General features: G+C 64.7%; 52 protein-coding genes and 1 pseudogene (1 of these 53 cut by a window edge). 19 read left to right on the forward strand and 34 right to left on the reverse strand.

All coding sequences use genetic code 11. The annotated features are described in order from the left end of the window. Positions 1-102: 102 nt before the first annotated feature. Positions 103-4,101, forward strand: coding sequence for a DUF11 domain-containing protein (locus tag IE158_RS04560; protein ID WP_189642488.1), 3,999 nt, complete (start codon positions 103-105; stop codon positions 4,099-4,101). Positions 4,102-4,256: 155 nt separating this feature from the next. Here IE158_RS04560 and IE158_RS04565 read toward each other — a convergent pair whose 3' ends face one another. The 6 genes from IE158_RS04565 to IE158_RS04590 all read right to left on the reverse strand — a co-directional run bounded on the left by IE158_RS04565 (position 4,257) and on the right by IE158_RS04590 (position 9,919). Then, complete coding sequence (locus tag IE158_RS04565; RefSeq protein ID WP_189642489.1) at positions 4,257-4,958, reverse strand: hypothetical protein; 702 nt, start codon at positions 4,956-4,958, stop codon at positions 4,257-4,259. Positions 4,959-5,035: 77 nt separating this feature from the next. Continuing rightward, positions 5,036-5,605: a GNAT family N-acetyltransferase gene (locus IE158_RS04570; RefSeq protein ID WP_189642490.1), complete on the reverse strand. Its 570-nt coding sequence runs from the start codon at positions 5,603-5,605 to the stop codon at positions 5,036-5,038. Then, positions 5,592-6,665 (reverse strand): dual-specificity RNA methyltransferase RlmN, encoded by a 1,074-nt coding sequence (gene rlmN, locus IE158_RS04575; RefSeq protein ID WP_189642491.1) that lies wholly within the window; start codon positions 6,663-6,665, stop codon positions 5,592-5,594. Before rlmN ends, IE158_RS04570 begins: the two co-directional genes overlap by 14 nt. Positions 6,666-6,818: 153 nt before the next feature. After that, a complete protein-coding gene (locus IE158_RS04580; protein WP_189642492.1) occupies positions 6,819-7,901 on the reverse strand; it encodes a DUF4384 domain-containing protein in 1,083 nt (360 codons plus the stop codon). A 147-nt stretch (positions 7,902-8,048) separates the two neighbouring features. Then, entirely contained in the window at positions 8,049-9,254 is a 1,206-nt protein-coding gene (locus tag IE158_RS04585) for an FtsX-like permease family protein (RefSeq protein WP_189642493.1), read from the reverse strand. Positions 9,255-9,364: 110 nt separating this feature from the next. Then, positions 9,365-9,919 (reverse strand): 3D domain-containing protein, encoded by a 555-nt coding sequence (locus tag IE158_RS04590; protein WP_189642494.1) that lies wholly within the window; start codon positions 9,917-9,919, stop codon positions 9,365-9,367. Between the two features lie 556 nt (positions 9,920-10,475). Here IE158_RS04590 and IE158_RS04595 point away from each other — a divergent pair. The 5 genes from IE158_RS04595 (at position 10,476) to IE158_RS04615 (ending at position 16,730) form a co-directional block, all read left to right on the forward strand. Continuing rightward, positions 10,476-10,856 carry a DUF423 domain-containing protein gene (locus tag IE158_RS04595; protein WP_189642495.1) on the forward strand — a complete coding sequence of 127 codons (381 nt, stop codon included), beginning with the start codon at positions 10,476-10,478 and terminating at the stop codon, positions 10,854-10,856. Between the two features lie 61 nt (positions 10,857-10,917). Beyond that, positions 10,918-11,349, forward strand: a complete 432-nt coding sequence (gene smpB / locus IE158_RS04600) for an SsrA-binding protein SmpB (RefSeq protein WP_189642496.1) — start codon at positions 10,918-10,920, stop codon at positions 11,347-11,349. Continuing rightward, positions 11,349-12,788, forward strand: a complete 1,440-nt coding sequence (locus IE158_RS04605) for an N-acetylmuramoyl-L-alanine amidase family protein (protein WP_189642497.1) — start codon at positions 11,349-11,351, stop codon at positions 12,786-12,788. The genes smpB and IE158_RS04605 overlap by 1 nt, the downstream gene beginning before the upstream one ends. Next, on the forward strand, positions 12,785-13,333 hold the full coding sequence (locus IE158_RS04610) for a GerMN domain-containing protein (RefSeq protein WP_189642498.1): 549 nt from the start codon (positions 12,785-12,787) through the stop codon (positions 13,331-13,333). The genes IE158_RS04605 and IE158_RS04610 overlap by 4 nt, the downstream gene beginning before the upstream one ends. Positions 13,334-13,418: 85 nt before the next feature. After that, a complete protein-coding gene (locus IE158_RS04615; protein ID WP_189642499.1) occupies positions 13,419-16,730 on the forward strand; it encodes an SMC hinge domain-related protein in 3,312 nt (1,103 codons plus the stop codon). A 3-nt stretch (positions 16,731-16,733) separates the two neighbouring features. Here the strand turns inward: IE158_RS04615 and IE158_RS04620 are convergent, their stop codons facing one another. The 7 genes from IE158_RS04620 to IE158_RS04650 form a co-directional block, all read right to left on the reverse strand. Then, complete coding sequence (locus IE158_RS04620) at positions 16,734-17,303, reverse strand: GNAT family N-acetyltransferase (RefSeq protein WP_189642500.1); 570 nt, start codon at positions 17,301-17,303, stop codon at positions 16,734-16,736. After that, positions 17,300-18,085 (reverse strand): TIGR00282 family metallophosphoesterase, encoded by a 786-nt coding sequence (locus tag IE158_RS04625; RefSeq protein WP_189642501.1) that lies wholly within the window; start codon positions 18,083-18,085, stop codon positions 17,300-17,302. The genes IE158_RS04620 and IE158_RS04625 overlap by 4 nt, the downstream gene beginning before the upstream one ends. A gap of 45 nt (positions 18,086-18,130) precedes the next feature. Next, positions 18,131-20,377: an AAA family ATPase gene (locus IE158_RS04630; RefSeq protein ID WP_189642502.1), complete on the reverse strand. Its 2,247-nt coding sequence runs from the start codon at positions 20,375-20,377 to the stop codon at positions 18,131-18,133. 171 nt (positions 20,378-20,548) lie between these two features. Beyond that, the gene (locus IE158_RS04635; RefSeq protein ID WP_189642503.1) at positions 20,549-21,538 is read right to left on the reverse strand and encodes an NAD-dependent epimerase/dehydratase family protein; all 990 of its coding nucleotides are present in this window, start codon (positions 21,536-21,538) and stop codon (positions 20,549-20,551) included. 35 nt (positions 21,539-21,573) lie between these two features. Then, complete coding sequence (locus IE158_RS04640) at positions 21,574-21,897, reverse strand: ATP-dependent Clp protease adaptor ClpS (protein ID WP_189642504.1); 324 nt, start codon at positions 21,895-21,897, stop codon at positions 21,574-21,576. A gap of 142 nt (positions 21,898-22,039) precedes the next feature. Continuing rightward, positions 22,040-23,080: a dipeptidase gene (locus IE158_RS04645; protein ID WP_189642505.1), complete on the reverse strand. Its 1,041-nt coding sequence runs from the start codon at positions 23,078-23,080 to the stop codon at positions 22,040-22,042. Further along, positions 23,049-23,603 carry a GNAT family N-acetyltransferase gene (locus tag IE158_RS04650; protein WP_189642506.1) on the reverse strand — a complete coding sequence of 185 codons (555 nt, stop codon included), beginning with the start codon at positions 23,601-23,603 and terminating at the stop codon, positions 23,049-23,051. Before IE158_RS04650 ends, IE158_RS04645 begins: the two co-directional genes overlap by 32 nt. A 298-nt stretch (positions 23,604-23,901) precedes the next feature. Here IE158_RS04650 and IE158_RS04655 point away from each other — a divergent pair, with 298 nt between their 5' ends. After that, positions 23,902-24,366 carry a DoxX family membrane protein gene (locus tag IE158_RS04655; protein ID WP_189642507.1) on the forward strand — a complete coding sequence of 155 codons (465 nt, stop codon included), beginning with the start codon at positions 23,902-23,904 and terminating at the stop codon, positions 24,364-24,366. Here the strand turns inward: IE158_RS04655 and IE158_RS04660 are convergent. The 3 genes from IE158_RS04660 to IE158_RS04670 form a co-directional block, all read right to left on the reverse strand. Further along, a complete protein-coding gene (locus IE158_RS04660; protein ID WP_189642508.1) occupies positions 24,358-25,053 on the reverse strand; it encodes a hypothetical protein in 696 nt (231 codons plus the stop codon). The genes IE158_RS04655 and IE158_RS04660 overlap by 9 nt on opposite strands. 2 nt (positions 25,054-25,055) lie before the next feature. Then, complete coding sequence (gatB, locus tag IE158_RS04665; RefSeq protein ID WP_189642509.1) at positions 25,056-26,501, reverse strand: Asp-tRNA(Asn)/Glu-tRNA(Gln) amidotransferase subunit GatB; 1,446 nt, start codon at positions 26,499-26,501, stop codon at positions 25,056-25,058. A gap of 146 nt (positions 26,502-26,647) precedes the next feature. After that, positions 26,648-27,148 carry a hypothetical protein gene (locus IE158_RS04670; protein WP_189642510.1) on the reverse strand — a complete coding sequence of 167 codons (501 nt, stop codon included), beginning with the start codon at positions 27,146-27,148 and terminating at the stop codon, positions 26,648-26,650. Positions 27,149-27,307: 159 nt separating this feature from the next. On the opposite strand from IE158_RS04670, the gene IE158_RS04675 reads away from it, so the two are divergent. Next, on the forward strand, positions 27,308-28,300 hold the full coding sequence (locus IE158_RS04675; RefSeq protein WP_189642511.1) for a CPBP family intramembrane glutamic endopeptidase: 993 nt from the start codon (positions 27,308-27,310) through the stop codon (positions 28,298-28,300). A 253-nt stretch (positions 28,301-28,553) separates the two neighbouring features. Here the strand turns inward: IE158_RS04675 and IE158_RS04680 are convergent, their stop codons facing one another. After that, positions 28,554-29,054, reverse strand: coding sequence for a DUF456 domain-containing protein (locus tag IE158_RS04680; RefSeq protein WP_189642512.1), 501 nt, complete (start codon positions 29,052-29,054; stop codon positions 28,554-28,556). A 154-nt stretch (positions 29,055-29,208) separates the two neighbouring features. Here IE158_RS04680 and IE158_RS04685 point away from each other — a divergent pair, with 154 nt between their 5' ends. The 5 genes from IE158_RS04685 to IE158_RS04705 are packed head-to-tail and all read left to right on the forward strand — an operon-like array spanning position 29,209 to position 32,580. Then, complete coding sequence (locus IE158_RS04685) at positions 29,209-30,387, forward strand: thiolase family protein (RefSeq protein WP_189642513.1); 1,179 nt, start codon at positions 29,209-29,211, stop codon at positions 30,385-30,387. Next, positions 30,384-30,779 carry a hypothetical protein gene (locus IE158_RS04690; protein ID WP_189642514.1) on the forward strand — a complete coding sequence of 132 codons (396 nt, stop codon included), beginning with the start codon at positions 30,384-30,386 and terminating at the stop codon, positions 30,777-30,779. The genes IE158_RS04685 and IE158_RS04690 overlap by 4 nt, the downstream gene beginning before the upstream one ends. Position 30,780: 1 nt before the next feature. Continuing rightward, the gene (locus IE158_RS04695; RefSeq protein WP_189642515.1) at positions 30,781-31,098 is read left to right on the forward strand and encodes a YciI family protein; all 318 of its coding nucleotides are present in this window, start codon (positions 30,781-30,783) and stop codon (positions 31,096-31,098) included. A 38-nt stretch (positions 31,099-31,136) separates the two neighbouring features. After that, positions 31,137-31,700: a Type 1 glutamine amidotransferase-like domain-containing protein gene (locus IE158_RS04700; protein ID WP_229838894.1), complete on the forward strand. Its 564-nt coding sequence runs from the start codon at positions 31,137-31,139 to the stop codon at positions 31,698-31,700. A gap of 40 nt (positions 31,701-31,740) precedes the next feature. Continuing rightward, positions 31,741-32,580, forward strand: coding sequence for a 3-hydroxyacyl-CoA dehydrogenase family protein (locus tag IE158_RS04705; RefSeq protein ID WP_189642517.1), 840 nt, complete (start codon positions 31,741-31,743; stop codon positions 32,578-32,580). A 51-nt stretch (positions 32,581-32,631) separates the two neighbouring features. On the opposite strand, the gene IE158_RS04710 is transcribed toward IE158_RS04705, so the two are convergent. The 6 genes and pseudogenes from IE158_RS04710 to miaA form a co-directional block, all read right to left on the reverse strand. Then, positions 32,632-33,168, reverse strand: a complete 537-nt coding sequence (locus tag IE158_RS04710; RefSeq protein WP_189642518.1) for a GNAT family N-acetyltransferase — start codon at positions 33,166-33,168, stop codon at positions 32,632-32,634. Then, on the reverse strand, positions 33,165-33,476 hold the full coding sequence (locus IE158_RS04715; RefSeq protein ID WP_189642519.1) for a hypothetical protein: 312 nt from the start codon (positions 33,474-33,476) through the stop codon (positions 33,165-33,167). The genes IE158_RS04710 and IE158_RS04715 overlap by 4 nt, the downstream gene beginning before the upstream one ends. Positions 33,477-33,796: 320 nt before the next feature. Then, complete coding sequence (typA, locus tag IE158_RS04720) at positions 33,797-35,578, reverse strand: translational GTPase TypA (protein ID WP_189642520.1); 1,782 nt, start codon at positions 35,576-35,578, stop codon at positions 33,797-33,799. 434 nt (positions 35,579-36,012) lie between these two features. After that, positions 36,013-36,879 carry a DUF1028 domain-containing protein gene (locus IE158_RS04725; RefSeq protein ID WP_189642521.1) on the reverse strand — a complete coding sequence of 289 codons (867 nt, stop codon included), beginning with the start codon at positions 36,877-36,879 and terminating at the stop codon, positions 36,013-36,015. A gap of 39 nt (positions 36,880-36,918) precedes the next feature. After that, a pseudogene (gene glgC, locus IE158_RS04730) lies at positions 36,919-38,178 on the reverse strand (glucose-1-phosphate adenylyltransferase); the annotation flags it as partial. A gap of 221 nt (positions 38,179-38,399) precedes the next feature. Beyond that, positions 38,400-39,317, reverse strand: a complete 918-nt coding sequence (gene miaA / locus IE158_RS04735) for a tRNA (adenosine(37)-N6)-dimethylallyltransferase MiaA (RefSeq protein WP_189642523.1) — start codon at positions 39,315-39,317, stop codon at positions 38,400-38,402. A gap of 76 nt (positions 39,318-39,393) precedes the next feature. On the opposite strand from miaA, the gene IE158_RS04740 reads away from it, so the two are divergent. From IE158_RS04740 to IE158_RS04750, 3 genes are read left to right on the forward strand one after another with little or no spacing between them, the layout of a single operon-like run. After that, a complete protein-coding gene (locus IE158_RS04740) occupies positions 39,394-39,849 on the forward strand; it encodes an Hsp20/alpha crystallin family protein (protein ID WP_189642524.1) in 456 nt (151 codons plus the stop codon). Further along, positions 39,846-40,073: an RNA-binding S4 domain-containing protein gene (locus IE158_RS04745; RefSeq protein ID WP_189642525.1), complete on the forward strand. Its 228-nt coding sequence runs from the start codon at positions 39,846-39,848 to the stop codon at positions 40,071-40,073. Before IE158_RS04740 ends, IE158_RS04745 begins: the two co-directional genes overlap by 4 nt. Next, positions 40,070-40,630 carry a DUF1684 domain-containing protein gene (locus tag IE158_RS04750; protein ID WP_189642526.1) on the forward strand — a complete coding sequence of 187 codons (561 nt, stop codon included), beginning with the start codon at positions 40,070-40,072 and terminating at the stop codon, positions 40,628-40,630. Before IE158_RS04745 ends, IE158_RS04750 begins: the two co-directional genes overlap by 4 nt. Positions 40,631-40,643: 13 nt before the next feature. On the opposite strand, the gene IE158_RS04755 is transcribed toward IE158_RS04750, so the two are convergent. Continuing rightward, positions 40,644-41,300 carry a ComF family protein gene (locus IE158_RS04755; protein WP_189642527.1) on the reverse strand — a complete coding sequence of 219 codons (657 nt, stop codon included), beginning with the start codon at positions 41,298-41,300 and terminating at the stop codon, positions 40,644-40,646. Between the two features lie 23 nt (positions 41,301-41,323). Between IE158_RS04755 and IE158_RS04760 the strand changes: the two genes are divergently transcribed. After that, positions 41,324-41,764: a 23S rRNA (pseudouridine(1915)-N(3))-methyltransferase RlmH gene (locus IE158_RS04760; RefSeq protein ID WP_189642528.1), complete on the forward strand. Its 441-nt coding sequence runs from the start codon at positions 41,324-41,326 to the stop codon at positions 41,762-41,764. 90 nt (positions 41,765-41,854) lie between these two features. On the opposite strand, the gene aroC is transcribed toward IE158_RS04760, so the two are convergent. From aroC to IE158_RS04810, 10 genes are all read right to left on the reverse strand, one after another. Then, complete coding sequence (aroC, locus tag IE158_RS04765) at positions 41,855-43,006, reverse strand: chorismate synthase (RefSeq protein WP_189642529.1); 1,152 nt, start codon at positions 43,004-43,006, stop codon at positions 41,855-41,857. A 76-nt stretch (positions 43,007-43,082) separates the two neighbouring features. Continuing rightward, on the reverse strand, positions 43,083-45,026 hold the full coding sequence (locus IE158_RS04770; RefSeq protein WP_308430673.1) for a secretin N-terminal domain-containing protein: 1,944 nt from the start codon (positions 45,024-45,026) through the stop codon (positions 43,083-43,085). A gap of 12 nt (positions 45,027-45,038) precedes the next feature. Continuing rightward, positions 45,039-46,316 (reverse strand): hypothetical protein, encoded by a 1,278-nt coding sequence (locus IE158_RS04775; RefSeq protein ID WP_189642531.1) that lies wholly within the window; start codon positions 46,314-46,316, stop codon positions 45,039-45,041. Further along, a complete protein-coding gene (locus IE158_RS04780) occupies positions 46,313-46,969 on the reverse strand; it encodes a type IV pilus inner membrane component PilO (protein WP_189642532.1) in 657 nt (218 codons plus the stop codon). Before IE158_RS04780 ends, IE158_RS04775 begins: the two co-directional genes overlap by 4 nt. Then, on the reverse strand, positions 46,969-47,721 hold the full coding sequence (locus IE158_RS04785; protein WP_189642533.1) for a fimbrial assembly protein: 753 nt from the start codon (positions 47,719-47,721) through the stop codon (positions 46,969-46,971). Before IE158_RS04785 ends, IE158_RS04780 begins: the two co-directional genes overlap by 1 nt. Next, positions 47,714-48,802: a type IV pilus assembly protein PilM gene (gene pilM / locus IE158_RS04790; RefSeq protein WP_189642534.1), complete on the reverse strand. Its 1,089-nt coding sequence runs from the start codon at positions 48,800-48,802 to the stop codon at positions 47,714-47,716. Before pilM ends, IE158_RS04785 begins: the two co-directional genes overlap by 8 nt. A 205-nt stretch (positions 48,803-49,007) precedes the next feature. Then, entirely contained in the window at positions 49,008-49,832 is an 825-nt protein-coding gene (locus tag IE158_RS04795) for a hypothetical protein (RefSeq protein ID WP_189642535.1), read from the reverse strand. A gap of 70 nt (positions 49,833-49,902) precedes the next feature. Then, the gene (gene murF / locus IE158_RS04800) at positions 49,903-51,228 is read right to left on the reverse strand and encodes a UDP-N-acetylmuramoyl-tripeptide--D-alanyl-D-alanine ligase (RefSeq protein ID WP_189642536.1); all 1,326 of its coding nucleotides are present in this window, start codon (positions 51,226-51,228) and stop codon (positions 49,903-49,905) included. A 156-nt stretch (positions 51,229-51,384) separates the two neighbouring features. After that, a complete protein-coding gene (gene fakA, locus IE158_RS04805; RefSeq protein ID WP_189642567.1) occupies positions 51,385-52,947 on the reverse strand; it encodes a DAK2 domain-containing protein in 1,563 nt (520 codons plus the stop codon). Between the two features lie 28 nt (positions 52,948-52,975). Continuing rightward, positions 52,976-53,362, reverse strand: a complete 387-nt coding sequence (locus IE158_RS04810) for an Asp23/Gls24 family envelope stress response protein (RefSeq protein ID WP_189642537.1) — start codon at positions 53,360-53,362, stop codon at positions 52,976-52,978. Between the two features lie 135 nt (positions 53,363-53,497). Here IE158_RS04810 and IE158_RS04815 point away from each other — a divergent pair, with 135 nt between their 5' ends. Further along, positions 53,498-54,103, forward strand: a complete 606-nt coding sequence (locus IE158_RS04815; protein WP_189642538.1) for a molybdopterin-dependent oxidoreductase — start codon at positions 53,498-53,500, stop codon at positions 54,101-54,103. A gap of 29 nt (positions 54,104-54,132) precedes the next feature. Then, a protein-coding gene (locus tag IE158_RS04820) for a mismatch-specific DNA-glycosylase (RefSeq protein WP_189642539.1) crosses the window boundary here: on the forward strand, positions 54,133-54,529 show its 5' portion. The gene runs 167 nt beyond the window's last position; only the first 397 of its 564 coding nucleotides appear in the window; its start codon is at positions 54,133-54,135; its stop codon lies beyond the right edge, outside the window.

Genomic DNA, 54,529 nt, shown 5'->3' on the forward strand with positions numbered 1-54,529 from the left:
CTCTTTTTATGTCTATAGAATCTGGCGTCTCAGACAGTGTTACCGGAGTTTTGAGGGGTAGTCAGGGCGCTTGGGTACACAGGCACCGAAACAGGAATCAAGGTGGTCGCCACATTGCCCCAGGGCAACATTGCTCCCAAGGTTGGGCAGGCTGTGGCAGAGTGGGCTTATCTGCCGCCTTATTGCAAGGCGGGCTCTTCGCTGAGCATAGACAAGCAGACCCTGACGTGTGTGATTGGAGATGTCAGCGCTACATCGGGCACGGGAACGACCTCCCTGGTCATGGACGCCCGTGTGCTGAGCGGCACCCCCAACGGAACCGCGTTGCCCGCGCCCGTGATGACGGTGACCTCTACTTCCAGTGCGGCCCCCGCTCCCAGCAGCCTGCCGCCCACGGTTACGGTCAGTGCTGCGCCTTTTTATGATGTGGTGATTGACAATAGCTATCAGGGCAATCCCAAGGCCTACGCCTACAACGAAGCGGGCGGTCCCAACAATGAGGAAGGCTTTTATCACCGTCCACTGGTGGGCCTGGTGGCACGCAACCCCAATGGCAACGGGCGCAAGGGCGTCGAACAACTGGCCACCAGCGTTGATTTCAAACTGGATGTCAGTGGGTATCCGGCGGGTGTGCGGGTAGACAACTGGCACACCGGCACAGGCGTTGCCGGGACGCCCGCTGCTTCGGGGAGCTTTCAGGACGGCTGCGGCAGCCCCAGTTACGGTACACCTTCGGGTGGCTCGCCGAGCAGTGAGTCGGGTGCAGCTGTCAATATGTACGGCAAGGTGGCCGACATTGGTCCGGCCACGGGGGTCAATACGGCAACGGTGCCCAACGGCGGCGACTGCGCTGTGGTCAGCAGTGATGCCACTGCTGTAAACCTGAAAGTGACCGGCGCGGATACTTCGCTGACCAGGCGTCCCACCGTGCTGGCAGGAACAGGAGCCAGTATTCCGCAGCGTGACTGGTGGATCATGAACAAGGCTCTGGTTCTTTGGACCCCCCTGACCAGCTATCCCGCTGGTGTCAAAACCTTGAACACCCTGAAGCTGGGCACCTACTCAGCCAAGTCCATCACAGGGCAGGAGATCACAGGCGACAATCCAGGCAACAACCAGGTGAGCTATGACCTGACGGCCACGAACAGCGGCGTGGCGTCCAAGATTTTTACCAAAGACACCACCCGGCCTTATCCGTACGGGACCGAGTGTGATCCTGCCCTCACCGGCAACTGTCTGACCAACTTCATGGCTCCGGGGCAGACTGTGGGCAGTGTGGTGCGGTATGCCAACGAGGGGACTTACCGCCAGAGCAATGTGTACATGTGCGATGTGATTGACCGGACCGCTTTTGATATCGGCCCCAACTTTCAAGTGTCCTTTATGGGCTTGAGTGGGCAAGTCCGGTATGGAGCGCGCAGCTCACGGTACTTTGCCAGCACCGATGCCAGCGATACGAGCAACCGCACTGACAGCAGAACCGCTCCCAACACGCCGACGGTCCTGTCGGACTACTCCAGTGCCAAGTGCGATGACCCCGCCATCCGCTGGTTTTCGACCGCTGCTGAGGCCGAAGCTGCTGGAGGGCTGGTCTATGTGCGTGCTGATCTGCCCAGCGTGTCTGGCGGAACATTCAGCAGCCTGTACATCTATGGCCTGACCCTGCGCTCCACCTACGCGGCCACCATCAATGTCTTGTCGGGAGCGACCGGAACGCGCGTGGCTGGGCAGCCGCTGACCGAGGGCACCCTGATTCGCAACACGGCAGACTTTGGCGGTACGGGCGTTTCAGCTGTGGATCAGAGCGTTTTCTGGGACAACCTGCAAGTGGTGCCCATCAAAACCCGTTCTGGCGTGACCAAGACCGTGCTTGACCCGGCGGCCAATCCTGTCTCCGCAGGCGCGGTGCTGACCTATCAGATTCAGCCCACCTACACCACCACTTTTCCGCCGCTGGCCCGCAACTTTACAGTCACCGACATTCTGCCGCCTGGCCTGAGTTATGTGCCGGGCAGCTCAACTGTAGGCGGCGTGGGCCGTGAGCCGACCATCAGTGCTGATACGCCTGCCGCTGGTTTTACCCGCCTGACCTGGGTCTACCCCAACCAATTGCCGTATGTGCTGACCACAGGCAATGATTCGGTAGACAGCAAGTTGCCGCCCGTTGTGTTCAAAGCCAGCGTGTCACCGACAGCCACCAACAATTCCACCCTCACCAACTCGGCAGCGGTGTCCGGCGGTCCGGATGATTATGAAGCAGACTGCACCTACAACGTGGCCAGCACTTCTTATGGCGCTTGTGTGAAGTCCAGCAGTGTCAGCCGCACGGTGCAGAGTGCGCCGGGGCTGAAGCTCTCCAAAAGTACCCCCACCAGTCTGATTGAGCCGGGGCAACCTTTTAAGTTCACCCTGAGCTATGTCAGCGTGGGCACTACCGTCACGGCCCGCGATCTGCCTGACCTGATCGACATCCTGCCCTACAACGGTGACGGCACCAGCAATCCTGCACGGAGCTTTACGGGCCGCACGCCTGCGTCGTCTTTTGCGGCGGGGACCTATCAGCTTCAGTCGGTGACTCGCCCCAGCAATGACCCCGCAATGACCGTGTACTACACCAAAGCTGCGCCCAGCACCATCAGCAACGACCCGCAGGATGCCAGCAACGCTCCTGGCGGCAGTACGGTGTGGTGTACCGCGCTTAGTGGCAACCTGTGCCCAGCCAACATGAGCGAAGTGACCGCCGTGCGCCTTCATCCCACCGTCATGAATGCAGACACGACTTATAGCGTGGACCTGAACTTCCAAACCACCGCAGCGGTCAAACCTGCCGATATCTTTAACAACAGTGTGGCCATGCGGCCTACGGACCCGGCAAGTACCCTGCTCTATCTGGAATCGCAGTCGCTGTCTGCGGTGCGTGTGGCTGCTGCCTCACTGGGTGGACGGGTCTTTGAGGATGTGAACCAAAATGGTGGCTTCGATGGGGCAGACCGTGGTCTGGGAGAAGTGTGCATGGTGCTGACCGGGACCACCAACAGTGGAAGCGGTGTCACGTATTCCATGTTCACCCAGGCGGATGGCACCTATATCTTCGGAGCCGGGGCGGGCGGCGCACTGTTCCCTAGCAGTGACTGCACGGGTACGGCTATTCCCAGCTTTGGCGGGCTTCAGAGCGGCACCTATGCGGTCAAAGAACTGACCCAGCCCGCAGGTTACCTTGACGGCAAAGACTATGCTGGCACCGCAGGGGGAACTCCGGGCAATGATCAGGTGACGGGGATTGCGCTGGGTGTGGGCGCTTCGGCTCAGGGGTACAACTTTACGGAGGTCAGGGCACTCCTGAAGATCGGCAAAGCCGTGGATCTGAGATATATCGGCATTACCGCTGATCCGAGCAACGACACCAACCTGACCTATGCTCCTGCCAGCCAGCAACTGACCTATACCTTCTTGGTGACGAATTCCAGTGCGGTGGCCGTAGAAAATGCCGTGGTGGCAGACGCTCTGCCTCAGGGTCTGAGCTATGTGAGCAGCAGTATTCCTGCCGCTGTGGACGCTGCGGGCAAGATATCGTTCAATCTGGACCGGTTGAATGCGGGTGAAAGCCGCGAAATCACGCTGACGGTCAAGGCCGATGTCCAGGCGAACACCAATCAGCAGCCGTTCCTGAATACGGCCACGGTCACTGCGAACGGCCTGACCCCAGTGCTGTCCGAAGAGGTCAGGACAGATCTGGTCTACACCAAGCTCACCAAGCGGGTGCAGCATCTGGGCACTGCGCCTGGCCCGTCCGTTCCTCAGCTGCCTGCCAACTGGAAGACGGAAACGGCAGCTCTGCCTGGAGAGGTCCTGGAGTACTGCATTGACTTCTATAACTACGGCAGCGTCGCCCTCAGCAACTACGAGCTGCGCGACTCTCTGCCCACCTATACCCGTTTCGTCTCAGACAGCTGGGTCGTGCGTGAAGGCAGCATGACGAACCCTGGAGGGCCACTGGCTGGAGCCAGCATCACGGCCTCGGACCAGGCTTTGCAGGTGAATATTGCCAGCCTGCCCCCCAGCAGCAGAGGCACATTCTGCTTCCGGGTGATGGTCCACTGACGCAGAACCAGCCGGACGGTGCCAGGTGGCCGGGATAGCGCTTTTGCTGCCCGGCCATTCTCTATGGCCCCCAGAAATGATCCCCCGCCTGCCCTAACTTGGTATCAATCTGGCATCTTCCCAGGACGGCAACAGGCAAAAGACTGCTTGCCGTGTCACATCGCCCAGCGCCGCGTGAGGTTGGCAGCTGTGAAAGGGGCGTCGTCTGCCGGTGGGCACTGCGCCGACTTGATCCCATAACGGTGAATGTTCACCACCAGGTCTGGGCGGCCATCCTGATTGATATCTGCCTTCTGCCAGTCGCCTAGCCGGGTCACTGTGGCCGTGCCCTGGCCGCAGTTCCCGATGTTGCCATCCAGCAGCACTTTTTCGCTGCTCTGGCGTTCACCCACCGTCACCAGCGTGAGCCGCGACCCGTACATGACGAAGTGGCCCCGGCAGGCCAGGGCGTCACGGCCATCAAAGCGGCGGAACTTCAGGCATTCCTGTGCGGTGACGTCTGGCGTGTGGTGCACAGCTTTCCACTGTCCCCGCTCGCGGCGCAGTAGCGTCACACCGTCGCAGCCGTCCGACTGGGCCAGGCAGAGGGTCAGCAGCGCTTCTTGGCGGCCTGGTGCGCTGAAGGAACCAAAGGCCACGCTGGTTGGGATTCGCCCGTTCATCACGGGCAGCTTGGCTCCTGCTGCGCCGATGGGAGCAAACTCCACCTGGCAGCCTGGCTTGCCAGAGCAGTAGGCCGCGCCCAGCACCCGCGCCTGATGAGCGTCTGGGCGCACGCTGTCGGTCCTCACCTGAGGTGCAGGAGCGTTCCAGGCGGGGAAGGCAAGCGCGGTCAGGCTCAGTAAAGTGGTGAACATAGCGCGAGTCTCTAGACTCGCGCTGATGTCTGCCTTAGGGCTTTCTCAATGTGGATGAACTCCTGGGGGATGCCGTCTCAGGTCACCGGGGCCGGGGCTTCCGGGTCAGAGGCGAGCACAGCGTATATCAGAGTGTCAGTCCATTCGCCCCTGTGCCACCAGTTCTGGCGCAGATGGGCTTCCCGCTGCATCCCAACCCGCTCACACAGGCGGGCTGAGGCCAGATTGCGGGCGTCCATTTGCGCGGCTACGCGGTGCAGGGCATATCCTTCAAAAGCCAGCCCCAGCGCCGCCTGCACAGCTTCGGTGGCCAGCCCCTTCCCGGCCACTTCTGGATGGAATACCCAGCCGATTTCAGCGCTCAGGCGGGTGTCGTCGGTGAACCAGAGCGAGAGGTCACCCACCACCCGTCCCTGGTATTCACAGGCAAGTGCGAGTTTGCCTGTACGTAGGTCAGCCTGCTGCCGCCGCTGCTCCAGTTTCTCGGCAGTGCGCTCCTGGTCCCACGCATCTTCCAGCAGGTAGCGGGCCACTGCATCCAGGGAGCGGTAGGCGTGCAGGTCTGCCGCATCTGCTTCGGAGAAAGGCCGCAGGAGCAGGCGCTCGGTGGTCAGGGGGAGCCGTTCCAACGGCCTAAACTCCAGCATGGCCCTGCGCTGCGCCTGGCCGCTTGAGGGCCAGTTGTCCGCAGGCCGCGCCCGCATCCTTGCCGCGTGAGCGCCGCACGCTGACATCCACGCCCCGGTCTTCCAGCAGGTCGTAGAACGCCTGAATCTGCTCCTCGGTGCTGCTGACAAAGTTGCTGCCGGGCCAGGGATTCATAGGAATCAGGTTCACGTGGCTGACCAGCCCCTCGAGGCGCTCGGCCAGCAGCTCGGCCTGCCACAGATGGTCATTGATGCCGCGCAGCATGGTGTATTCCATCGTGATGCGCCGGCCCGTCTTGGATTGGTAGTCGCGGGCCGCCTGCATAATTTCATCAATGGAGTTGGCCCCGCCCGTCGGAATAATCTGCTGCCGGGTCTCCTCGTCGGGGGCGTGCAGGCTGATCGCCAGCTTGATGCCCAGGTCATCTTCTTCGGCCAGGCGGCGAATACCTTTGGCAATGCCCACCGTGCTGAGGGTCACGCGGCGTTTGCTCATGCCCAGGGCCTGCGGGTGCAGCAGAATCCGGGCCGCCTGCATGGTGTTGTCGTAGTTCAGCATTGCTTCGCCCATGCCCATAAACACCAGATTGCGGATTTCGCGGGGTTCGATGCCCTCGCCGCCCGCCACTGCCAGAATTTGCCCCACGATTTCGCCGGGGGTCAGGTTCCGCCCAAAGCCCATTGCCCCCGTCGCGCAAAAAGCGCAGCGGGCCGGGCAGCCCACCATGGTACTGACGCAGATGGTCTTTCGGTCCAGGTACGGCATATACACCGCTTCCATCTGGCGGCCATCGGGCAGGGTAAAGAGGTATTTCACCGAGCCGTCGTCACTGCGGAACGTCTCGATGTCGGTAAAGGGATTCAGCCGCCAGCCGCGTTCCAGCTCACTGCGCAGTTCGGCGGGCAGGGTGTGCATCTGCCCAAAGTCGCCCACGCCATGCTGGTACACCCATTCCAGCAGCTGCCTACGGCGAAAGCCGGGCAGAGGATAGTCGTCGGGGTGCAGGTCCAGCAGCAGGGGCTGGGGAACCTGAGTGGCAGGGGTGGGCGCGGCAGTCATCCAGCCAGTCTAACGCGGGGCCTGCGGGAGAAATGGGGGCCTGCTCTGGGGCGGCCTGGCGTCAAGCCCTGTCCCCAGCCCCAACAAAAACCCCCCGGTAAAGGGGGGCAGTGTGCTGAAAATGGGCTGTGCTGAATACCGGGGAGCGGAGGCTTAGCGGAACAGCAGGTCCAGCAGGTTGATGGTGGTGGTGCGGGGAGCCTGGCTGAGGTTGATGCCGCCGTCACGGTTCACGTTGATGGTGGCGATTTCGGCAGGCTGGCCCGGAGCCACGATCACGATCTGGTACTGGCCGCGCTGGACGCTGGCGGTCACCTGGCCGTTACGGATGGTGCCTACTTCGTTGCCGTTCATGAACACGCGGCCACCATTCAGGTTGCTGCGCACGGTCACGTTGTAGGTGCTGGCGACAGGAGCGGGGCGCACGGGAGCAGGGGTGACATTGCCGCGGAAGTCCACGTTCAGGTTGGTGGTGCGGTCAGAGGCAATGGTCACGGTGGTGGCAAAGTCGCTGTAACCGGGCACGCGCACCTTGATGGGGTAGCGGCCAGGCTGAATGCCGGTGTAAGTGCGGTTGGCGTAGCCCAGGGTACGGCCATTCAGAATCACCTGAGCGTCATTCATGTTGGTGCCCACGAACAGGCTGCCGGTGCGGACGGGGGCGCGCTCGGCCACGTCAAAGAAAGCGGTGTCGCTCACCCAGCTGTTTTGGGGCAGGGGGTTGACCACGATGCTCAGGGCCTGAGCCAGACGGTCCTGGCCGCTCACGGTCACGTTGGCGAAGTTGCTCTGGGCATTCTCGAAGCGGCTGATGTCGTTCAGGCTCAGCTCGCTCAGCGAGGCCAGGGCCAGCACTTTATTCAGACCGGCGGGGCCTTCAATGTCAAAGGTGTAGCCAGCGTTGGCGGGGGGGAAGGTCTTGACGGTGTTGGCACGTACGAAGGACTCGCCCTGGTCCATCTGGTTGGGCAGAATCTGGTTGACCTTGCCAGCGGCGTCCACGCTAAAGAGGTACACGTAAGCGTCACGGTTGGTCTTAACGCTCAGGCGGATGCTCTCGCCAATGCGGTAGGAGGGCACGGCATTGCCGGTGCTGTCCTTGTCCACGTTCACCTGGACATTGAGGTCAGGCTGGGTGGGGTTCACGATGATGCTCTGAGCGCTAATGGTCTGGGCACCAGCCGAACCGGCCAGTAGGGTCATAGGAAGCAGGGCTGCCTTAATCGTTTTGTTCATGAGCCCAGCCTACGGCCCCCAACTTGACTCACCGTGAGACGGGGCGGGCGCAAGGTTAATAGTCATTCAGCTCACCGTCAGACCTGTCTTATTTCTGACTTTTGTACATAAATGCTGTTCTGAACGCAGAATTGGTCGCAGGTGCCCCTAGCGGATAATCCGTGCTGGTTCGATGCTTGCGGCGCGGCGGGCCGGAATAAGGGCGGCCAGCAGGGTGGTGAGCAGGCCCACGGCATTCACCCACAGCAAGTCGGTCAGGCGCACCTGCACCGGCAGCGTGGTGATGAAGTACAGGTCGCCCGGAATCTGAAAAGGGCGGGCCGTGAAGTAGGCGGCGATTCCCAGGCCCAGCAGGTTGCCGAGCAGCAGCCCACCGAGGCCCAGGAGCAGGCCCTCCAGCAAAAAGGTCTGGGTGATGGTGCCCTGCGTGGCTCCGATGGCCCGCAGAATGGCGATTTCCTGCGTCTTTTCGAACACGGCCAGCGTCATCACGTTGGCGATGCCGAACGCCGCCACAATCACAATCAGAAACACCACAAACCCGATGACCTGTTTTTGGAGCTTCAGCTGATCGAGCAGCGTGCCGTACAGCGACTGCCAGGGCGTGGCGGCGTAAGGCAACTGCGTGGTGAGGGCCTGACCGACCTGCGGGGCCTGTTCCGGGTCGGCCAGCCGAATCTGGTAGCCCGTGATGTGGCCGGTGCCCTGCAAGCTCTGCAAGGTGCCCAAGCTGGTAAAAGCGTAGCCCGAGTCAATCAGGTAGTTGCCGGTATGAAAGACCCCCTTGACGGTCATTTCCCGCCGCTGCTGCCCACTGTTCAGCAGGTTGATCTGTTCGCCTGGATAGACCCCGATATTGCGGGCCAGGGCCGCGCCCATCAGAATCTCGCCACTGCCCAGTGAACGCAGCAGCTGGCCTTCTTCCGGGCGCAGCTCCAGCACGTCGGCGGCCTGGGGGCCCACGCCAAACAGGGTGCTGAAATCGGTCCCAGCGGCGCGGTACTCGTCGGCAGGGCGAGTCAGCAGGGCCTTGTCAGCCAGAAAAGGCGTGAACGCTGCCACCTCACTGCTGGCCGCCAGCGCCTGCTCCATTGCCTGGTCCTGGCCGCCCGGCGTATACGGCTGCACGCTCAGGTGTGGGCTGGCCCTCAAGGTGGCGCTGATCAGCGCACCGGTAAAGCCGTTGGTGAGGCTCAGGGCGGCAATCAGCACCGCCACGCCTACAGCAATGCCGGCGACGGTCAGCAGATTCTGGGTGCGGCGTTTGCTCAGGTGGGCACGGGCCAGCAGCCAGGGCAGCCGCCGGACGGTGCTGGGAGTGGAGAGGGAGGAAGGCACAATGGGGCCTAGCATAGCGAAGTCCAAAAGGCCAAGAGGAGCACAGGCCGCAAGTCAAAAGCAGAAGGCGGGGAGCATTAGCCCACCACCCTCTGCTTTCTGCGTCTTTCTTACGCCGATGCTGGTTAGCGCACCACAGTAATCCGGACGTTGCGGACGCCCCAGTTCATGGCCTGTGAGCGGGTCGGCATCCACACATCGATCTGATTGCTCTTGCGGGCATGCATGGTGTCTTCAACCACGAAAATGCGGCCATTCACGTAGGGATGATTGCCACTGAGGTCCTGAATGCGCAGGCGGGTGCCATAAGGAAACAGGCGGAGCATGTCGCGGCTCAGGGCCACCACGCCGGGGCGGGTGCGGGTGCCTGTCGCCGTGATGTGAGGGGTGGAGTCCGTCTGGGCCGCCAGGCTGTTGTAGGCGGTGGATTTCAGCACAGCGGTGCGGCCTGCGGGCGCGCGGGCACCCAGGACCACGTCGCTGGGCTGCTCAGCGCTCAGGGTCACGGCTGGATTGACGTAGGGAAGGGAGCGGGCGGCTTCGCTGCTCAGGGCCGTCTGCACGGCGCGGTCAGCGAGCTCGGCAGCGGGCATGGGCGGCAGGGCCAGGGCGGTCTGGTTAAGGGCAGCAGTGCCCAGCGCGGCGGCAGCCAGCGCGGTCAGCATTGTACGGTTTGACATGGTTCTCCTTGATACTGCTTCACTGCGGAAGCAATCTAGGGTGAGTCAGGACAGAAACTCAGAAAGAGGGGAGGGGCGAGAAGGCCGCCCGAGCTCAGGATCATAGGGAGTCTCGGCTAAATGCGGCCTCCGGGCAACACTCCCCGGATGGCTTCCAGAAAGTAGCAAGTTCTCCCGGCGCGGACCCTGCTACCGGTTTCATTTACATGAGAAAAATCCCATGAATTTTTGTAGTGACCGTATTACCCCTGCCCGGCTTGGCCTAGGTATTGGGTGCAGACCCAGCAGCGGGGCGGGGGGAACCCGGCTGCCTTTACGATAGGCAGAGGTCATGAGAGCGTGATCACACCTACCTGACTGAGCCGGGAATTTTGCGGCTTCCCAGCCGGCCAAATGTAAATGTCGTTACAACGAGAATCGGTTCTTGCACGCGACTTTTTTTCTGGAGAGGCCGGGCTCATGTTGGGCCGCTGCTCTCATGTGGGCGGGTCGCTCCGGCTCCCTCACCTCGCCCGGTGCTGGTCTTCGGCTGGAGGGGGACCATTACACTGGGGCCATGACTTCTTCTTTGTTGACGCCTGTGCCCCGTGCCAGCCGTGCCCTGGCTGCTGGTGCCCTGTGGGGGGCACTCGGCATCGCGCTGGGGGCTTTTGGGGCTCACGCACTGAGCGAGCGGCTGAGCGCCGCTGACCTGGCGATTTTTGAAACCGGCGTGCGCTACCAGATGTACGCGGCCCTGGCCCTGCTGGCCCTGGGGACGGCGGGCTATGGCGGCTGGCCGGTGCGGTTGCTGCTGCTGGGCAGTGTCATTTTCAGCCTGAGTCTGTACCTGTTGGTGGGGCTGAATGTGCGTTGGCTGGGCGCGGTGACGCCAGTGGGCGGCGTGCTGATGATTGCGGGTCTGGTCTGGCTGGGCCTGCTGAATCTGCGGCGCTGAGGCACCGAGCCAGGAGGGCTGAGGCTGGAGCGCGGCGGGATGCGCGGGCAGCTGCGCTAGAATGCCCCGCGTGTATGTCAATCGCCGCGCAGGCTACGAATATGAACTGCTGGACCGTTACGAAGCCGGCCTGTCCCTGACCGGCAGCGAGGTCAAGAGTATCCGCGCCGGTGGGGTTGATTTCCGTGACGCCTTCGCCCGGCTGAATGGCCGCAACGTGGACCTGGAGGGGCTGTATATTCCGCCCTATAAGGAAGCGACCTACAACAATCACGAGCCACGCCGGCCACGCAGGCTTTTGCTGCACCGCATGGAAATTGAGAAAATCCGCCGTGCCTTGGAGCAAAAGGGCCTGACGCTGGTGCCGACCAAAATGTATCAGCAGGGCCGCTATTTCAAAGTGGAGCTGGCAGTGGCGCGGGGCAAAAAATTGCACGACAAGCGCCGTGCCGACGCAGAGAAGACCGTGCGGCGCGAACTGAGGGAGTACTGATGAAACGAGTGATTGCGGCCAGGACACCCTGGCAGGTGGCAGCCCTGCTGGCTGCGCTGACTCTAGGCGGAGTGGGTGCCTGGTACGGCAGCGTGGCCTCGGCTCAGGTGGCCTACAGCAGCCTGACCCTCCAGGGCACCCCAGTGCAGAGCGTGAACCTGTACGGAGCCGAATACATAGACGTCGAAAGCCTGCGTAGCCTGGCGCGGGTGGTGCAAGAAGGCCCGTACCTGCGGATAGACGGCTACGGTCACTCCATCGTGCTGCCGATTGACGAGGATGCCTACCGCGCCACCACCGACTTCAACACCATTCAGCTGGATACCGTACGTGAACAGGGCCGCACCGCCACCTATGTGGACGGCACCGTGCATGTGCCGCTCGAAGTGGTTGCCCGCACTTTTGGGGCCACCTACCGCGCTGGCACCTTTACCATGCCGGAACTGCGCCTAAGTGGCGTCAGCAGCTCGGTGGGCACGAATGCGGACCGCTTGGTACTGGACCTAACCCAGGACACCGATGTCTTTACTGAGCTGCGCGGCAACGATGTGCATGTGGTGGTGCGCGGGGCAGCTGGTGAGCAGCGCCGCTATACCACCACCGGCAAATTTATCTCGGGAGCGCGTGTGATTGGGGACGGCGACGACCTGCGCCTGCGCTTCAGCCTGCCCAAAGACAGCGGCTACCGCATGTACAAGGTGATTCGCCCCGGCAGCGTGCGGGTGGTGGTGGATGCTGGCCCCGCCATTGAGCGCACGGCGCCCGCGCTGCTGGACCGCATTGCCCGGCCATTGATTGTGATCGAGCCGGTGCCGACAGCTCAGGGGGGAGCTGGCGGCACCGACTTTAGCCTGGACGTCGCCAAAAAAGCCCTGGCGCTGCTCAATGAGGCGGGATGGCAAGTCAAGCTGACCCGCGACGGCGCCAAGGATGCCACGCTGGACCAGAAGATGGAGCTGGCCCGCCAAAGCGACGTATATCTGATGCTGGACGTAAGCCACATCGGTGTGGAGGGCGTGGTCTCGCCCGGCGTAAAGGTCTATCAGCAATTGAGCGAGAACTCCTCGGAGTATGTGGCGAACATCCGCGCGGGTCAGAATCCGGCCTACGCCAGCAATGCGGTGGGCGACCTGGGCGGCACCCGCATCCTGACCGACTCGCTGATCAAGGAGTTGGGCACCCAGAGCATTAAGGCTCAGCAGCGGCCCATTGCCAAAATCCTGACGCTGGGTGAGGCGCCGCAGGCAGGCGCACTGATTGAACTGGGCAGTCTGGACAGTGCCGACGATGTGGCCGCACTGGGCGACGACGCCTTCCGGCAGCGCCTGGCTGTCGGGGTGGCCCGCTCGGTGGCAGGTTACCTCTCCAAGAAAGTAGAGAATGCTGCTACGTTACCTGCGGGTGAACAGGGCAGTGCAGAAGGGAGCAGCAGCCAGTGAAGAACGCCTTGTCCTTTTTTAATGTGGTGGCGGCGGCTGTGCTGGTGCTGACCGTGGCAGCGATGAGCTGGGTGAACCGGCCTCCGCCCACGCCGGAAGTGCCGAACTACGTGCTGTCCGAGCGCCTGCCGGTAGAAGTGCCGGTGTACTACCTTGATGCAGGCGGCCAGAAGCTGGTGAGCGAGAAGCGAAATGTGCCGGTGGTGCAGGGCGAACAGAACGCTCAGGGGACCGCCGAAGCGGCCCTGACGGTGTGGAATCAGGGGCCGACCACGCAGGCCCTGAAAGCCGCGGTGCCCAGCGGCTTGCCTGCGCCCCGCGTATGGCTACGCGGCGACAACTATTTCGTCAACTTGCCGGGGGAGTACCGCAATCTGGGCTACTCGGTCAGCGGGGAATACTTGATGCTGTGCTCCATGACCCGTACCCTGCTGGAAAATCAGGGCCTGGACGTGACTTTCCTGGTGGAAGGCAAGAATGAGGCGACCATCGGGCAGGTGGACCTGCGCCAGCCGCTGACCCGCCAGGACTGCAAGGACCTCTAGCGCGCAGCGGCGAGTCAAGAGCCGGGCGGAGCCAGTTGAGCCGCCCCTGGCCGGCGGACGCCCGCGCCCTTTTTTCTCTTTATCTATGATTCATTCGCTGACCCTGCACGGATTCAAGAGTTTTTCGCAGCGCACCCACATCGAGTTCGAGCCTGGGATCACGGCGGTGATCGGCCCCAATGGCAGCGGCAAGAGCAACGTGGTGGAGGCGCTGCGCTGGGTGACACATGGTGCGCGGGCGCGTGAGCTGCGGGCCGGGCGGGCCACCGAGCTGATTTTTCACGGGGGCAGCGGAGCAGGGCGGGCGCCGCTGGGGCTGGCTGAAGTGCAGGCGGAGCTGCGCCACTCGGGAGAGACTGTGCACCTGGGCCGCCGCATCTACCGTGACGGCACTGCTGAGCAGGAACTTGCAGGGCGTGGGGTCAGGGTGCGTGACATTCATGCGGCGCTGCGGGGCACCGGGCTTGGGCCGGGCGGCTTGGCGGTGATTGGGCAGGGCGAGGTGAGTGGGGTGGTTCAGGCAGAAGGCAGCCGGCTGCTGGGCTACTTGCAGGAGGCAGCGGGGCTGTCGCGCTCAGTGGCGGCCCGCGAAGAAACGGCGGCGCGGCTGGCCGAGGCTGAGCGCCACCTCTCGGACCTGGACCTGCTTCAGACCGAGCGCCACAGTGGCCTGGAGCGGCTGCGGCGGGCAGCGGAAGCGGCACTGCGCTGGCGTGAGCTGAGTGCCCGCCAGGCCCTGCTGGACGCCGCCCAGGAGCGCGAAAAGCAGTTGGCCCTGCGCCGCGAGCTGGCCGCTGCCCGTGAGGAAGTGGCCCGCCAGGAGGCGGCGTCACAGGAACTGGGTGCGGGGCTGGGAGACGCTGCGGCTCAGGCCGAGGCGGCCCGTGAAGCTCTGGCGCAGGCCCGCGCTGCCGCCCGTGCCCGCGAGGATGCCCTGGCTGCCCTGACCGCTGCCGAGCAGGCGCACACCCAAGCCGCCCGCTACGGTGAGCACCTGAGCAGTGAGGCCAGTGGTCTGCAGGCCGAACTGGCGAATCTGCCTGATCAGCCCCCCGCTGACGCAGCCCCGGATCTCGCCGAGCTGACCCGTGCCGTGCAGGACGCCCGCGCCCGCGCCGAAGTCGCCGAAGGCGCGGCCCGCCGACTGGAACGCACGCTGACGGCTGGCCGCGAAGCCGAGCTGCGCCGCACCCAGGCCCAGGCCCGCAGCGAGGCGGACCGCGCCGCCCTGACCCGCGAACAGGAGCGGGTGGCCCAGGCGCTGACGGTGCTGGCGGGCGAGACCGAACGCATGGCCGCCGGGCTGTCCCAGGCCACAGCGGAGCGTGAGCAGCAGGCGGCAGCTCTGGCGCAGGCCCAGGCGCAGGCGCAGACCCTCCAGGCCCGCCACCAGGAGGCCGCTGCCGAGCGCACCCGCTTGCAAGCTGGCTTGGCCCCGCTGCGCCGCGAGTTGGAGCGGCTGGAAGCGGCGCTGAACGCCTACTCGCGCTACGGCGAGGGGGCCCGCAACGCACTGCGGCTGGACCACCCGGGCATCGTGGGCAGTGTGGCCGATGTGCTGACCGTGCCCGCCGAGTTGGAAACGGCAGTCACTGCGGCGCTGGGCCGGAGGCTGGAACAAGTGGTGGTGCAGACTGCCGACGACGCCAAAGCCATCATCGCCGAGCTGAAAAAGCAGGGCGGGCGGGCCACCTTCTTGCCGCTGGAACTGCTGCGCGAGCGCCCCCGCCGCGACGGCGCCCTGCTGCGTGAAGCTGGCGTGGTTGGCAATCTGGCCGACCTGTGCCCCACCGACCCTCCGCTGGTGGGCCACTCTCTGTTGGCCGACACCCTGATCGTGGACACGCTGGATACCGCGAATCGCCTGGCGCGGGCGCACCGGCAGCGGCCCCGACTGGTCACGCTGGGCGGCGAAGTGGTGGAGCCTTCGGGGGCCATGACCGGCGGACGCCTGCGCGACTCTGGCAGCAGCGTGCTGGCCGACCAGCGGCGCTTTCAGGAACTGGCGGATGAAGTGGATGCGGCTGAAGAAGCCCTGCTCAGGGCCGAAGCCAAGCTTGAGGCCCTCAGTGCAGGCGAAGCAGCGGATTTGCCTACGCTGACAGCGGCCCACGCTGCGGCCCAGGCCACCGAGCGCGAGCTGACCGCTCAGGCCCGCGAGCTGGCCGCCCGTCAGCGCAGCCTGGAGGCGGACGCGGCGCGGCTGGCGGCGCAGGCGGCGGCGTTGCCTGTGCCGGATGATGCCCTGGCACTGGAAGGGGAGACCGCTGACCCCGCCGAGCTGGAAGCGGAGCTGAGCGCTCAGCGTGCTGGAGCTGAGCAGGCCCGCGCTGCCGAACGGGAGGCTGCCGAAGCCCTGGCCCTGGGCCGCGAGCTGGCCGCACTCTGGCAGGCCTACCGTCAGGCCGAGGGCCGCCGCGCCGAAGTGCAGGCCCGCCTGAGCGCCAATGCCCAGGCGGCAGCGGAGCAGGCCGCGCACATTGCCGCTGCCGCCGCCGAAGTGGAGCGCCGCCGCGCCGCACTGGGCGACTTTGACCCTGGTGAAGTGGCCCGCGCCGAGGCCGAGCAGACCCGCACCGCCGATGTCTACGCCGCCCTGATTGCCGCCCAGAACAAGGCCCGTGCCCGGCTGGACGACCTGCGCCTGACCATCGCCCGGCGTGAGGGTGGCCTGGGGGCCATTCCCGACAGTTGCTCACCGCCCGGCACCCCCCGCGAGTGGGCGCACGAACTGGGCCGCCTGCGCGCCGAGCTGGAAGGGCTGGGGCCGGTGAATGCCCGCGCCGAGGCCGATTATCAGGAGGGGCAGGCCGAATGGGCCGCCACTCAGGCCGAGCTGGACGATGCCCAGGCCGCCGTGAACGAGCTGCGCGGCCAGCTGGATGAGCTCTCCGACCTGGAAGACGCCGCGACCCGTCAGGCGCTGGCGACGGTGGCCGCTGCCTTTGCCCGCTACGCCGCCGAGCTGCTGGGTGGCTCCGGTGAGCTGGAAGCCCAGCAGGACGATGCCGGGCGCATCAATGGGCTGTCGTTGGCGGTGCAGCCGGGCGGCAAGCGTACCCGCTCCATGACCCTGCTGAGTGCCGGTGAGCGCACGATGGCGGGGCTGGCCTTTCTCTTCGCGCTGAACCATGCTGGCGGAGAAGACACGGCGGGCGGCCTGCCGTTGGCCGTACTGGACGAGGTAGACGCTCCGCTGGACGAGGCCAACATCCGCCGCTTTACGGCGTTTCTGACCCGCTTCGCCGCCCAGGGCACCCAGTTCATTCTGGTGACCCACCAAAAAGCCACCATGGAAGTGGCCGACACGCTCTGGGGCGTTACCACCGATGGCGGCGGCGTGAGCCGGGTGCTGAGTATCCGGCAGGCGAGTGAAGGCGCGGCACTGGTGCGCTGAAGCTCAGCGCGTCAGGCTATAGACCAGCGTGTCCCGCAACTCTGTTCCATCCGACGAAACGGTGTCGTTGACCAGGCAGGCGTCCAGCCCATAGCCCAGCCGCTCTGGAATACGGCGCGAGCGCCCATTCAGCGGGTCACAGCGGATTTCCAGCCGGTGAAAGCCCAGGCCGCCGCTGCCCTGTGGGGTCAGGGCCAGGGTGGTCAGCGCCTGCACCACTTCCAGCGCGTGGCCCTGGCCGGTGTGAGGAGTCGCTGTCCAGTAGCCGATTTCCCCCTTCGGCACCCGCCAGTCCAGCGCGTGAAAGCCGCTGGACCCGATAAGTTCGCGCCCCGCTGCGTCCCAAACGTGGTAGCGCAGTTCTTCGCCGCTGTGAAAGCGCTCGGCGGCAGCGGTCAGATTCGCGCGGACTTGCTCCAATGTCGGCTCCTCCTGTGCCCACGCCATCCAGTGCTTGAGTTCAGCGCGTGAGGCAAGTTGTGCCGCCAGCGAAGCTTCGGCGTCGGCGGGGCTGGGCGCACGCAGCCGCAGCCGCGCTGTGCAGAGTTCGTGCGGGACAGTGAGAGGCTTCACTCCTCCGCCGGTTCCTCGTAGCGATACCGCTCAATGCTCAGGCAACGGCCCCCGGAAATCTCCAGGCTCACTCCATTGAGCATGGCCGGGCCTCCGGCGACCTGAAAGCGGTGCCTCCGCTCGGTCAGGAAGGCTTGCAGCGGCTCAGCGGGGTTCGCGCCAATCACGCTGTTGACCGGGCCGGTAAAGCCAGCGTCGGTCTGAAAGCCGGTGCCATGGGGCAAGATGCGCGTATCGGCAGTAGCGACGTGGGTGTGCGTGCCGATGACAGCGGCCACCCGCCCGTCCAGGTGCCAGCCCATCGCGGCCTTTTCGCTGGTGGTTTCGGCGTGAAAATCCACAAACACGCTGCCTAGGTCGTCGCGCTTCAGTAGGTCGTCTATGGCTGTGAAGGGGTTGGCACTTTCGCCCATAAAGACCCGGCCCAGCAGGTTGACCACGGTCAGGCGCTCGCCAGCCTCGCCCACCTCGAAGGTGCGCCAGCCCACGCCCGGCGTCTCCGGGTCCGAGTAGTTCAGGGGCCGCACAATGGGAAATTTGTGCGGCTGTCCCAGCAGCAGCCCGATGTCCTTGTGGTCCCAGGCATGGTTGCCCAGCGTGAGGCAATCTGCCCCCGCTTCCAGCAGCCGGGTCGCGGCGTCAAAATGCACACCAAAGCCCCCAGCCGAGTTCTCGGCGTTCACAATCACAAAATCAAAGCGCGGGGCAATCAGCGGCAGGTGCTCGCCCGCCACCCGCCGCCCCGGTTGCCCGTACACATCACCCACGAAAAGAACCTTCATTGCGTGTCAGCTTAGCGCGGGGGCAAGGCTGGGAAGCTGGGCCCCTTAACTTGCTGCTTTCCCCCTCACCTCCAGCCGCAGCTCGCCGCCCTTGACTCCCACCTTCACCGCGCCGCCCCCGCGCAGCTCTCCGAACAGCAGCGCGTCGGCCAGCGGGCGCGAAAGCCGCTCCTCTATCACCCGGCTGAGGGGACGTGCGCCCAGCGCCGGGTCGTAGCCCAGCTCGCCCAGGCGGGCGCGGGCAGCGGGGGAGACACTCAGGCGCACGCCTTTTTCGCCCAGGCGCTCTCTCAGCTCGGCCACGAACTTGTCCACCACCTGCCCCATCACCTCCGGGGCCAGCGGGCGGAAGTACAGCACGGCGTCCAGCCGGTTGCGGAACTCTGGCGTAAAGGCGCGCTTCACGGCAGCGTCCTGCTGCCCCTGGGCGCTGCGTGCTCCAAAGCCCACCAGCCCACTCGCGGCCTCGGCGGCGCCCGCATTGGTCGTAAAGATGATGATGCAGCCGCGTGCGTCTACCTTCTTGCCAGTGTGGTCGGTCAGCGTGCCGTAGTCCATCAGCTGCAAAAAGAGGTTGTACACGTCCGGGTGCGCCTTTTCGATTTCGTCGAACAGCAGCACCGAGTGGGGGTCTTTGCTGACCGCATCGGTGAGTAGCCCACCCTGGTCAAAGCCCACGTAGCCGGGAGGAGCACCAATCAGGCGCGCCGCAGAGTGGCTTTCTTGATACTCCGACATATCAAAGCGGGTCAGCGTCAGCCCCAGCCGCTCGGCCAGCGCACGGGCCAGTTCGGTCTTGCCGACGCCCGTAGGCCCCGCAAACAGAAATGCGCCCTGCACTTTGTCCCCTGCGCGCAGACCGGCGCGGGCCAGCTTGACCGCGTGACTGACCGCCTGCACGGCTTCGTCCTGGCCGTAGACGCGGGCTTTCAGGTCAGCTTCCAGCGTGGCGAGGCTGCGGGTTTCGTCGGCGCTGACTGTGCCCAGCGGTATGCGTGCTATCCGCGAGACTGTCGCTTCGATGTCAGCCACACCGATTTCGCCGCCCTCGCCCCGGCTGGACCGCGCCGCCCCCGCCTCATCCAGCACGTCAATCGCCTTGTCGGGTAGGAAGCGGTCTTTGAGGTGGCGTACGCTGAGGCGCACCGCCGCTTCCAGGGCCGCATCCGTATAGCTGACCCCGTGGTGCTCGGCGTAGGAGCCGCTCAGGCCCCGGATGATATCCAGCGCCTCGGCTTCGCTGGGCTCTGGCACCGTCACTGTGCCGAAGCGCCGCCACAGCGCCCGGTCCGCTTCCAGGTGGCGCAGTTCGGCGGGGGTGGTGGCCCCCAGCACCCGCAGGCCGCCCCCCTGCGCGTTCTGGCCCCGTGCCAGGGCAGGTTTGAGCAGTCCCGCCGCATCCATGCTGCCGCCCTCAGTGCGTCCGGCACCCACCAGCATGTGCAGCTCGTCTATGAACAGGACCGCGTTTTGGTCTTCCAGCTCGCGCAGCAAGGCTCCAAGCCGTTCCTCAAAATCGCCCCGGTAGCGGGTGCCCGCTGTCAGTGCGCCCAGGTCCAGCGCGTACACGTTGGCCCCCTGCAAAAAGGGCGGCACGTCCCCGCTCGCCACGCGCTGCGCCAAGCCTTCAGCCAGGGCGGTCTTGCCCACACCGGGTTCACCCACCAGAACCGGGTTGTTCTTTTGCCGCCGTGCGAGGATGTGCAGCGTGCGCTCCAGTTCCGCCGCCCGCCCAATCAGGGGATCGAAGCGGCCTGCCCGCGCCCCGGCAGTCAGGTCGTCTGTGTAGGCGTCCAGCGCGGAGGCTGGCGCTTGAGCGGCTTCTGCTGGCCCGCCCGCTCCCGCCCCAGTGGCCCGAATTCCGCCTGCCAGACCGTGGGACAGATAGTCCAGCACCGCCAGGCGGGTCACGCCCTGGGTTTCGAGCGTCCAGCGCGCAAAGCTGTCTTCTTCTTCCAGTAGCTCGGCCAGCACCCGCGCCCCGGTGGCCTGCTCATGGCCCTTGCCACTGGCGTGCAGTTGCAGCACCGCGCCCTGCACAGCCCGGTGAAAGCCTGCGCTGAAGTCGCGTACTTCGTCGGCTCCCTCGACCACCTCAAATGACTTGAGCACGCCTTCAAGGTCGTCACGGAGGCGGCCCAGGTCCACGCCCAGCGCGTGAAAAGCTCCCACCGCGTCGGGGTCGTGGGTCAGGGCCAGCAGCAGATGCTCCGGCGTGACGTACTCGTGCCCAGCTTGCCGGGCGTAGTCGGCGGCCCGGCCAATGCTGACCTGCAAGGCGTCGGAAATCACAGCGTGCGCGTCCGTGGTCCAGGCTGCGGGGTGAACAGGTTCATGCTGATGAGTCTACCGGCAGGAGGGGAAAAAGCACGGGCAGACGCTTCCATTTCCGCTCCTGTTCTGCGTATTTCATTTGCCTTGTTCGCCAAAAGGATGGGGCTGGAGCATCTTTGGTCAGCTACCTTAGCGGCGGCCACCCCCGGCGTTGGGGTTGTCCTGCCACCATTTCACGGTGTCCTCGACAGTTTGGCTGATGGGCCGCACCGAATACCCCAGTTCGGTGCGGGCCTTGCTCCAGTCCACGCGGTAAGGGGCCATCAAGGTTTCGAGGCTGTACGGGGTCAGCAGTGCGCGTACGCCCCGGCGCTTGCTGTCCCACAGGGCCACCTCGGCCAGCTTGCGGGCGATGGGCAGCGGAATCATCGTGACTTTGGCGCGGCCATGCACGCGCTGCATCACCTGCTGCGCCATCGCCCGCATTTCTATCCACTCGTTGCCCAGCAGGTACACCTCACCGCGCCGGCCCTGCTCCAGCACCAGGCGCAGTCCCTCGGCCACGTCGCGCACATCCACGAAATCGTAGCCGCCGGGCAGCATCATGGTGGAAGGCTTGAGGGTCCACTCCCGGATATTGGTGCCCACTTCGCTGCGCTTGAAGTCGAATGGCCCGAACACACCGCTGGGCGCGGCCACCACAGTGTCCAGCTCGGCGGCGGCGTCCAGCACCAGGCGGGTTGCCGCCGACTTGGTGCGCTCGTAGGGAGCGGCAGTCTGCGGCGCGAGGGGAGCCCGTTCGTCCAGCAGCGGGCCGGTGGGCCAGGCAAAGGCATGAACACTGCCCACGTACAGCAGCCGCTCCACCTGAGCAGCCTTGCTCGCGGCGATAATGTTGCGTGTGCCTTCCACATTGACGCGCTGAATCACGTCATCTGGAGCGTCTCCGATGCTGACCAGTGAAGCGAGGTGCATCACCCTCTTCACGCCCGCAAAGGCGGCGGGCAGCATGTCAGGCCGGGTGATGTCCGCCTCGACAATGTCCACGTCCAGCCCGGCCAGCGGTGTGCGGTCCTCGCCGGGCAGCACCATGGCGCGAATGCCGGTGTAGCCGCGCTCCAGCAGGTGGCGAATCAGAACATTTCCAAGGTGGCCGGCGGCCCCAGTAATCAGCAGCATTAAACGATTATTAACCGGCCAGCTCTACACAACTCTCACAGCGGGCCTTCATCTTCAGGTTCAGCCACCAGCCGAAGTGGGAACCCGCCAGCCCGCGCCTCGGCGGTGACCTGCGCCACCTTGGTTTCAGCGATGTCGCGGGTATAGACGCCCGCCACACCCTGGCCCTTGTGATGCACCGCCAGCATGATCACCTGCGCCTCGGCCTCAGATTTGTGGAAGTGCCCCATCAGCACCTCCACCACGAATTCCATCGGGGTGTAGTCGTCGTTGAGCAGCAGCACCCGCCACAGCCGGGGCCGCTCGGTGCGGGTGCGTTCCAGCGTTTGGGTGCGGGAGGCCGTGTCAGGACGGGTCATGTTTCCCAGTCTAGGGCAGCGTGGAGAATGACGTTTCATGCCACTAGCTGCGCCCGTCAACTCTTATGCTGCGCGGCGCTTTGCCTCTGCGTCGCTTGCCCAATACATCCTTTTCCTTGCAGCCTCCGTCACTGGCCGCCTCTCAGTAGTGTTCTCTAAGCCACCGCGCCCAGTTGTCCCACAAGAACCCGGCGCGGTGCTCTGCCGGCAGGGTCTGGGCCAGCTGGTGGAGATCTGGATAACGCTCCAGCCCGGCAGGCAGCTGTTCGGTGCCGAATCCACCGTCAAAGTCAGACCCCAGGGCCACCCGCTCCCAGCCGATCAGTCCGGCGATATGCCGGGCATGTTCGCTCAGCTCCTGAAGGGGCACCCGTTCCTGCCCAGTTCGCCAGCCCGCACGAATAAAGAAGTTGGCCGGCACCACGCCCACCACACCTCCGCGCTCCCCGATGGCGCGGATCATGTCGTCAGAGAGCAGCCGGTTGGAGTCAATAAAGTGCCGGGCGTTGGAGTGGGTGGCAATCACGCGGGTGCCGTATGGAAGGGCGTCCCAGAAGGCGGCATCGTCAAGGTGCGAGGCGTCCAGAGTCAAGTTCAGGTCGGCCATCGCTTGCAGCAACGCATGTCCAGCCTCAGTCAGGCCCCCCGGCTCGCCTGTGCCGCCCGCGTAGCGGGTGCCGCGCCACGCTGGACCAATCAGCCGGACTCCCTGCTCTGCCCAAAAGGGTAAGTCGTCCGCGCCGCGCACTGGGTCGGCGCCTTCCATCAGCAAGGCCACGCCGAGGGGCAGGTCCGCCCCCGCTTCCCAGTCATTCAGGTGGGCCATCAGGGCGGTGCGGTTGGGCAGCAGCCGGATCAGTCCTGCGTCCTGCCAGCGGTGATACCAGTCCAGGCTGCGCAAGGCTTCCTGGCGTGCGCCTTCGGTATCGGTGTAGCCGCCGGGCGTATAGGGCCACGCACCTCCCTTGCGGGCAAAGAGGGTGCCGAAGCAGAGGCCCAGTCCTGCGGCCTGGAGTTCGCCAAAAGTGACGCTAGGCGTCTGTGGAGCTTCGCCAGGTACGCCGGTAAAGAGTGGGAGGCGGCGCAGCTCGTCTAGGCTTAGCGCAGGGTCGCGGCCCTCTAGGGCACCCAGGGCCAGGTCCAGATGTCCATCAATCAGTCTGTGGGCTGGGGTCTGCGTCATGCTTCAGCATAGGCTCTGCGCCAAGGTCCAACCACATTGCATGTGACCTGACCAGCTCTCCATCTATGCACATCGCGTTTGGTTCGGTGCCCCAGACCTCGAAGCCCAGCGAGCGGTACAGCCCCAGCGCGGCGGCCTGGGTTTCCATCACGTCCAGGTGCAGGCTACGCACTCCCGGCAGCTCGCGGGCATAGGCAATGGCCGCTGTGAGCAGCGCCCGCCCCACGCCCCGGCCCTGGGCGCGGTCCAGCACACCCATCCCGAAGATGTCGGCGCGGTGCCGAGAGCGTGGGCCTTGTTCGCGTACCAGCGTGCAGATGCCGACCAATTCCCCGCCGTCCCACACCCCAAAAGTTACATTTTCTGGGTCGGGCCTGAGCCGCTCGGCGATGGCGTCCAGCGGGCGCTCAGCGAATTCCTCGGCAGTGGTCAGAAAGGCGGCGGGCGCTTCCCGTAGCATCTGGAGGCGGGCGACGCGGAAGTCCTCGGCGTCGGCAGGGGTCAGGGGGCGGAGTTCGGTCATGGCTCAGGGTAACTGGACTGCCCACGTGTGGGTATTCGCCAAATGGCTTATTCGCTGCCCGCTGAGGTGCAGCCACACTTCCGAACTTTTCCGCCCTGCTTGGAGCAGTTGGGAAAAAAGCGCCTCATCTGTTTGCCGAGGTTTTTTTGGCGAACAAACTAAGGACAATACACCGCGCAGGACGGAACCTGGAGCGGGTGGCGGAAGCGGAGCGCTGCCCAGCGTCGTTTTGGAGAATGGCTCCACGCTCCTTCTTTAGAGGGATGCTGGCCCCCAGATGCACTTCTAGGCTAGGGACATGATCACTTCCACAACTTCTTGGGTGGACCGGCCTCAGGGCTGGCTGGCCACCTGGCAGGCCACCCGGCTGGCTCTGCCCTTTACCTGGCTGACCCGCGTGCTCCTGTGGTTGGCTTTTTTGCCGTCAGGTTGGGTCAAGCTGCTGGGGCAGCCGTTTACCGTGCTGCCGCCCAGCGACCCGGTGGGCTATTTTTTTGATGCGTTGCTGCGGACGGGCCTCTATTACCAGTTTATTGGGGCCGCGCAGCTGCTGGCTGGCCTTCTGATTCTGATTCCGCGCACAGCGGCGGTGGGGGCCATTTTGTACCTGTGCCTGATCACCAACATTTTTGTGATTACAGTCAGCCTGGATTTCGAGGGGACGCCGGTCATCACCGGCCTGATGCTGTTGGCGGCGCTGTACTTGCTGGCCTGGGAGTATCCGCGCTGGCGCAGCTTGTTGGAACCGGCCCGCTCAGCCTGAAGCGTCGTTTGGCCCGGTCAGGCGCACTGCTTGCAGCGACAGCAGGGTGGCGATGACATCCAGCAGGCCCGACAGGCCGTAGACCAGTTGGTCTGCCTGGGACAGGCTCACGCTGAAGCCCGTGATGGGCACCACATTGATCACAGTCATGCCGAGCGCCAGGGCCGCCGAGAGGTTCAGCCAGTCGGCCAGCTGCCACTTGGCGCTGCTCCCTTCAGCCGGGCCAAGGTCAGACCAGCGCAGCAGCCAGAAAAACCCCATGTAGCTGGCGATGATGCTGGCTCCCCAGATGGTCATCAGGGCGGTGAGGGCCACCGGGTGCGCCTGCGAGGTGCCACCTGCCAGGGCCAGGGCGGTGATGCCCCACAGCACGCCCCGGAAGCTGGTCAGCAGGGGAAAAGTCAGGGTGAGCGCCTGCCGGACCCGGTCCAGGTATTCACCCTGAGCGACGCCCCGCCCCAGGGTGAGGCGGCCCAGCAGCAGCGCCCACCACAGCGTTAGTATGCCGGTCAAAAAGTGGTGCCCGGCGTCCAGCCAGCCGCTGACAGGATTGGGGAGGTCTTTGCTGAGCACATACCCGGCCACCAGAAACAGCGCGAGCACCTGCGCCCCCAGCGCGGCCAGGGCTGCCGTGCGCCATCCGGTGGGTGCCCCCTGCCCGCTGCTGACCGGCTGGCCTGCACTCACCTTCAGCCCTCCAGCCGCTGGCGGAGCAGTTCGCGCACCTGGCCGGGGTTGGCCTTGCCGCCAGTGGCTTTCATCACCGCGCCGAACAGGGCGTTGACGGCTTTCTGGTTGCCGCCACGCACCTGGGCCACGGTGTCCGGGTCGGCAGCAATCGCGGCGTCTACGGCGGCCTCCAGTTCGCCTGCGTTCGCCTGCCCCAGCAGGCCCCGGCTCCCGGCCAGAGCGCGTGGCGCGTGGCCCTGCACCACGTCCGGCAGCAGGTCCTTGGCGCTGCGCCCGGTCAGGTCGCCGCTTTCAACCAGGGCCACCAGCTCGGCCAGGTGCTCAGGCCTGAGCGCAGTGTCCTTGAGGGCCACGCCTTCATCCAGTACGCCGGGCACTTCGCTCAGCAGCCAGTTGGCCAGCTTCTGGATAGGCGCGTTGCCTGCGTCCAGCGCCGCGTCCAGCAGGCGGCTGAGGTGGACGTCCATGCTCACCGTGCGGGCGTCGGACTCGCGCAGGCCAGCCGCGAGGTAGCGCTCCAGCTTCTGCGCGGGCAGTTCCGGCATCCGCGAGCGCACTTCAGCCGCCCACTCAGGCGTAATGTGCAGCTCCGGCAGGTCCGGCTCGGCCATATAGCGGTAGTCGGCCTCGCCCTCTTTGGTCCGCATCAGGAAAGTCTTGCCGCCCCCCTCGTCCCAGCCCAGCGTGTCCTGGGTAATCGGCTCACCGGCAGCCAGCTTGCGGGCCTGGCGCTGCCACTCGTACGTGATGGCCCGCTCCACGCTGCGGAACGAGTTGAGGTTTTTCACCTCGACCTTGGTGCCCCACGGCTCACCGGGCTTATGCAGGCTGATGTTCACATCACAGCGCATCTGTCCGTCTTCAGGGCTGGCCTGGCTGACGCCCAGGGCGCGGGCAATCGCCTGCACCGTTTCGAGAAAAGTGCGGGCGTGTGTGCCTGAGAGGATGTCCGGCTCGGTGACCATCTCGATCAGGGGCGTGCCGGCGCGGTTCAGGTCCAGCTCCGAGTAGGGCGCGTAAGCGGGGTGCAGCAGCTTGCCCGCGTCTTCTTCTAGGTGGGCGCGGGTGATGCCCACTCGCCCGCCTTCCACGTCCAAGTACCCGCCGTGCGCCACAGGCTTGTCCCACTGCGACAGCTGAAAGTTCTTGGCCGAATCGGGATAAAAGTAGTGCTTGCGGTGAAACTGCGTCGTGCCCTCAACGGTGCAGTTCAGGCCCAGGCCGAAGCGCAGCGCCAGCTCCAGTGCCTCGGCATTCAGCACCGGCAGCGTACCGGGTAGGCCCAGGCTGACCGGGTCGGTGAAGCTGTTGGGTTGACTGCCGTGGTAGTCGGCGGGGCAGGAGCTGAGCAGCTTGGAGTGGGTACTCAGTTGCAAGTGGACTTCCAGCCCAATCACGGCCTGGTAGCCGGTCTGCTGAAAGAGGGAGCTTTGAGTGCCGGTCATGTCCAGCAGTGTACGGCAGGGGGCCAGAAGGGCCCAAGGTGCGCCCCCGCAGCCAGGGCAGAGCGGATGCCTGGACGCGGGCGCAAAAAAGCAGGCCCCCAGCCGGGATCGGGGGTGTGACGAGACGGGGTAGGACAGCCCAGTGCTTATTTCCAGTTCACGCACTGACCCTGCTGACGGCCACTGACCGTGTTGTTGTAAAAGGAATAGGTCCAGCGGTTGTTGTCGCATTCCAGGTCGCCGCCCACCGCGTTCACCGCAAAGGCCAGGCGGCCCCGGTTGCCCTCAAATTCCACGTCGCCGCGCACGCGGTTGTTGCGCAGCTGGCCGCCCTGCCCGCCTTCCAGGCTGACATCACCCTGAATCAAGGTGCCGCTGACATTGGCCTGGGCGTAGTCCTTGCCTTCTATATCGCCGGTCACGGTGGAGTTGCGCAGCAGCAGCCGCGCGCCGCTTCCCAGCTTGACATCGCCCTCAATGCGGCTGTTGAGCACCGTGCAGCTGGCTCCGGGGCGCACCTGCAAGTCGCCGCGCACGGTTCGGCTGTTCAGCGTACCCGCGCAGTTCACGCTGTCGGCCAGGGCTGTCGGCAGCGCCAGGGCAGCGCTGAGGGTCAGGAGTGTCGGCAAAGGGCGCAGTTGTGTCATGCGTTCAGGCTAGCGCTGGCCTGCTGGGACCGGCCTAAGCTGAGCTTGAGGCAGGCTTGGCCCTTTTTTGAGGTTGGGTGAGAGGGAGATGGGCAAAGTCAGGCGCTTCCCAGGCGGACGGGCTGAGGTGGCTGGCCGGGGCGCTACCCTGGAGGCACGATGACCCACCCTGCTCCCGCCTCCGACCCGGTTCCGCCGCTCGCTCCTTCTCCGACCGGGCCGGGCGTGACGGCCCTTGGCGGCAACCGCGCCGCGCTCACCATTCTGCTGATTCAGGCCGTGGGTGGCCCGCTGCTGATGACCCGCTTCGGCATGGACACGGTGCTGGCTTTTATCGTGACCATCGGGGTGAACCTCACGCTGCTGCTCACGCTGTTCCGGGGCGAGTTCGCTGCGCTGCGGGCCGATTCGCGCTGGCGGACTCCTCCCAGCTGGGGCACGGCGCTGGCCGTGTTCGCCGTGGCCTTTATCGCTTCGCGGGCCTGGTCAGCTGCGGCGCTGGCCGTGTTCCCGGACCTGCCGGTGCCCGACACCGTGCCCGTGCTGGCCTCGTCCTCATCGGGGGCGTGGCTGATGGTGCTGACCGGCGGCGTGCTGGTGCCGGTCATCGAAGAAATTGCTTTCCGGGGGCTGATGCTGCGCGGCCACGAGCGGGCGGCTGGCTTCGGGGTGGCCGCACTGACCACCACCTTTGCCTTTGCACTGGCCCACGGGGTGCCGCTCAGTGTGGCGGGTATCCTGCCGCTGGCTTACGCCCTGGCGCGGCTGGCACAGCACACCGGCAGCCTCTGGAACAGCGTGATTGTCCACGTGCTAAACAATGCCCTCGTGCTGGGGCTGGTGGCAGCGCTGGGCGACCGGCTTCCGCTGGACGAATTGGGTGCCGGAAACAGCGGGGCAGCCCTGAGTGACCTGGGACCGGCGGTGGCCGGAGGTGCCTTCCTGCTGGGTGCAGGGCTACTCTGGGTGCTGCACCTGTGGCTGACGCCCCGGCCTGACCCGCAGGTGCGCTTGGCTCCGGGGCCGTGGCTCAGCGGCGCTTATGTCCTGATCGTGCTGTTTGGCCTGCTGGGCGCGGCCCTGTCTTTTCCTGTGGTGGGAGAGTGGGTGCGCGACCTGATGACGGCCCGTCAGGCCCTGCCGGTCCCTTGAGCGCCTGGATGTAGGCGTGGGCCGCTGTGAGTGAGGCCCCAGAGTAGTCGCGGTAGCGCTGGACAGCTGCCACTTCCTGACCCTGGCGCAGCAATTCCAGCAGTTCGGCCCGCTGCTGCGGCGCAATCGGCCTGGGCGGGTCGCTTGGCACCGGCGCTTTGCCGCGCAGAAAGAGCGCCAGCCCCAGGTACACGGCGGCCAGGACAAGCGCCAGCCCCCAGAACTGCTCCAGGTCACTCATCTCTAGCCCCCTTCAGAACAGGGCCGGACCCTGGCCCCAGAACCGCCACAGCGCCCAGAGGCCGATGAGCAGATTCAGCACAAACTTGGCTGCCATGCCGGTCAGCAGACCCACCAGCGTGCCGAAAGCGCTGCGGGCGGCTTCGTCTACCGGCTTACGGACCAGCAGCAGCTCGGCGGCAAAGGCCCCCAGCAGCGGCCCGATCAGGATGCCCAGCGGTGGCAGCAGCAGCCCGATCAGGCTCCCGGCGATGGCTCCCCACATGGCCTGTTTGCTGCCCCCATAGCGGCCTGCGCCCCAGGCCGTGGCGATGTTGTCGGCAAAGCTGGACACCAGCGTCAGGACGACCAGCACGGCCAGGAAGATGGCGTCGCCCGTACCGCTGTACCCCTTGATGAATACGCCAGCTGCGCCGCCCACCAGCAGCAGCGCCGTGGCTGGAATGACTGGAATAAAGGTGCCGACCAGGGCCAGCAACCACAGCACCAGAAAAACGATAAAAGCGAGAGTCATATGCTGAGCAGCTTAGCGGGTCACGCCCTGGCTGGTCATAGGGTCTGGCCGCCGACATAGCTTCCAGATCTTGTGTAGGTGCCAGAGTTGGCCCGGTGCCGGGTTCCAGGTTGTGCCACAAAAGGTAACGCTGGGCCTGAGCTATGCTGAAGGCATGGCAAAATCTGTGATTGTAGCGGCGTCGCGTACGCCGACTGGCAAGTTTCTGGGTGCGCTTAGCGACGTGAAGGCTGTGGAGCTTGGCAGCATCACCCTGGCCGAAACCCTGAAGCGCTCGGGCATTGACCCTCAGCTGGTGGAAGAGGTCATCATGGGTCAGGTTGTGCAGGCGGGCAGTGGTCAGGCCCCCGCCCGCCAGGCCGCCATCATGGCCGGTGTGCCCGATACGGCTGGGGCGCTCACCATCAACAAGGTCTGCGGCTCCGGCCTCAAGTCGGTGATTCTGGCCGCCCAGAGCATCCGCGCCGGCGACCAGCAGGCGGTGCTGGCCGGCGGAATGGAGTCCATGAGCAACGCGCCCTTCCTGCTGCCCGGTGCCCGCAAAGGCTACCGCCTGGGCCACAGCGAAGTGATTGACGCCAACATGTTCGACGGTCTGTGGTGCTCCATCAACGACGAAGGCATGGGCACCACCGCCGAGCGCGTGGCCGAGAAGTATGGCGTCGCCCGTGAGGAGCAAGACGCGTTTGCTACCGCCAGCCACCAAAAAGCCGTGGCCGCCACCGAAGAGGGCCGCTTCCGGGATGAAATCGTGCCGGTGACGGTGAAGGGCCGCAAGGGTGACACCGTGGTGGACACCGACGAAAGCCCGCGCAGTGACACTTCCGAGGAAACCCTGGCGAAGCTCAAGCCTGCCTTCAAGCAGGGCGGCACGGTGACTGCGGGCAACGCGCCCGGCCTGAACGACGGTGCAGCCAGCCTGATGGTGGTCAGTGAGGAATTTGCCCAGGCTCACGGGCTGAAGCCCCTGGCCGAAATCGTGGACTATGCCACCGCTGGACTGGACCCCAAGTGGATCATGATGACCCCGGTGCCCGCCACCCAGCGGCTGATGGAGAAGCTGGGCATGGACGTGGCCGACGTGGACCTGTGGGAGCTGAACGAAGCCTTTAGCGTGCAGAGCTTGGCTGTGGCCCGTGAGCTGGGTTTGGACCTGGACCGCGTGAATGTGAACGGCGGCGCGGTGGCGCTGGGGCACCCCATCGGCGCGAGCGGGGCCCGCATCCTGGTTACGCTGCTGCACGCTCTGGGGCAGCAGGACAAGGAATTCGGCGTGGCGACCCTGTGCATGGGCGGCGGCAACGGCTTGGCGCTCGCGGTCAAGCGGCTATGAGGCAGCAGCTTCTGTGCGACCGACTCCTGAAGCTTGGCGTACCGCTGGTCCTGTGCCTGATAGCGGCGCAGGCGCAGGCCGCAGCTTTTACGTTCATCACCCCAACCTACCGCGTGACCGTCACTCCGCAGTGTGCCGAGGGCAGTGTCACGTGTAACGACGTGTCTTACCTGGGCCAGAACCGCAGGACGGGGCAAAGCCTGAGACTGCGTGGCCGCACAGAGCATGTCCTGTGCGCCGATGGTGTGACTCCCTGCCGCTTCGTGGGCTATGTCTTCCAAAACGGTAGCTACCGGTACGCCATTAATGAAGATCAGAGCACCCTGAATATCTGGCGCGGCCACACCCTCATCTGGTCGGAAGTTGGCCAGTGGCAGCAGGAAAGGAACTGAAATGACCCAGTCCCCCACCCTTTGGTTTATCGAAAGCACTTATCTCAAGCCCGCTGAGGAGCTGGCCGCTGTCACCCCGCTGCACCGCGAGTGGCTGGATATTCACTACCGGAGCGGTGTCTTCATCACTTCTGGCCGCAAGCAGGACGAAACCGGCGGCGTGATTTTTGCCCAGGCCGAGAGCGAGGCGCAACTACGCGAGATCTTCGCCACCGATCCGTTTGTGAAGCAGGGCTGCTCGGAGTACCGCTACGTGCCTTTTACGCCCGTCAAGCGCGGCAAGACGATTGAGCTGAGTGGTGTGCCGTTGGTGGAGTGAGTATGCGACTACTTCTGACTTCTTTTCAGCATCCGTACATGGCGCAATTCATCGGAGGTAAGCGTGTGGCGTATATCCCGGACGCGGCCCGTTCTTATGGAGACGCGCCTTTTGTGCAGACAGAGCGCGAAGGACTGGAGAAGCAAGGCCTAAGACTGGTCAACCTTCCATTGGAACAGACTGATCTGACAACAGTGGAAACCACCCTGGAAGCTGTAGATGCGGTCTATATCGCTGGGGGAGAGACCTTCGACCTCCTGCATGTCCTCAAGGCAACAGGGGCAGATAGAGTCATCACCCGGTTGGTGCAGCAAGGGCTTCCCTATATAGGGTGCAGCGCTGGTTCCATCGTTGCTGGCCCCACTGCTGAGATCGCCAGCCTGATGGATTCTCCAGAGATTGCGCCGGAATTAAAGGACTACACCGGTCTATGCCTGACGGAATTGGCTGTTGTGCCACATGCGTCTGGGAGTATTCCTCAATTTCCAATTGCCGTGATTGCTGACACAGTCAGCAGGTATGGCGAGCGCTGGCCTCTGTGTCTGTTGCGTGATGGGCAGGCGCTGTACATAGAAGATGGGCAAACCAAGTTGCTGAGCTGATAAGAAGGCACAGGAAATTGTTCTAAATGGAGCGACAAACATGAAATTTGGAGTCATCGGAGCAGGGCAGATGGGCGGCGGTATCGCGCAGGTGGCCGCGCAAAGTGGGTTTGATGTGGTCGTCCACGACCAGAAGCAGGAGTTTCTGGACCGGGGCCGGGGCGTGATTGAAAAGAGCCTCGGTAAGCTGCACGAAAAAGGCAAGCTGGCTGACACGCCTGAGCAGGTGCTGGGGCGCATGACTTTTACCACGTCCCTGCAAGACTTTGCCGACTGTGACCTGGTGGTGGAAGCCATCGTTGAGAACGAAGCGGTCAAGAAGGAACTTTTCAAGCAGTTGGGCGAAATCGTCAAGCTGGAGGGCATCCTGGCCAGCAATACCAGCAGCATTCCCATCACCGCGCTGGCGACGGCTTCGGGCCGCCCGGAGCGGTTCATCGGGATGCACTTCATGAATCCGGTCCCGCTGATGACACTGGTGGAAGTGATTCGCGGCTACCAGACAAGCGACGCCACCGCCGAGCTCGTCACCAAGACCGCCGAGAAGATGGGCAAGACACCGCTGAGCTGTAATGATTTTCCCGGTTTCGTGTCCAATCGCATCCTGATGCCCATGATCAATGAAGCCATCCAGTGCGTCATGGAAGGCGTGGCCGACAAAGAAGCGATTGACGGCATCATGAAACTGGGCATGAATCACCCGATGGGGCCGCTCACGCTGGCGGATTTTATCGGCCTGGACACCTGCCTCGCCATCATGGAAGTGCTGCACCAGGGCCTGGGCGACGACAAGTACCGCCCCAGCCCGCTGCTGCGCAAGATGGTGCAGGCGGGGCTGCTGGGCCGCAAGAGTGGCGAAGGCTTTTACCGCTACAGCTGAGCGGCAGGCAAATCAGGGCGCGGCAAGCAAAGGCTGCCGCGCCCTGATTCCTTACTTCTCTCCGTGCCCAGGCGCGTCCATCTCCTGCAAGCGCCGCACCACGAAAGCGGCGTCTAGCCAGCGCCCGAACTTGTGCCCGGCCTGCGGCAGCCGCCCCGCTTCGCTGAAGCCGTGCCGCCCGTGAAAGCGCAGGCTGCCGTCGTTCTCGGCGTCCACCACGCCAATCATCAGGTGGTAGCCCTCGGCAGTGGCCTGTGCAATCAGGGCTTCAAGCAGCCCACCGCCCAAGCCCTGGCCCTGCGCTGCGGGGGACAGATACACCGAGTGCTCTACTGTGCGGCTGTAGCCCAGCTTGGGCCGAAAGGGACCGTAGCTGGCCCAGCCGACCACGGCGCCGTCCGCGTCCTCGGCCACCAGTACAGGGAAGCCTCCGCGCTGACGCTCAGCGAACCATTCCTCGCGGCTTTGCAGGCTGACCGGGGCGTGGTCATAGGTGGCCGTCGTATGGGTCACGGCGTGGTTGTAGATGTCCAGAATGGTGGGGAGGTCGGCCGGGACAGCGGGGCGAATGCTTGCGGGGAGGCTCACAAGCCGCAGCCTGTCAGCATGGCGCGTTCACCACGGAACTGGACGACTGTGACGGCACTGCCTTCTTTGGCCTTGACCCACACGGCCACCACTTGCTGAGGGGCGTCCAGCATCACTTTGCTGGTATTGCCCAGTCGCTTGTCTGATTCGGCCACGTTTTTGGTCAGCAACTTTGCAAAGTCCTCCGCTGTTCCAGTGGTGAACTCTGTTTTGGGCAGGACCAAGCCGCCTAACGGCATCTCGGGCGCACCGAAGTTGGTACAGGTGCGGCCTGTCAGGGCCTTGGCATAGCGGTTGACAAAATTCACCAGCTCATTGGAGTGAGCAATGTGCTGAGCAACAGGACCATAGTGTTGGGCCATCAAGGCAGCAAAGGTCGGCTGAGCCTGGGCAGAAGCGGGAGGCGCGAGTAAAGGGGCACCAATCATCACCAGAGCAGCGGCCCAGATTCTGGGAAGAGTCGTTCGTAAGCGCGGCATCACCGCATGATGGAGGGGGCACACTGAACTGTCAAACAGATTTGCAGTCCGCAGGCACCTTGCCCAGCTACCCACTCAGCCCATGTACCCACTAAAAAAAGCCCCAGCGCGGAGGCTGAGGCTTTCTTCTGCTTGGCAAGCGGGCCAGATTATTTGCGCATGCTGGGGTTCAGCACCTTCTTGCGCAGACGGATGCTCTGGGGCGTCAGTTCCACCAGTTCATCGTCAGCGATGTATTCCAGGGCGTCTTCCAGGCTCAGGCGCTTGGGCGGAATCAGGGTCAGGGCGTCGTCCGCGCCGCTGGAGCGCACGTTGGTCAGCTTCTTGTTCTTGCAGACGTTCACGTTCATGTCCTGTTCGCGGGCGTTTTCGCCCACAATCATGCCCACGTACACGTCCTGACCGGCGTCAATGAAGAAGTTGCCACGGTCCTGCAATTTCCAGATGGAGTACGCAAAGGCCACGCCGTCTTCCATGCTGACCAGCGAACCGTTCTGACGGGTCTTCAGGTCACCGGCGTAGGGCTGGTAGCTGTCGTACACGTGGCTCAGGATGCCTTCGCCCTGGGTCATGCTCAGGAACTGGGTGCGGAAGCCGAACAGCGCACGCGAGGGAATCTTGAATTCCACGCGGGTGCGGCTGCCCTGCGGCTCCATGTGGACCATTTGCCCCTTGCGGCTGCCCAGTACGCCGATGACGGTGCTGGAGAACTGCTCGGGCACGTCAATTACCACGTGCTCAACGGGTTCATGGCGCACGCCGTCAATCTCACGGTAAATCACCTGGGGCGCACCCACCTGAAGCTCAAAGCCTTCGCGGCGCATGTTTTCCAGCAGGATGGAAATGTGCAGCTCGCCGCGTCCCGACACCTTGAATTCGTCGGGGCGGATTTCTTCCACCTTCAGCGACACGTTGGTCATGATCTCGCGGGCCAGGCGCTCGCTGATCTGGCGGCTGGTCACGAACTTGCCTTCTTTGCCTGCAAAGGGGCTGGTATTGGGCTGGAAGATCATGCTCACGGTAGGCTCGTCCACGGTGATGATGGGCAGCGCTTCGGGGTTGTTCACGTCCGCCACGGTTTCACCGATCTGGGCGTCTTCAATGCCGGCCAGGGCCACGATGTCGCCCGCGCCCACTTCGTCCACCTCAATGCGCTTGAGGCCCATGTGGGTAAACGGCTGCACCACGCGGGTCTTGGTCATGGAGCCGTCTTTGTGGATCAGCTGCACGAATTCACCCTTTTTCACGGTGCCGCGCTGCACCCGGCCCAGCACGATGCGGCCCAGGTACTCGGAGTAGTCCAGGTTGGTCACGACCATCTGGAAGGGGGCGTCCAGGTCCACCTGCGGGGCGGGAATGTGCTCCAGCACCATCTCGAACAGCTCGTGGAAGTCTTCCTGGGGCTTGTCCAGGTCCTTGAACGCCTTGCCTTCGCGGGCAATGGCGTACAGCACCGGGAAGTCCAGCTGGTCTTCGTTGGCTCCGAGTTCGGCCATCAGGTCGAAGGTCATGTCCACCACGTCGGTGGGGCGGGCGTCGCCACGGTCAATCTTGTTGACCACGACGATGGGCTTGAGGCCCAGTTCCAGGGCTTTACGCAGCACGAAACGGGTCTGAGGCATGGGGCCTTCGGCAGCGTCCACCAGCACCAAGCAGCCGTCCACCATGCCCAGCACGCGCTCCACTTCGCCGCCGAAGTCAGCGTGGCCGGGCGTGTCCACGATATTGATCTTGATGCCTTTGTACTCCACAGCGGTGTTTTTCGCCAGGATGGTGATGCCACGCTCGCGCTCGATGTCGTTGGAGTCCATGGCGCGTTCGGCGATTTCTTCACCGTGCTTGAGTTCCAGGGTTTGCTTGAGTAGCCCGTCGACCAGGGTCGTTTTGCCGTGGTCCACGTGGGCGATAATGGCGATGTTGCGGTATTCCATAAATTTCTCCTCGGTGATGCTTCTTGCCGTTAGTGCTTTTGTACGGTGCTGTTTTTTCTTGACAGCGCTGCTTCTTAAAAGGGCTGCTTCTTGAATAGGGATCAGGTCTCTAAGCGGAGCCGCGCAGGCCCAGTCAGCGTGGCGGAGGCACCAAAGAGGCACCAAAAAGACCCGCCTGCGCTGGGGTAGCCGGTAGATGGTCGGCACTCAAAGTCAGCAAGGCGGGCCACACAGCCTCACAGTGTAGCAAAAGCTCACGCCTGCCGCGTCATTGCGAGGTCAAGGGTGAGCACGGAGTCCTACGAGGGAGTAGAGGTCAAACCTGGGGAGGTTCGGGTCTGGGAAAATTCGGGCCTGGGAAAGTTCGGGGGGGAACCCGGTGAGGAGCGCCGCTCAGCTTGAAATGGATACAGCCTGAGCTGGCGCGGCAGGGCTTAGTCTCCCCGGCTCGCCCCAAACTTGCCCTGCAAATACTTCAGGGCCTGCGGGTCGAACTGCCCGCCATCCGCCCAGCGCTCTTCCAGGTTCTCGGTGCCGTACAGCTCCCAGGTGGCCTGCTCGGTGGCCGCGTCCCAGTCTCCAGTAGGCGGACTCTGGGCGTAGCCTTCACGCTCCAGCACACCGCGCAGCCAGGTCAGCTCCTCGGCGCTAAGGGACCGGGTGTCCTCAGGCCGCCCAAACAGCAGGTCGTGGATATCCAGCAGCCGTTCCAGCTCGGTGCAGGGGTCCAGATGGTCGTCGGCGCGCAGGTTGATCCAGTCGTCGCTCAGGCCACCGTAGCCCCGGCCCTGGCCCGCACACAGCAGCGCCGCCGATTGCCGCCCCCGCCGGTCTCCGCCCGCCCGGTCACCCGCTTGCAGGGCGGCCAGCAGTCGCCGGGGCAGGGGCTGACCTTCGGCGTCTTGCCAGCTGGTCAGCATGGCCTGCACCACATCAGGTCCGGTCAGGATGTTGCCCTGAATGGCGTAATCAGGGCCCGTGAGGCCCCCTGCCCAGGCGTGGCAGCCGCTGCCGGTAAAGCTCAGGCTCTGGCCGCTGGCGCTGACCAGCCCGAATTGCCGCTGGGCATAGTCGGGGTCGCCTTCCTCAAACTGCGCGGCCACGCCTTCAGGGCTCAGGCCCGCTGCCAGCAGCTCCAGTCCACGGGGGCCAAAGGTGGGATTGGCGTAACTCTGGGTGGCGACGGCCCCCACCCCAAAGCGGACATAGGGCACCACCGCGCCCACTGCCAGAAACTTGCTGGCGACGGCCACGCCCAGGTCGCCGGTCTGTGGGTCACGGCCCACGATAGAAAAAGTCATAGTCTCGTCTCCTGTGTCGCTTGACCAACGCCGTGGGCTTCAGGTACGGCTGAACTGGTAGCCCTTGGGTACCACCACCACGCCGCCTTCGCTGACCGTAAACCCACGGGCCAGGTCCTCGGTGTGGTCGTAGCCGATCCGCATGTTCGCGGGAATACACACGTCCTTGTCCACAATCACGCGCCTGAGCTGAGCACCCCGGCCTACCTCAACTCCATCGAACAGCACGCACTGCTCGACCAGCGAGTAGGAGTTGACGCGCACGTCGCGGCTGAGCACCGAGTCGCGCACCGTGCCGCCTGAGATGATGACCCCTCCGGCCAGGATGGAGTTGAATGCCTGCCCTTTGCGGCCTTCCGATTCATGAACGAACTTGGCAGGCGGGCTGAATTCGCTGCTGGTCCGCAGCGGCCATTTGGGGTTGTACAGCCCAAAATCCGGCTTGACTGACACCAGGTCCATACTGGCCTCAAAGTAGGCATCAATGGTGCCCACGTCACGCCAGTAGGTATTGGGCAGCTCCTGGCCCGGAATGGGGTTCTGGTGAAAGTCGTAGGCCTGCACATGGTAGTCGCTGCGTAGCGCGTGCGGAATCACGTCCTGCCCGAAGTCGAAGCCCTGGTCGGTGTCGTTGATTGAGGTGTCCAGCAGTTCCATCAGGGCCTTGCGGCTGAAAATGTAGTTGCCCATGCTGGTCAGCGACAGCTCGGGGTTTTCGGGCATACCGGGAGGGTCGGCAGGCTTTTCCATGAACTCCTGAATGCGCCCGGCCCCGTCTACGCCCATCACGCCGAAGCGGTGCGCCTCGCTGCGCGGCATCGGGTAGGCGGCAATCGAGATGTCGGCTTTGGAATCAATGTGCTTTTGCAGCATGTCTTCCAGGTTCATTTTGTAGATGTGGTCGCCGCTCAGAATCGCCACGTAGTCGGCGTCGTAGTCGCGGACCAAGTTCAGGTTCTGATATACCGCGTCGGCGGTGCCCCGGTACCAGGCTGCTCCCAGCTCTTCGTACAGGGTCATCTGCGCCGGGACCACCGTGATGAAGTAGTCAGGCAAGAAGGTGCCGAAACGCCAGCCGCGCGAGATGTGCTCGGTCAGGCTCTGGGCTTTGTACTGCGTGAGCACGTATACCGAGAAGATGCCTGAGTTGATCAGGTTGTTGATCGCAAAGTCAATGATGCGGTATTTGCTGGCAAACGGCACCGAGGGCTTGGAGCGCAGTGAGGTGAGGGGAGCCAGGCGCGAGCCCTGCCCGCCGGCCAGAATCATTCCGAGTACGCGTGGTTTCATGTTAGGGACTTCCTTTCGCTGGTCAGTCGTTGGGTCAAGCCGTCTGCTGGCACCGCCGCTGGCCGCTCAGGTGGGGCGTGACGGAGGGAGCAGGCTCTGGGCCACTTCTGTAAGTGTTTTGTCTGAAATCAGTTTAGCGCTGTCCTTGTCCCCCGCGCCGTAAGCGAAGCTGCCTTTACCTATCTCAGAGTGCGCTTGGTCCCAAAGTGAGTGCCCGGCGCATTTCCGACTCAGGCGTCCAGCCAGCGGCGCAGGGCCAGCTCTGCGTCTGGCAGGGCCAGCAGCTCTGCGCCCAGCTGCGTGCGGATAAAAGTGCGCTGCCGCTTGGCGTAGCGCCGGGTCGCCTGTGTGATCTGCTGCGCAGCTTCATCCAGACTGAGCTCCCCCTGGGCCAGCGCCAGCGCTTCACGGTAGCCCAGGGCCTGCCAGGCGGTGGGCAGCGGCTGCGTGTCCGGCGGCACCTGCGCGGCCAGCCACCGGGCTTCCTGCGGCCAGCCTCCGGCCAGCAGCTGCCGGGTGCGCTCTGCAATGCGCTCCTCCAGCTCTGGCAGCGGCGGGCTGAAGGCCACCACCTGCGCGGCAAAGTTTGGGGTCCGCCAGCCGAAATCAGCCGGGAATTGCCCGGTGCGGCGGTACACCTCCAGCGCCCGCACCACCCGGCGCGGGTTGCGCTCCATACGTGGTATCTGGTCGGGCCGCACCCGCTCTATGTCGTTCAGCAGGGCGTCCAGGCCGCGACTCTCCAGCTCGGCTTCTACCTCGGCGCGTGCGGCGGGGTCGGCGGCGGGGGCCAGTGGCAGTCCTGAGATCAGTGCCCTGAGATAAAAGCCGGTGCCCCCCACCACCAGCGGGCGGCGGCCCCGCGCCAGAATCTCTGTGGCGGCAGCTTCGGCCCCCTCCACCCAGCGGGTCACGTCGTAGCTCTCGGTGACGTCTGCCACGTCCATCAGGTGGTGAGGCACCTGGGTCCGCTCCGCCCGGCTGGGCTTGGCGGTGCCGATATCCAGCCCCCGGTACACCGTAAAGGCGTCGGCGCTGATGAGTTCTAGCCCGTACTCCTGCGCCAACCGCAGCGCCAGTGCCGATTTGCCCGCAGCGGTGGGGGCGGTCAGGACGGGCAAGGCGGGGCGGGGCGGGGCGGCAGGCATCGCGCTCAGTGTACCGGGCGGGGCCATGATTGCCCTGCTGGCCCGCTGAGCGCGGCGGATGCGCTAGCGTGACCGCATGAATGAACCGACCCTGGCAAGGTTGCAGCAGCTGATGACCGTGCGCGAGGAAGCCGAAGGCCTGCTTGGACACGGCGAGACCCGTGGTTTTGTCCCGGCAGCCGACTGGCTGGACGGTGGCTCGTATCTGACCCTGGTGCTGGACGTGCCCGCCGTAGAAGCCGGGAGCCTGGAGCTCGAAGAAGACGGTGACCGCCTGACGGTGGCCGGGATGCGGGCCAGCTTGCCGCCGGGCGCGGGCCGCCTGCTGCTGTCCGAGCGCCGGGCTGGCGCATTCTCGCGTACGCTGGTATTTCCCGAGTCCGTGGTGCCGGGCAGCGGCGAGGCCAGCCTGGAAGCAGGGGTGCTGCGGGTGCGCTTTGCCAAAGTGCATCCCACCATTGACGCGGCGTATCACGAGCTGGACACTGCTGGGGCTGAACCGGGCGGGCAGCAACAAGGAGAGCAGCAATGAATGAAGAGATTCGTGGGCCGCGTGAATACGGCGACCAAGACAGCATGGACTTACAGGACTTTCTGAAGATAGAGGGTCTGGTCGAAACGGGCGGAGAGGCCAAATTCCGAATTCAGGGCGGCGAGGTGCGGCTGAACGGTGAGGTGGAAACCCGCCGCCGCCGCAAGGTGAAGCGCGGTGACGTGGTGGAAATCTACGGCGAGCGCGTTGAGGTGAACTGGTGAGTGACCCCCAGGCTGCTCAGGCCTACGCGGCAGAACTGCTGGCCTGGCGCGAAGCGCGGGAGCGGGCCTTCCGTGAGGGGCGTGGGCCTCTGCGGGGTGCGGCGCTGGAAAGCTTTGCTGGCCTGAGCCACTATGCGCCCGACCCAGCCTGGGTCTGGGAGCTACCTGTTGGGCGGCTGGGCGACTTTCCAGCTGAGGTGCAGTTTCCGGCCACGGACGGCGGCGTGAAGTGGTGGGGCGCATTTGGGCAGGTCACGCCTGAGCTGCCGGGAGCTGGGCCGGTGACGCTGACCCTCTACACCCTGCTGGGCGAGGAGCAGCCATCCCAGGCCTTTTTGCCTTTTCGTGATTCCACCAGCGGTCAGGAAACGTACGGCCTGGGCCGCTACTTGGACGTGCCGCTGACTTGGGGCCGTGACAGCGTATCGGCCCGGCTGGACTTTAACCGCGCTTACCATCCCAGCTGCGCTTACGGCGAGGGCTTCAGCTGCCCGCTGCCGCCGCTGGAGCATGGGCTACCAATGCCGGTGCGGGCCGGTGAGCGGCTGCCTGAATAGGGCAGAGGTGGCCCTAGTGTGCCGCCACTGCGTAATAAAACTCCGTGACTCCCTGCGCCCGCAGCGCCTCGCGGCAGGCCAGCAGGGTGTGGCCGGTGGTGAGCACATCGTCAACCAGGAGGACCGCGCCTTCGGACAGCTGTGAAGCGTCAGCGACGAAGGCTCCGGCCACATTCTGGCGGCGTTCATCACCGCGCAGCTTGGCCTGCTGCTGGGTGCGGCGTTCGCGGCGCAGGGCGGCTGGAGCATAAGGCACTTCCAGCGCGTCGGCCAGGGCCGCCGCCAACAACTCGGCCTGATTGAACCCACGTTCGCGCTCCCGGCTGGGATGCAGCGGCACCGGCACCACGCCCACCACCGGCCAGGTTGCGGGCACCGCCGAGGCCAGCGCTGGCCCCAGGACCCCAGCCACTTCCCGCGCCTGAGCGTATTTCAGGGCACGCACGGCCCGACGCACCGGCCCCTGGTAGCGTCCCAGACTGACCAGATGCGGCTGCGCGTCTGGCGAAAGGGGAGAATGCCTCTCCAGCTGTGGCCGCAGCGACGCGCGGCAGCGCCGACATAGCCCCGGATCGGTGCCCAGCTGTCCGCCGCAGCCGGGGCACGCACGCGGCAGGGCCAGCCGCAGCCACCCGGTCAGAGTTCGCTGCCAGTCGGGACCGTTTCGCATGGCTCTAGCGTAGCCTGTAGCCCATGCGCCTGCACCTGATTACGGTAGGAGAGCCCCGCCTGAAATACGCTCAGCTGGGCTGGGACGAGTACGAAAAGAGGCTGCGCCGCTATCACCGGGTGCAGGTCACGCGGGTCAGCGGCAAGACCCAGCAAGCTGAAAGCGAGGCAGTGCTCAGGGCGGCGGGCCGGGCTCCGCTGGTGCTGCTGGACCCACGCGGCACCGAGTTCACTTCCGAGGGCCTCAGTGCGTGGCTGGACGCCCAGGCGGTAGGTGGCACTGGCGAACTAGCTTTTGCCATCGGCGGGCCAGAGGGGCACACGGATGCTCTACGTGCCCAGGCCACCCGGCTATGGAGCTTTGGCGGCCTGACTCTGCCGCATGACCTGGCAATGGTGGTGCTGCTCGAAGCACTCTACCGCGCCAGCACCATCAGCGCAGGGGAGCCGTATCACCGGGGATGAGGTCGGCTGGAAGATGGTTGAGACAAGGAGAAAGGAGTCTATCTACCTTTCCCAACCTCAAGAAGTAGCTTGGGCTGTCAGCCGCAGAGTTCAGTATTCCGCCGCGTAGGCCCGCGCTGCGGCCACCCGCTCCTGAAGCTCCGGCAGGGTGTCGCCGCCGAATTTTTCCAATACGGCCTCGGCCAGTACCCAACCGATCACGCACTGAAGGATGACCCCGGCAGCGGGCACGGCGGTGGTGTCACTACGCTCACGGGCCGCGTCGCTGGCCTCGTGGGTGACCACGTTCACGGTGGGCAGCGGTTTCATCAGGGTGGCAATCGGCTTCATGGCGACCCGCACAATCAGTTCCTCACCGTTGGTCATGCCGCCTTCCAGCCCACCGGCCCCGTTGGTCTCGCGGCGGTAGCCCCGCTCGGCGTCCAAGTACAGCGCGTCGTGGACCCCGCTGCCAGGCCGAGCCGCATTCTCAAAGGCTCGGCCAATCTCCACGCCCTTCATGGCCTGCACGCTCATCACGGCTCCAGCAATGCGTCCGTCCAGCTTGCGGTCCCAGTGGGCAAAGCTGCCCAGACCTACCGGGAGCCCCCGGAAGCGCACTTCCAGAATCCCGCCCAGTGTGTCGCCACCGACTTTGGCCTGATCAATCAGTTCCCGCATTTGGGCGGCGGCGTCCTCATCCCAGGTGCGCAGGTCGCTGTTTTCAATCGCCTCCAGATGGTCCCAGCTGAACGGCGAATTCACCTGTACCGAAGCCAACTGCCGCACGAAATTGGCCCCCTCAATGCCCAGTTCGCTCAGCAACTTGAGGGCCACACTGCCCACCGCCACCCGCGCGGCTGTCTCACGCGCTGAGGCGCGCTCCAGCACATCACGCAGGTCTTTATGGCGGTATTTGATGCCGCCGGTCAGGTCGGCGTGGCCAGGCCGGGCGTCGGTCAGGGCCTTCTTGCGCGGCCAGTTGCCTGCTGCCGGGTCCATGATTTCGGTCCAGTTGCGGTGGTCACGGTTCTCAATGTCCAGTGTGAGCGGCGCACCCGTGGTTACGCCACCGCGCACGCCACTCATCAGCTGCACTTCATCGGTTTCGATCACCATGCGCCGCCCCCGGCCATAGCCGCCCTGACGTTTTCTCAGCCAGGGGTCAATGTCGGCTTTGCCCAGCGGCAGCTGTGAAGGCAGGCCCTCAACAATGGCAGTGAGACGCGGTCCGTGGGATTCTCCGGCGGTCAGATAGCGCATAGCGCACTGTAGCGCACTGCATGGCAGACGCCCCCAGCCGGGGAGGCCAGGGGCGCTGGGGTTGGTGCAAAAGGCTTTACTCGATGATGTCGCCGGTGATGACAAACAGCATCTGGGTAGAGTCCCGGTTGGTGGACTGGTTGCCAGCCAGGGCACCCACTCCCGGAATCATAGACAGGAACGGCAGACCAGCTTTGGTGTTGCTCTCGGTGGTGCCCAGCAAACCTGAGAGCAGCACGGTTTCGCCCGACTTGAAGGAAATGCGGGTCTGGGCCTCCGAGTTGGTGAATCGCAGCAGGTAGGGCAGCGTGCCTGGAGTAATGGCATCCTCATTGAGCAGATCATTTACCTGACCCCGCACTCGCAGCGTGATGGTGCCGTCAGGAGCGACGACAGGCTCGAAGAAGTCCAGAATCACACCGTAGTCAATGACCTTCTCAATACTGCCGCCTTCGCCATCGGGGATATTCAGCTCCAGTTTGCCGCCCGACTTGATGGTGGCTGCGGCTCCGTCTGAAGCGTTGCGGCTGCCGTTGGTTGCATTGCTCCCCAGACTCCGCTGGCCGCTTTGCATGGTGATGACACCGTCATACACACGCTTGGCCTGTGATTGGGTCTCCAGTGCGTTGAGAGTGGGGAAAATGTTGAAGCCGACCAAGGAGCGCGTGGGATCGAAGCTGGCCGTCAGGCCACTGGGAGAAGTGCCACTGCTGATCAGGCCGATATTGAAGCCGCCAAAGCCAATTTTCCAGTCCACTCCCAAGGAGCGCTGGGCCGACTCGGTAATTTCCTGAATGCGAACTTGGAGGTTGATCTGAGGTACTTCACGGTCCAGGGTAGGAATCAATTCGGCCACTTGAGCCACCTGTGCTGGCGTACCACGCACGATGATGGTGTTGGTGCGCGCATCGGGAAGGATGGTCGCCATCTGGGTGGGGGCCGTAGCAGCGGTTGACACAGGAGTATTCGTGGTGGGCGCTCCCGCTGCATTGTTGGCCGTATTCGCGCCAGAAGCGGTGCTGGTGCTGGCCGCAGTCGCAGTAGTGCTGGTCAGGTCGCGGGCCAAAGTCGCCATGAGGGTGTCGGCCAGTTCCTCAGCACTGGCGTTGACGAGCTGGAAGACCCGCTGGGTGGTCTGACCAGGAGCCGGGTCTACCTTCGTCAGCAACGTCAGGGCCTGCTCCACGTCTCCCTGACCGCCGCGCAACACCAGCTGTTTGCTGCTGCCCACCGTGGTCACGCGCAGATTGGGGAACTCGGCACTCACAAAGTTGCTCAGCTCCTTGATATCTCCATTGACGGAGTAGATTTCCTGCACATTGGGCCCCGCGCTTTCTGCTGCCAGTGCGCCGCGGGGGTCCCGGTCCAGTTCACGCAACAGCCGCTCCACCTCAGTGATTTCTGCGTTGGTGCCGCGTACGATCACGCTGCGGTTGCGGGTATCAGGAATGATGCGCAGGGTAGGCGAGTCCAGCTTGACATCCACAAGGGTGCGTGAGGTGGCGACGTTGGCACCTGCCGCGTTGGTCTGGGCCACTTCCGAGTAGACCGGGGTGCCGAAGAACAGTTTGACCTGCTCGGCAGCGGCTGCGGGGTCGGCGTTTTGCAGCTTGACCACGCGCTGTACCGGCGTGTTGCTGACACGGATGACCGGCTGACCGCCCAGCTCCGTCACGGAATAGTTCAGGCCGTACACGTCCATCAGCAGCGGCCAGACTTCGTTGAAGGGCTTGTTGCGGAAGGAGTAGGCCACGGGGCGGGCCTGCTCACCTTCGGCAGCGAGGGTGTCCACGTTCACCTCAAGGACCAGCTCATAGCCCGCCGACTTGGCGATGGCACCCAGCAGACCAGAGAGCGGGCCCTGGTAGCGGCCAGTCTCAATGGTGATGTTGGCCTGGGAGAGCGCAGGATCGCTGGCCGCATTTTGGGTCTGGACAGCGGAGGCGGAGGACACCGGAGCCGTCTGAGCGGCACCCAGGCCCAGGGCGGCAGTGATCAACAGGGCAGTTGCGTATTTCATCATGTTCACCTTTTACTGAAGGGGTTCGAGTTCGAGTTTGAGCGAATCCTGACCGAGTGCCAGCGTCACGCTGTTGGCTGTGATTTGCTGCACCACGATGTCGGTATCTGGCAGACGGTCACCCTTGGCGAGGACCATGAAGCCCTGGTTGCTCTTGAAGATGGCAGTGTCGGTGGGACCCAGCACCGCGCCATTAAAGCGCAGGCCCTGGCGGTTCAGGGTGCGTGACAGGGCCGTGCCATTGTCCGGCGCACCCACACCCTCGTCGTTGCCGTACTGGGTGATCAGGTCTGGCTGACCGGGAGCAGGTAGCGGCACCGATAGAGCAGGCGTGCCGGTGCCTGCATCGGCTGGACGGCTGGCCACTGTACCCAGATCGGGCTCGGTCACCCCGGCCACTGGGCCGGTGCTGCTGGCCGCGCCCGTACTGTCAGGCCGGGCGCCGGCAGGGACCGCTTCGGGGTAGTCGTCGGGATTGTCAAAGGCCCAGGGCACGACTGCACCGCTGGTTGCCGAGGCGGTAGGGGCTGGGGTGCCCGCGCTGCTGCTGGAGCGGCCCGAGCTACTCGGTGTGTTGCTCGCTGTACTGGCAGGCGTGCGGGTGCTGCTACCGCCTGTGACGGTGACTGGGGTGTTGTCAGGACCCAGCACCCAGGTGGTGGTGCTGCCACTGGTGCCACTGGTGCTGCGGCTGGCCGTGCTGGCCGACGTGCTGCTCGAACTGCTGCGGCTAGACACAGCTGGACTGCTGGGTGGGGTATAGCTGGGCGGGGCCGAGATCGCCACGCTGGGCTCTGCAAAGCTGGTTGCGGCAGAGCCTGCTGCGGGCGGCGGGGTTCCAGGGGTTGCAACAGCGCCAGCAGGAGCGGAGCCGTCTTTGGCCAGAGAGAACGGCTTGAAGGGGTTGCGCGAGGGCACGGCGGCCAGCGGCGCATCCGGATTGATGCCGCCCAGCTTGCTGGGGTCCGTGACCGACACCGGAGCGCTGCTCAGCGGCGGAATAGTTCCTGGCGCTGCCGAAGTGCTGCTGACGGTGCCGGGCGCACCCTCCACATTGGTGGCGCTGACCGTCGTGACTTCAGTGGTCGTCTCGGTAGTTGTTTGGGTGGTCGTTTCGGTGACAGCCATATCCGCAGCTGCAGCGTTACGGCCATTGAAGTAGAACGCAATGGCGCTGGCCAGCAGCAGGGTCAGCAGTGCCCCGAGCAGCAGCTTCATTTCACGGGTCAGACCACCAGCGGTCTTGACTCCGTCCTGGTAGTCCAGGTCAGTGTGGTTGGAGTCTGTCATTGGGCGGCTCCTTGTTCGGCGGCGGGCGCAGCCTCAGTTGCTGCGCCGCTGGCACTTGCGGCAGCGGGCGCAGCTGGCGGTGCAGCCAGGCTGGGGTCAAACGTATAGACCGTCATGCTGAGAGCGCCGGTCAGCTCAGGGTCGAAGCTGGTCGCTTCGGGAGACTGCAGCGTCAGCTGATTGATGGTCGTGAAGCGGTTCATGGTTTCCATGGCCCGCAGGGTGCGGAACACTTCGCCGTAGCTTCCGGCCATGTTCATGGTAATTGGAATAGGCCGCACGCCGCCGGGCAGGTCGGCGGTCGCAGGACCTGCCGAGACGTTGACACCCTCAATCTGGGTGCCGGAAGCCTGGGCGTTGTTGCGCATCTCGCTAAGCAGCGGGGCCATCTCGTTGTTCTGCGGCAAGGCCGCCACGAATTCAGCGCGCTCCTGGCGCAGTGCAGCCACTTCTTCACGCAGGGCAGGCAGTTGCGCCTGAGCCTGACGGTACTGGGAGACTTTAAGCTCGGCGGTCTCAATATCGGTCTTGAGTGTGGCGATTTCCTGCTGCCGTGCTTGATAGCGGAAGGTGTACCACAGGCCCAGGACCAGAAAAGACAGTGCAAGAGCGATAAAGAAAATGTATTTGGGGTCGAGGCGAGTTTTGGTCATCACATTCCTCCGTCACCGGTAGAGGCCTCTGGGGCCGCATTGGCGGCGGGAGCGGGGGCGGCGGGAGCAGGAGCCGCAGGAGCGGCAGGGGCTCCTGCTCCCGCCGCTGGGGTGCTGCCCGCTGCTGCGCCTGCGGCGTCCGGGGCTTCGCCGGCCACACCAACGCTGGCCGAAAAGGTGTAGGGCGAGGCTTCGTTCTCGGGTTCTTTGCGCTGCATGCCCTGGAACACGATGCCGAACTTGGGATTGCTCTCAAACGCGTTGAGGAGGTCGACCACGGCCTGCGCCGTCGTTGCAGTGCCAGTCAGGGCAAGCTCACGGCTGACCGAGCCACCTTCTACGCCGCTTTGCTGCATGTCAGCCGATTGCTGCGCGGCCACGTGCATGTCCAGACTCTCCAGAGCCACGTTGCCTCCGGCCGGAAGCTGCGCGGTAAAGGCCGCCAGGTCGTTGCTCCAGTAGCTCTTGCGGTCACGCAGGGCGCGGGCCACGGTGGTGACCTGTTCCAGCTCAGTTTTTTCGGCGCTGAGCTTGTCGAATTCGCTCTTGGCCGGTTGCAGGGCGGCGATCTCGCCGTTCAGGCGCTCCAGATTGGTTTTCAGGCCGCTGACCTGTGAAGCGTAGTACAGCTCCATACCGACCACCGCCGCCAAGCTCAGCAAGCCAGTGACCGCGGCGGCCATCAGCCAGTTCTGGCCTTCGCCGGTGCTTTGGCGGCGCTGGGACGCCGGTAAGAGGTTGACTTCAACCATGTCGGACTCCTCTCAGGGCCAGGCCCAGCGGAACGGTGTATTCAGGGCCTTGGGCTTGCAGCGCCGCATCTTCTACCGCCAGGGGCACGTGTTCCCAGGGACGCACGATCTCGGTCGGAATCCCCAGTGCTTCGCTGATGGCGTTGTCCAGACCACTCAGCTTGGCACCGCCGCCTGCCAGCACCAGCTGGTCAATAATCAGGTCGCCGCTTTGCACGCGGTAGAACTCCAGCGAGCGCCGCACTTCGGTGATCAGGTCAATCATGGCCGGGCGCAGTGCCTCGGCCACGCGGGCGGGGCTGTGCGGCTGTGCGCTGTCCACCGGACTGTTGCCAGGCACCTGATAGCCCAGCTTGAGCGCTTCGGCGGCGCTGAAGTCCAGGTCGAAGGCACGCTGAAGCGCAGTGGTGAAATCGTCGGCAGCCACGTTGATGTTGCGGGCCATCAGCAGGCGCTCGCCGCGCACCAGACCAATCACCGAGGAGCTGGCACCGATTTCCAGCGCCAGCACCACTTCTTCAGGGCTGATGGTGCGCTGGCCGATGGCCCGCAGCGCCGCAAAGCTCTTGACATCCACCACAGTGGGTTGCAGGCCAGCCATCTGCAAGGTTTCGAGATGGCGGCCTACCACATCGTTGGGCACAGCTGCGATCACGACTTCCATTTGCCCATCTTCGGGGAGAGTACTGGGATCGTCCAGCACATCAAAGTCCAGCGTCACTTCATCAATGGGGTAGGGAATGTAACGCTCCGCTTCATAGCGAATCACGTCACTGCTCCGCAGTTCTTTGAGGTCCATGCGCGGGATCATGATGTTGCGGGTCACGGTAGCCTGATTGGGAATGGCTGTGACCACCTGCTTGTGTGTGATGCCGCTGCGGCTGAGGAGCGAGCGGATTTCGGCGGCGATGGCCTGTGGCTCAACCACGCTGCCGTCCCGCATGGCACCCAGGGGGGTCGGAGTCATGACTGCGTGCTGCACTGCTGTGCCGCCAGGGGCCAGCGCTACCGCCTTGATAGCGCTGGTCCCGATTTCCAGGCCAAAAGCTGGCCCACCTGATTTACGAAAGTAACTTGTCATCCACCCTCCAAAATTCCTGATCAACCACTGTGAGCTGAGTTAGAAACAAGAAGTTTCTAAACTTTGTGGAAGTATGCCCGGATGCTCCTCACAAAATTCATTCAAGTGCCGCCTGGACGTGTTCTGTGGCCTAACGCTACTGCCGATCCGTGCTCTCATCACAAAAAAAGGCCCCGCAGGGCGCTGGAGGAATGAGAAAATTAAGCTACGATTTGAGGGCAATCAGCTCCCAGCCGGCAGCCGCTCTCACCAAAATGTAAGTTCTGTTTCCAATCATTCCAAACGCTTCCATCCGTCCAGGGAGGGAGAGTGGCGTCTGGTCGCCGGGGCGGAAGATTTGACCTCCGCGTAGCTCCAGGCGGTTGAGTGGGGCGTCCAGGGTGGGCACGCGGGTCACCTCGGCTCCGCCCGGTACGGCCAGCAGGAAATGACTGCCCGCTGCCAGCTTCTCGGAGTGGCCCCGGTCCACCTGCCAGAAGCGGTCCGCCACCAGCGCGTAGTCGCGCCCGTCGCCGCCTGTCAGTACCTGGGTGGGGCGGCCCAGGGTGCCGGGCATCTCGGCAGCACTGTAGGAGAGGGCACTGCCATCCTCGCGGTAGATGCGGGTCGAAGACATCGCCACCACCCGGCCTGCGGGGAGGGTTTCGGCTGCGCCGTCTACCGTGACCACCTGGCCCAACGTAGGCAGCGCGGCCCAGGCCCGTCCCCCGTTCCAGGCCACTGCGCCGGTTGGGGCAGGCCAGCGCGGACAGACGGGCTTCAACTGCGGAAGGCGCGCCACGCAGGCCTGGCGGCCATCGCTCCACACGGCCCCTTCTTCCGAAAAAGCGGCCTGTACTTGTGGAGTTGTGGCGGCGGGCAGACGGGTCTCACGCTGCTGAGGACTGGGTGCCCGGGCACCTGCAACGGGCGCTGCACTGCCCGCCGGAGCAGGAGCGCAGGCCGAGAGGCCCAGGGTGAGCCCAAGCACATACAGGGCCGTGGCGAGGCGTGAGAGGGGAGGGATGATTCGGCAGGCGAGCGCAGGCATGCTGCTATTCAAGCAGGGGCCCATGACGCTGCCCTGAGAGCGCCTGGTAGCGACTCTTCTGGGCAGCCGTTCAGGCGAGAGTCTGGTCGGCTGGTGGCTGGTCGCGCCACTCCAGCAGCTCGCGGACCAACGTGTCCAGGCCCACGCCTTCCTGTGCCCGCTCCTCGGGCGTCATGGAAATGCCCCGGCTGGCCTTGACCAGAATCACGTCGCCGTCGCGCACTTCTGCTTTCAGTGCGGCGGCCAGCTCCGGTACGGTGCGGTAGGCCTGCTTGCCCAGCACCCCGGCATAAGGCCCTACCCCAAAGCACAGGTCCGCACTTTCGCAGGCGCTGCGGCCCACCTCGGCGTGCAGTTCGGGGGCCGAGTCGCCCAGTTCCAGCATGGTGCCCAGCACGGCGATGCGGCGGCCCCGGAAGTTCTGTAGGGCGCTCAGTGCGGCCTGCACCGCCAGCGGGCTGGCATTGTAGGCGTCGTCAATGACGGTATAGCGGCCCGAATGAATCTGGTAGCGGCCACTGGGCACCTGCACCTGCTCGACGCGTCCGATGGCGTCGGCCAGCGGGAGGCCGTGACTTTCGGCCAGATACAGGCCCAGCACAGCCGCTTCGGCCTGCACCTGGGCCGCCCCAACCAGATGGACCGCGTGACCACTGTAAGTAAAGTCGGCTCCCTGCTCGGTCACACGCAGGTCTTGCCCGCTGTGCTGCACCGGCAGGTCCAGGGTCGAAAACCCGTAGATGTCCTGCTCTGGGAACCAGGCCCGCGCCTGACTGCCCACCAGGGCGCGTGGAGCGTGCAGAATTTGGCCCTTTTCGTGGGCAATCACTTCCAGGCTGCCCAGCCGCTCCAGATGCGCGGCCCCGATAGAGGTGACCACGCCCACATCGGGGCGGACCAGGGCGTTCAGTTGGTCCATTTCCCCAACCCGGTCAATGCCCATTTCGATCACCAGTGGGCGGCCTGAGGCTCCAAACTCAATCAGAAAGCAGGCGATGGCCGGTAAGGTGTTGTACACCGGCATGTAGTGGGCGTTGAGCGCCGCCGCCACATATGACTTGGTGGTGGTCTTGCCGACGCTGCCGGTAATGCCTACGACCAGCGGATTCTTGGCCCGCTCCTGCTGCGCCCAGGCGGTCAGGGCAGCCAGCGAGTCCCCGACCTCTACCGTGCGTGGCAGCCGACTCGCGGCCCCCGGCAGGTCGGTCAGCACGAAGGGGGCCCCCCGTTCCAGCGCCGCTTCGATGTACCGGTTGCCATGCTCTTTTTCGCCGGGCAGGGCCACAAAGGCCGTCTCGGCGTCCGCTTCACGGGAATCCCAGGTCAGACGGACCGCGGGGCGTGCCTGCGGGTGGACGGTGGCGTGGAAAGGCAAGGGGCCATGAGGGCTCAACATCCCCTGGAGCCTAGCAAAAGGCTGCAGGCAATAAAGCAAGTTTCGGGCGGTTCTTGCCTGGGACAGAGCAGCGGGGCCGCCGGGACGCTGCTCTGTCCTGATGGCCCCGCAGAGGGCTGAATCCTACCCCTCTCTGGATGTTGCGCCCCGTCAGTGTTATTCGACCATCACCAAATAGTCGTACAGCTCTGGGCCGCCGGGGAAGGTCTGGATGTCCAGCATCGGGAATTCGCTCTCCAGCTGCCCGGCCAGGTCCTCCAGACGCTCGGCGGGGGTGTTCACGCTGCGGAACACAGTAACCACCTCGGCGTCGGCAGCTCGGCTACGGACCAGAGCCAGCACCGCTTCTTCAGGGGTGCCGCCCGAATGGACCAGCTCGTCGTCGCGCAGGCCGATCACGTCGCCTTCTGCGATGTTCAGGGTGTGGCCGTCCGGGGTGGTGTGGGCCGTGCTGCGGCTGGCGCGGGTCACCTCAAAGGTGGTCACGCGCGCCGCGCCTGCCTGCATGTCGGCGGCGAGGTCGGCAGCGGGGCGGTCCGGGCTGAAGCTCAGTGCCGCCCCCAGACCTTGGCCCAGCGTGCGGGTGGGCACCACCACGGCGCGGCCCTGAAGCAGCTCGGTGGCTTTCTCGGCAGCCATCAGCACGTTTTTGTTGTTGGGCAGCACGATGACCTGCTCGGCGCTCACACTGTTCACGGCGTCCACGATGTCCTGCACGCTGGGGTTGGCGGTTTGCCCACCCGAGACGATGCGGGCCCCCAGGGCGCGGAACTGCTTGACGATGCCGTCCCCAGCCGCCACCGCCACCAGGCCAGTGGTGGGGCGCTCACCTTCGGCCTGTGCCGCCGCACCCGAACCGGCCAGAATTTCGGTGTGCTGCTCGGCCATGTCTTCCACTTTGGTCTTGAGCATCCGCCCGTGTCGGCCCACAGTGGCCAGCAGCTCGTCAGGGCGGTCCGTGTGGATGTGGCCCTTGACGTAGCCCTCGGCCCCCACCACCAGCAGTGAGTCGCCAAAGGGAGCGACCAACTCGCGGATGTCTTCAATGGGAAGCCGGGCTCCATCCATCAGGAACTCGGTGCAAAACCCGTATTCCTCCGTCTCGAAGGCTTGCTGCGCGTTGCTGATGACCTCGGGCGCTGGGGGCAGCGCTTCGCCCAGCAGTCCGGCCAGCATGCCGCGCACCACGTACAGGAAGCCCTGGCCGCCGCTGTCCACCACCCCGGCCTGGCGCAGCGCAGGGAGCATGTCCTGCGTCTGAATCAGGAAATCTTGACCGCGCGCCACGGCATTTTCCAGCACTTCCTGCACGGTGGCGCCGGTCTGTGCCCCCTCGGCCACGCCCCGCGCCACGGTGAGGATGGTGCCTTCTACCGGCTTCATCACAGCTTTGTAGCCGCTTTTTTGGGCCTCGGCAAAAGCGGTTTTCAAGCTGACCGCGTCAATGCTGGGCAGGTCGCGCACCACTTCGGCAAAGCCGCGCAGCAGCTGCGAGAGAATGACGCCCGAATTGCCGCGTGCGCCCAGCAAAGCGCCGTAGCTGATGGCTTTGGCGACTGCGCGCATGTCCGAGGTGTCACAGGTGTCCAGCTCGCGGCGCACCGACTGCATGGTCAGGTGCATGTTGGTGCCGGTGTCACCGTCGGGCACCGGGTACACGTTCAGGGCATTGACCTGTTCACGGTGGATGCCCAACCAGTCGGTGGCGGTGCGCAGCATCTGGGCCAGTTGTCCAGCAGAGAGGGCCTCACTCACGGCTGACCCCCACCACATTGACCCTGACTTCTTGCAGGTCAATTCCCGCGTGGTGGCGCACGATATGCCGCACCCGGTCTTCGATGTTCTGCGCCACCGTCGGAATGCTGACGCCGTACGCCACGATCACATTCACCTCGGCCCAGTAGGGCGCGTCCGCGTCTGGCTTTTCCTTGCGGCCCCTGGCCTGCGCCTTGTTGCCCCGGTGAATGGTCACGCCGTCCTTGACCTGCGAGCGGCCCAGCGCCTTGGTGATGCCTTCTTTGAGGTTCACCGGAGCCATGCCCACCACACCGGGAATCTCGTGTGCGGTCAGCCCAATCAGGGACGCCAGCGCCCCATCGGTGATCTGAATACTGCCTTTGGTTGCCTTGCTCATGAGTAGGGCCGAGTATAGGACCTGTGGCCGGGCGGATGTGCGGGGCCGCGTGGGTGGCCGCCCCCTTTTGCTGTACTGCGCACGTTGCCGCGTTGCTGGGCCAGTTCGGGGCTGCGTGCCGCTAGCATTTACCGCATGAGCCGCCGCAAGCACTTTGCTGACCCGCCACCCGAACTGGCCGCCCGCTTTCCGCCCCGCCAGCGGCTGGCGCTGGGGTTCCCTACCCTGACCGCTGCGCCCCCGCCAGAGCCGCTGCCAGCGCGTGAAGACTGGACCCTGCGTATTTTTGGGCTGGCCGGGGACCAGACCCTCACCTGGGCCGAGTTGCTGGCGCTGCCCCAGAGCACGCTGACGCTGGATATTCACTGCGTGACCCACTGGTCCAAGCTGGACACCGTGTGGCAGGGGATACGCACCCGTGACCTGCTCGACGCGCTGGACATCGCTCCAGGGGCTACGCATGTCATGGCCCACGCGCTGGGCGATTACAGCGCGGCGCTCCCCCTGGCGGACTGGCGCAGGGACGACCTGTTGCTGGCACATACCTATGCGGGCGAACCCCTGGCAGAAAAACACGGCGGCCCGCTACGCCTGGTCGCGCCACACCGCTACTTCTGGAAGTCGGTCAAGTGGCTCGAAGGGCTGGAATTCATGGACCGTGACCGTCCCGGCTACTGGGAAGCGCGCGGCTACCATCACCGGGGCGACCCTTGGCAGAGTGAGCGCTGGGAGAGCGACTGAGCGCTGGAAAGGCTGCCAAACTAGAAGCCATGACTTCCGACTTTTCCGCCCCAGAGCGCACCCCTGAAGGCTACTTCGTGCCCGACGTGCTGGCACCGGGCCTGACGCTGGTGCTGGTGGGCACCGCGCCCAGCAAGCGCTCGGCGGCGGCGCGGGCCTACTACGCCAACCCGCAGAATAAATTCTGGCGCACGCTGCACGCAGTGGGCCTGACGCCCCGGCTGCTCGCCCCCACCGAATTCCCTCTGCTTCCCGAATACGGCATCGGCCTGACTGACGTGGCCAAGCGGCACAGTGGAGTAGACGCCGCCCTGCCTGCCGAAGCCTGGGCCCCAGACGAACTGCGAGCCAAAGTGCGGCAGTGGCGGCCCCGCATCGTGGCCTTTACGTCCAAGCGCGGCGCGTCTGAGACGCTGGGCCTGCCCA

This window comes from Deinococcus piscis, assembly GCF_014653275.1.
GTDB lineage: Bacteria > Deinococcota > Deinococci > Deinococcales > Deinococcaceae > Deinococcus > Deinococcus piscis.

What these genes read in the sequence shown, in the direction of transcription:
- IE158_RS04565 (WP_189642489.1), bottom strand. Translation starts at nt 4,958, where the DNA reads ATGTTCACCACTTTACTGAGCCTGACCGCGCTTGCCTTCCCCGCCTGG.
- IE158_RS04570 (WP_189642490.1), bottom strand. Translation starts at nt 5,605, where the DNA reads ATGCTGGAGTTTAGGCCGTTGGAACGGCTCCCCCTGACCACCGAGCGC.
- rlmN (WP_189642491.1), bottom strand. Translation starts at nt 6,665, where the DNA reads ATGACTGCCGCGCCCACCCCTGCCACTCAGGTTCCCCAGCCCCTGCTG.
- IE158_RS04580 (WP_189642492.1), bottom strand. Translation starts at nt 7,901, where the DNA reads ATGAACAAAACGATTAAGGCAGCCCTGCTTCCTATGACCCTACTGGCC.
- IE158_RS04585 (WP_189642493.1), bottom strand. Translation starts at nt 9,254, where the DNA reads ATGCTAGGCCCCATTGTGCCTTCCTCCCTCTCCACTCCCAGCACCGTC.
- IE158_RS04590 (WP_189642494.1), bottom strand. Translation starts at nt 9,919, where the DNA reads ATGTCAAACCGTACAATGCTGACCGCGCTGGCTGCCGCCGCGCTGGGC.
- IE158_RS04595 (WP_189642495.1), top strand. Translation starts at nt 10,476, where the DNA reads ATGACTTCTTCTTTGTTGACGCCTGTGCCCCGTGCCAGCCGTGCCCTG.
- smpB (WP_189642496.1), top strand. Translation starts at nt 10,918, where the DNA reads ATGCCCCGCGTGTATGTCAATCGCCGCGCAGGCTACGAATATGAACTG.
- IE158_RS04605 (WP_189642497.1), top strand. Translation starts at nt 11,349, where the DNA reads ATGAAACGAGTGATTGCGGCCAGGACACCCTGGCAGGTGGCAGCCCTG.
- IE158_RS04615 (WP_189642499.1), top strand. Translation starts at nt 13,419, where the DNA reads ATGATTCATTCGCTGACCCTGCACGGATTCAAGAGTTTTTCGCAGCGC.
- IE158_RS04625 (WP_189642501.1), bottom strand. Translation starts at nt 18,085, where the DNA reads ATGAAGGTTCTTTTCGTGGGTGATGTGTACGGGCAACCGGGGCGGCGG.
- IE158_RS04635 (WP_189642503.1), bottom strand. Translation starts at nt 21,538, where the DNA reads ATGCTGCTGATTACTGGGGCCGCCGGCCACCTTGGAAATGTTCTGATT.
- IE158_RS04640 (WP_189642504.1), bottom strand. Translation starts at nt 21,897, where the DNA reads ATGACCCGTCCTGACACGGCCTCCCGCACCCAAACGCTGGAACGCACC.
- IE158_RS04645 (WP_189642505.1), bottom strand. Translation starts at nt 23,080, where the DNA reads ATGACGCAGACCCCAGCCCACAGACTGATTGATGGACATCTGGACCTG.
- IE158_RS04650 (WP_189642506.1), bottom strand. Translation starts at nt 23,603, where the DNA reads ATGACCGAACTCCGCCCCCTGACCCCTGCCGACGCCGAGGACTTCCGC.
- IE158_RS04655 (WP_189642507.1), top strand. Translation starts at nt 23,902, where the DNA reads ATGATCACTTCCACAACTTCTTGGGTGGACCGGCCTCAGGGCTGGCTG.
- gatB (WP_189642509.1), bottom strand. Translation starts at nt 26,501, where the DNA reads ATGACCGGCACTCAAAGCTCCCTCTTTCAGCAGACCGGCTACCAGGCC.
- IE158_RS04670 (WP_189642510.1), bottom strand. Translation starts at nt 27,148, where the DNA reads ATGACACAACTGCGCCCTTTGCCGACACTCCTGACCCTCAGCGCTGCC.
- IE158_RS04675 (WP_189642511.1), top strand. Translation starts at nt 27,308, where the DNA reads ATGACCCACCCTGCTCCCGCCTCCGACCCGGTTCCGCCGCTCGCTCCT.
- IE158_RS04680 (WP_189642512.1), bottom strand. Translation starts at nt 29,054, where the DNA reads ATGACTCTCGCTTTTATCGTTTTTCTGGTGCTGTGGTTGCTGGCCCTG.
- IE158_RS04685 (WP_189642513.1), top strand. Translation starts at nt 29,209, where the DNA reads ATGGCAAAATCTGTGATTGTAGCGGCGTCGCGTACGCCGACTGGCAAG.
- IE158_RS04690 (WP_189642514.1), top strand. Translation starts at nt 30,384, where the DNA reads ATGAGGCAGCAGCTTCTGTGCGACCGACTCCTGAAGCTTGGCGTACCG.
- IE158_RS04695 (WP_189642515.1), top strand. Translation starts at nt 30,781, where the DNA reads ATGACCCAGTCCCCCACCCTTTGGTTTATCGAAAGCACTTATCTCAAG.
- IE158_RS04700 (WP_229838894.1), top strand. Translation starts at nt 31,137, where the DNA reads ATGGCGCAATTCATCGGAGGTAAGCGTGTGGCGTATATCCCGGACGCG.
- IE158_RS04705 (WP_189642517.1), top strand. Translation starts at nt 31,741, where the DNA reads ATGAAATTTGGAGTCATCGGAGCAGGGCAGATGGGCGGCGGTATCGCG.
- typA (WP_189642520.1), bottom strand. Translation starts at nt 35,578, where the DNA reads ATGGAATACCGCAACATCGCCATTATCGCCCACGTGGACCACGGCAAA.
- IE158_RS04725 (WP_189642521.1), bottom strand. Translation starts at nt 36,879, where the DNA reads ATGACTTTTTCTATCGTGGGCCGTGACCCACAGACCGGCGACCTGGGC.
- miaA (WP_189642523.1), bottom strand. Translation starts at nt 39,317, where the DNA reads ATGCCTGCCGCCCCGCCCCGCCCCGCCTTGCCCGTCCTGACCGCCCCC.
- IE158_RS04740 (WP_189642524.1), top strand. Translation starts at nt 39,394, where the DNA reads ATGAATGAACCGACCCTGGCAAGGTTGCAGCAGCTGATGACCGTGCGC.
- IE158_RS04745 (WP_189642525.1), top strand. Translation starts at nt 39,846, where the DNA reads ATGAATGAAGAGATTCGTGGGCCGCGTGAATACGGCGACCAAGACAGC.
- IE158_RS04755 (WP_189642527.1), bottom strand. Translation starts at nt 41,300, where the DNA reads ATGCGAAACGGTCCCGACTGGCAGCGAACTCTGACCGGGTGGCTGCGG.
- IE158_RS04760 (WP_189642528.1), top strand. Translation starts at nt 41,324, where the DNA reads ATGCGCCTGCACCTGATTACGGTAGGAGAGCCCCGCCTGAAATACGCT.
- aroC (WP_189642529.1), bottom strand. Translation starts at nt 43,006, where the DNA reads ATGCGCTATCTGACCGCCGGAGAATCCCACGGACCGCGTCTCACTGCC.
- IE158_RS04770 (WP_308430673.1), bottom strand. Translation starts at nt 45,026, where the DNA reads ATGAAATACGCAACTGCCCTGTTGATCACTGCCGCCCTGGGCCTGGGT.
- IE158_RS04775 (WP_189642531.1), bottom strand. Translation starts at nt 46,316, where the DNA reads ATGACAGACTCCAACCACACTGACCTGGACTACCAGGACGGAGTCAAG.
- IE158_RS04780 (WP_189642532.1), bottom strand. Translation starts at nt 46,969, where the DNA reads ATGACCAAAACTCGCCTCGACCCCAAATACATTTTCTTTATCGCTCTT.
- IE158_RS04785 (WP_189642533.1), bottom strand. Translation starts at nt 47,721, where the DNA reads ATGGTTGAAGTCAACCTCTTACCGGCGTCCCAGCGCCGCCAAAGCACC.
- pilM (WP_189642534.1), bottom strand. Translation starts at nt 48,802, where the DNA reads ATGACAAGTTACTTTCGTAAATCAGGTGGGCCAGCTTTTGGCCTGGAA.
- IE158_RS04795 (WP_189642535.1), bottom strand. Translation starts at nt 49,832, where the DNA reads ATGCCTGCGCTCGCCTGCCGAATCATCCCTCCCCTCTCACGCCTCGCC.
- murF (WP_189642536.1), bottom strand. Translation starts at nt 51,228, where the DNA reads ATGTTGAGCCCTCATGGCCCCTTGCCTTTCCACGCCACCGTCCACCCG.
- fakA (WP_189642567.1), bottom strand. Translation starts at nt 52,947, where the DNA reads ATGCTGCGCACCGCCACCGACTGGTTGGGCATCCACCGTGAACAGGTC.
- IE158_RS04810 (WP_189642537.1), bottom strand. Translation starts at nt 53,362, where the DNA reads ATGAGCAAGGCAACCAAAGGCAGTATTCAGATCACCGATGGGGCGCTG.
- IE158_RS04815 (WP_189642538.1), top strand. Translation starts at nt 53,498, where the DNA reads ATGAGCCGCCGCAAGCACTTTGCTGACCCGCCACCCGAACTGGCCGCC.